Raw genomic sequence first — 56,215 nt, 5'->3', positions numbered from 1 at the left:
CGGCCGCACGGCGGAGCGGCTGCACGTCTCGACCGCGCAGGTCAGCCAGACGATCCGCAAGCTCGAACGGCGGATCGGCGTACCCCTGTTCACCCGGACCAGCCGCCGCGTGGCGCTGACGCCGGTGGGCCGGCAGCTCGTCACCGACCTCGGACCGCCGTTCGCGGCGGTCGGCGCGGCGCTGGACCGGGCGATCGAGGCCGGCCGCGGCGTCACCGGCACCCTGCGCGTCGCGTTCGGCGACGCCGCCGGCGGGCAGCTCCTGGCCGGCGTGGCCGAACGGTTCCGGCAGCGGGAGCCCGGCTGCCACGTCGAGTTCCGCGAGGTGCGGCCGGCCGAGGTGCTGCCCTGGCTGCGCGAGGGCGAGGTCGACGTGGTCCTCGCCGCGCTCCCGACGGCGGCGCCGGACCTGGTCGCCGGCCCGGTGCTGGTGCGGGAGGTGCGGTTCCTGGCGGTCGCGGCGGACCACCCGTTCGCCCGGCGGGACTCGGTGCGGGCGGCGGACCTGGCGCGCGTGCCGGTGCTGCGGTGCGCGCTGCCGGACCCGTGGCTCGACGAGCACGCCCCGGACGCCACGATCCACCCGCGCGCCGGCCTGCAGGAGCTGCTCACCCTGGCCGGCGCGGGCTCCGGGGTGCTGCCGGTCGGGGCCCACATCCGGCGGTACTACCCGCGGCCGGACGTGGTTTACGTGCCGCTCGCCGACGCGCCCCGCCTCGAGTGGAGCCTCATCTGGCCGGCCGCGACGGCGACGGCCCGGGTCCGCGGGTTCGCGGAGGCGGCGGCCGAGCTGGTGCGCGAGCCGGAATGACGCGGCGCGCGGCAGGTGGGCCCCGCGGCACTGGGCGAGCCGACGACGCGCCTGCGCAGCGACGCGGGCAGTCTCGCACGTCGCGCCGACCCGCCGCCAGAAAGCACCCGCCCCGGCGCAACCGGCAGCACGGCTTTCACGCGCCGACCCGCCCCGGCACCAGACCGCCACCACCCGAGCCGGGCAGGCCAGCGCCGACCCGGGCGCCAGACCCGCACCGCCCAAGCCCGCACCGCCCAAGCCCGCACCGCTCACAGCCGCCAGCCCGGCAGCCACACCGCACCGCCCAAGCCCGCACCGCTCACAGCCGCCAGCCCGGCAGCCACACCCGCAGGCCCAGCCGCCTCAGCCGGGCAGCCAGCGCATCTCCGTCGGCTGGTACGCGGCGATCGCCGCCACGCGGTGCGGGAAGAGCGGGACCCGCCCAGCCAGCCCCGTGAGGCGGATCACCCGCTCGACCGCGCCGCCCGGGGTGGCGATCAGGCAGCCCGAAATCCCGCGCTCCCAGCACAGTTCGAACGCCCGCAGCAGGCCGCGGATCCCGCGGACCGACAGGAATTCCAGCTGCCCGAGGTCGAGCGCCAGCAGGTGCGGCCCCGGCAGTTCGCAGATGGTGGCCTCGATCACCGTCGTCCACTGCGCCACCGTGTCGATGTCGAGCTGGCCACGGACCTCGACGACCAGCACCCCGCTGGTCCGTTCGGGGACGGTCCCGTTGCGCATCGCGCGCCTCCTCGGGGCCGTGTCGGAGGACGGCCCCGGCCCATCGTCCCACCGCCGTGGGGTCTCGGCGCGCTGAAGCGGGAGATCCGATTCTCCTTGGCGGACGGGCGAATCCGGCGCCGCCGTCCGGTCTAACGTCTACTGTGGACAGTCGATGAGTATCGGCGATACCCGACAGGAGGTATCATCGATCCAGGGACGTCAGGCTTCCGTAATACCGCCGTGGAATCATCGGCGACCGACGGAAGTTGTACCCGCTGGATGCACCGCACGAGAGAAGGAGTGACGCCGTGACCACGTCAACCGAAAGGGCCGTCCTGGCCGGCGGCTGCTTCTGGGGCATGCAGGAGCTGTTCCGCCGTCAGCCCGGGGTCGTTTCGACCCGGGTGGGTTACAGCGGCGGCGACGTCCCCAACGCCACCTACCGCAACCACGGCACGCACGCCGAGGCCATCGAGGTGATCTACGACCCCGCGCGGACGACGTTCCGCGACCTGCTCGAGTTCTTCTTCCAGGTGCACGACCCGACGACGAAGAACCGCCAGGGCAACGACATCGGCCTGAGCTACCGCTCGGCGATCTTCTTCGAGAACGACGAGCAGCGGCGGGTCGCCGAGGACACCATCGCCGACGTCGACGCGTCGGGGCTGTGGCCCGGCAAGGTCGTCACCGAGGTCAGCCCGGCCGGCGACTTCTGGGAGGCCGAGCCGGAGCACCAGGACTACCTGCAGCGCATTCCGAACGGGTACACCTGCCACTTCGTGCGCCCGGGCTGGAAGCTCCCGAAGCGCGAGAAGACCGCCTGACGGTCCGAGACACCGAAGGCCCCTTCGCCGATCCGGCGGAGGGGCCTTTTCGTCGTCCGGGGGACGCGGAAAGATCACCCGAACGGCGGTGATCCCCCTTCGGTCCTGAGTGGACAGACAGCACCACATATCCCAATGGCGCCAAATGTCCATTTTGGGAAGTATTGCCTCTCGTAGATAAGACCGTACGTTAGTCGCTTGTTCACGAGGCTTCGGCACCGGATCCTGATTTCCGCCAAGCAGCACCGTTTTCCCGTCCCCCGTTCTCGGCCCGGCCTGCACCGGGCCGGTTCGCCCTGCCCGGAGGAGATCCTTCGATGCACCTGAGACGTCCCATCGTCTTGGCCGCGAGCGGCGCGCTGATAGCCGCGATGTGCACCACCACGGCCGCCCAGGCCCAGCCCGCCACCCCGAACGCCACCGCCGACGCCCAGACCCTGGCCGTCAACGCGGCGGCGAGCCTGGTCGCGAGCAAGCCGGCCGCGCTGCACGCCAGCGCGGACGACGTTTTCCTCGCCCAGAAAGCGATTTCCTCGACCAACGGGCTCAAGTACGTCCCGTACGAGCGCAGCTACAAGGGCCTGCCGGTCGTCGGCGGCGACTTCGTGGTGGCGACCGACTCGACGGGCCAGGTGCTGGGCACCTCCGTCGCGCAGGACCAGACCATCAACCTCGCCTCCACCACCGCCAAGGTGTCGAAGGCCGCGGCCGAGGCGACCGCGCGGCAGCAGCTGTCCGCGGTGGACAGCGTGAGCCCGGCGCAGCAGGTCGTCTTCGCGCTCGGCACGCCCACGCTCGCGTGGAAGAGCACCGTCGTCGGCCGCGACGCCGAGGGCCCGAGCCGCCTCGACGTCATCGTCGACGCCGCCACCGGCAAGGTGCTCAAGACCCAAGAGCACGTCATGAACGGGGACGGCACCAGCGCGTACAACCGGCCGAACCCGGTGCACCTCGACACCACGCAGTCCGGCAGCACGTACTCGCTGAAGGACCCGAACCACCCCACCGAGTCCTGCCAGGACGCGGCCACCAACACGACGTTCAGCGGTCCCGACGACGCGTGGGGCAACGGCAACGCGACCAGCCGCGAGACCGGCTGCGTCGACGCCCTCTTCGCGCTGCAGACCGAGAACAAGATGCTCTCGCAGTGGCTGGGCCGCAACAGCTTCGACGGCAACGGCGGCGGCTGGCCGGTCCGCGTCGGCCTGAACGACCAGAACGCCTACTACGACGGCACCCAGGTCCAGATCGGCAAGAACACCAACGGCCAGTGGATCAGCTCGATCGACGTCGTGGCGCACGAGCACGGCCACGGCATCGACGACCACACCCCGGGCGGTATCTCGGGCGCGGGCACCCAGGAGTTCGTCGCGGACGTCTTCGGTGCCTCGACCGAGTGGTTCGCGAACGAGCCCTCGGGCGGCGACGTGCCGGACTTCCTCGTCGGCGAGACGGTCAACCTCGTCGGCTCCGGCCCGATCCGCAACATGTACAACCCGTCGGCGCTGGGCGACAAGAACTGCTACGACAGCTCCGTCCCCAACGGTGAGGTGCACGCGGCCGCCGGCCCCGGCAACCACTGGTTCTACCTGCTGGCCGAAGGCACCAACCCGACCAACGGGCAGCCGACCAGCACCACGTGCAACAACACCTCGATCACCGGCATCGGGGTCCAGAACGCGGTGAAGATCTTCTACAACGCGATGCTGCTCAAGACCTCCAGCAGCTCGTACCTGAAGTACCGCACCTGGACGCTGACCGCGGCGAAGAACCTGTTCCCGGGCAGCTGCACCGAGTTCAACACCGTCAAGGCGGCGTGGGACGCGATCAGCGTGCCGGCCCAGTCGGCCGACCCGACCTGCTCGGCGACCGGCACCGTCACCGTGTCCAACCCGGGCAACCAGTCCACCGTGACCGGCGCTTCGGTCAACCTCCCGCTCTCGGCGAGCGGCGGCACCGCGCCGTACACCTGGTCGGCCACCGGCCTCCCGGCCGGCCTGTCGATCAACGCCTCCACCGGCACGATCTCGGGCACCGCGACCACCGCTGGCACCTCGAACGTCACGGTGACGGCGAAGGACGCGGCGGCCAAGACCGGCACGGCGTCGTTCACGTGGACCGTCGGCACGACCAGCGGCTGCTCCGGCCAGAAGCTGGCCAACGGCGGCTTCGAGTCGGGCAGCACCGGCTGGACCGCCAGCTCCGGCGTGATCGGGCAGAACGGTGCCGACGAGCCGACGCACGGCGGCACCTACAACGCGTGGCTCGACGGGTACGGCACGACGCACACCGACACGCTCGCGCAGTCGGTGAGCATCCCGGCGGGCTGCCACGCCAGCCTGACGTTCTACCTGCACATCGACTCCGCGGAGACGACCACCACCACCGCCTACGACAAGCTGACCGTCGCCAACGGCAGCACGACGCTGGGCAGCTACTCCAACCTGAACAAGGCGTCCGGGTACGCGCTCAAGACGATCGACGTCTCGTCGGCCGCCGGCGGCACCCTCTCGCTGAAGTTCACCGGCACCGAAGACAGCTCGCTGCAGACCTCGTTCGTCATCGACGACGTGGCCGTGACCCTGAGCTGAAGCTGAACCGCTGAAGCGGGGAGACCGGGCTTCCGGTCTCCCCGCTTCTCCGTTTTCCGGGGCAGAATCCCCCCATGGACACCGAAGAGCTGCGCGCGACCCAGGCCCCGCTGAAGGACAAGTACCGCGAGCAGCCGGAGAGCGCGCTCGTCACGCTGCACGCCGACGCCGAGCTGGACGGTCTCGGCATCTCCTGCAAGGTGGAGACCGGCCGCGCGATCGTCGAGGCGGGCCTGCACCCGGCAACCGGCGGTGACGGCACTCTCGCCTGTTCGGGTGACATGCTGCTCGAGGCGCTCGTCGCGTGCGCCGGGGTGACGCTGCGGGCGGTGGCGACGTCGCTGGGCCTCGAGGTGCGCGGCGGCCGCGTGCGCGCCGAAGGGGACCTCGACTTCCGCGGCACGCTGGCCGTCGCGAAGGACGCTCCGGTGGGCTTCCGCGCGATCCGGCTGTCGTTCGACCTCGACACCGATGCGTCCGACGAGCAGCTCGCCACGCTGAAGAAACTGACCGAGCGCTACTGCGTCGTCTTCCAGACGCTGCGGACGCCGCCGGAGTTCGCCGTCACGCTTTCGGCGAACTGACCCCGGCTCAGGGAGAAACCCGGAGGACAAACCGGACGCGCTGGCCTAGCTTGGCGGGGTCACCGAGAGGGGAACCGCCATGCCGGAACCGGACAGCGCCGTCCAGGTGCGCGGGCTCGTCAAAACCTACGGGTCGACCCGCGCGCTCGACGGCGTCGACCTCGACATCCCGGCCGGGCGCGTGCTCGGCCTGCTCGGCCCGAACGGCGCCGGGAAGACCACCACGGTCCGCATCCTGACCACGCTGCTGCGGCCGGACTCCGGCTCGGCGCGCGTCGCCGGCTACGACGTCCTGGCCGAGCCGGACCAGGTGCGGCGGCGGATCGGGCTGTCCGGGCAGTACGCGGCCGTCGACGAGAACCTGACCGGCTACGAAAACCTGTACATGGTCGGGCGGCTCTACGGCAGGCGCAAGGCGGCGGCCCGCGCCCGGGCCCGGGAGCTGCTCGCGCGGTTCGCGCTGGAAGACGCCGCCGACCGGCCGGCCAAGGGCTATTCCGGCGGCATGCGGCGGCGGCTCGACCTGGCCGGCGCGCTGGTCGCGGAGCCGACCGTCGTCGTCCTCGACGAGCCGACCACCGGCCTCGACCCCGGCGGGCGCCTCGACACCTGGGGCGTCATCAAGGAGCTGGTCGCGGACGGCACGACCGTGCTGCTGACCACCCAGTACCTCGAAGAAGCCGACCAGCTCGCCGACTCGATCGTGGTGATCGACCACGGCCGGGTGATCGCCCGCGGCACGGCCGACGAGCTCAAGGCGCAGATCGGCGGCGAACGCCTCGAGCTCGTCGTCACCTCCCCCGCCGACCTGCCCGCCACGCTGGAGGTGCTGCGCGAGGTCGGCAACGGCGAGCCGGCGGGCGACGACCACACGCGACGCGCGGAGATCCTCGTCGACACCGGGCCCAAGGCCCTCATCGAGGCCCTGCGGCGGCTCGACGCCCAGGGCATCGCCGTCCAGGACGTCGCCCTGCACCGGCCGACGCTCGACGACGTCTTCCTGTCCCTGACCGGTCACGGCGCCGAGGAGGCCGCGAAGTGAACGCGCTCGCGAAGGGCATCTCCGACGGTGGCATCATCACCTGGCGCAACCTGGTGAACGTCCGCCGCAACCCGGACTGGCTGATGGCCGCGACGCTGCAGCCGATCATGTTCGTGCTGCTGTTCGCCTACGTCTTCGGCAACGCGATCGGCGGCGACTCGGGCGGCGCGGCGTACCGCGAGTTCCTCATCGCGGGGATCTTCGCCCAGACGGTGGCGTTCAACTCGGCGTTCACCGTCATCGGCTTCGCCAACGACCTGCAGAAGGGCATCATCGACCGGTTCCGCTCGCTGCCGATGTCCCGGATCGCGGTGATCCTCGGCCGCACGACGTCGGACCTCGTGGTCAGCGTCGTGGCGCTCGTGGTGATGTCGCTGTGCGGCCTGATCGTCGGCTGGCGCATCCGCGGCAGCTTCTGGGACGCGCTGCTCGGCTACCTGGTGATGCTGATGTTCGCCTGGGCGCTGTCGTGGGTCGGCGCGCTGATCGGCCTCGCGGCGCGCAGCGTCGAGGTCGCGCAGAGCGCCGGGCTGATCTGGATGTTCCCGCTGAGCTTCATCTCCTCGGCGTTCGTCCCGACCCAGACCCTCCCGGCGTTCCTCAAGGCGATCGCGGACTGGAACCCGTTCACGGCGGTGATCAACGCGACCAGGGACCTGTTCGGCAACCGGTTCGGCCCCGCGCCGACGGGCTGGCCGGCCGAGCACGCGGCGCTGTACTCGATCCTGTGCTGCGTGGCGATCATCGCGGTCTTCGCCCCGCTGGCCACGGCTCGCTACCGGCGGGTGGCGAGCAAGTAGGACCGTCCGAAGAGGACGGTTTCAGTCCTCTTCGGACAGCTCCACGATCGGGATGACCCGGCGCGCCTGCCGGGCCTTCTCCCGGTGCTCGGCCAGGAACGGGTAGTGCCGCTCCAGCTCCGCCCACGCCCGCACGTAGTCCGCGCCCAGCAGCGGCAGCGCCTCGCCCTCGAACTCGCGGCCGTCGGCCTCGACCTTCACCCGCGGGTCGTCGACGAGGTTCAGGTACCAGTCCGGGTGCTTCGGCGCGCCGACGTTCGAGGCCACCACCAGCAGCCGGTCGCCGTCGTGGTGGACCATCATCGGGACCGTGCGGGGCTCGCCCGTGCGGCGGCCGGTCGTGGTCAGCAGGACCAGCCGCTCGCGGTGCATGCCGTCCACTTCACCGCCCGCGCGGAACTGCCGGATCACGCGGCGGTTCGTCTCCTGGACGTCCATCAGCGGTCGTAGTACCGGGTCGGCGGCTCCTGCTGGGTCCACTGCTGCTGCGTCGGCGGCGGGGCCGCGCTCTGCTGCCTGCGGCGCCGGTGCAGGGTCCGGGCGCTGGCCGCCATGCTGTTCACCACCGCGGCGATGGCCAGGCCGAGCACCAGGTTGATCACGGCCGTCGCGATCTTCGCGCTCGGGGCGACCGTGAGGGTCAGCGGCAGCACCACGGCGATCAGCGTGACGAGGACCATGATCCAGCCGAAGAACTGGGACGGCGCCGGCGTGGCGACGCTCAGCAGGTGCATCAGCCCGGTGGCGAGCAGGGCCACCGCGGCGGCGACCAGCGCGTACGTCGTGGTGCTCGCGTTGCCCCAGACGCCCTCGCCTTTTGGGGCGAGCACTTCGACCTCGAAGATGCCGCGCGCGATCAGCAGCCCGACCACCGCGAGCAGGGCCGCGACCACCGCCGACGCGACGCCGCCCGCCCACAGCCGGCGCGCGTCGATCCCCGGGCGGACGTCTTGGGGCTGGTTCCCGTAGTAGTCGGCCATCAGAGCCTTCCTAGGTCGGCTGCGCCTCTCGCCCCGATTGTCCCCCGTTTCGGCCCGGGCCGCGATCCACGCGGGATTTCGTGATCTTCCGACGTTTGCCGTTCACGTGAACGGGGTACCTGCCGCCCGTGGCCGACGAAGCCGGGAGAACGGGGCGCCCGACGGCGGGCGACGACGTCACGTGCGCTCGCTACGTGCTGGGTGATTTCCCCACCAGCCCGCGCCGGGAGCCGGACGACGAACGGCCGCCGGGCCTGCTGGCCGGCCGCTACGAGGTCGGCAGGCTGATCGGCAGCGGCGGCACGGCCCGCGTCTACCGGGCCTACGACGTCCGGCTGGACCGCGAGGTCGCCGTCAAGATCTACGACCGCGACGCGCTGCCGCTGGACCAGCGGCGACGGCTGCGCGAGACGACCATCCAGGCGGGCATCAGCCACCCCGGCGTGGTGGCGCTGCTCGACAGCGGGAGCGAGAACGGCCGCACGTACCTGGTGATGCAGCTGGTCGAGGGCGAAAACCTGGCGGAGCGCCTCCTCGGCGGCCCGATGCCGGCGGCGGAGGTGACGGCGCTGGCGGACGGCCTCGCCGAGGCTTTGGCGCACGTCCACGCCCACCGCGTCGTCCACCGCGACCTGAAGCCGGCCAACGTGTTCCTGTCCGCGGCCGGCCCGCTGATCGGCGACTTCGGCATCGCGCACATCCTGGACACGACGCACATCACGAGCACGGGCGTCGTCCCGGGCACGGCGGCGTACCTGGCCCCGGAACAGGTCAGCGGCGAGCCCGCGGGGCCCCCGGCGGACGTGTACGCACTGGGGCTGATCCTTCTCGAGTGCCTGACGGGCGAGCGCGAGTACGCGGGCACGCTGGTCGAGGCGGCGATGGCCCGGCTCAACCGTCCCCCACGCATCCCGGACGACGTACCCAGCTCGCTGGCCCACACCCTGCGCCGCATGACCCGCCGCGACCCGGCCGACCGCCCGACGGCGGAGGAGGTGCGGCGGCTGCTGTACGCCCCGGCGCCGGTGACCACGCTGGTACGCCGTCCGTTGTGGCGGCGCCGGCTGGAGGCGGTGGAGCACCTTCCGGCGGCTGGTGACCGCTCGGCGTACCCGACCGCGGGCGCCCACGACAGCGACCACCCTCGCGGCGCCACCCCCACCGGCCACGCCACGATCGCCGCCGAGGCAGCCCACCGCGGCCATCCGGGCGACGCCACCCGAGCCGGCCACCGCCCGGCCACGGCCGACGCGGCACTCCACGGCAGCGGCGCCACCCCCACCGGCCACCGCTCGGCTCCGGCCGCCGAGTACCTCTCGGCGCACGCGCCCGCGAGCAGCACCCGGCGAGGCTCCGCCTCAGCCGCCGAGGCGGCCCACGGCACCGACGGCTCCGCACCCCGCAAGACCGCCCCCCTCGCCGCTCCCCCCGCCGACCCCCGGCCCGCCCGCCGCCGCCGGATGGCCGTGGCCGGGGCGCTCGCCGTGGTCGTCGCCGCCGTTCTGGCCGTCACCCTGCTCACCGGCGAGGACACCGGGACCACCACGACCCCCGCCCAGCCGCCCGCGCCGACGACCACGTCGTCGTCCGCCACCTCCGCGCCGCTCGCCGATCGGGGGACGCCCGATCCGCAGCCGCCGCCGGTCACCTCGCCCTCGCTCGAACCCGCCGTCGTCACCCAGGGGACCGCCACCCCCGCCGCGCCGCCCACGACCAAGCCGGGCAAGACCGGCAAGGGCGAAACCCGGGGCAAGGGCAAGGGGCCCGGCGGGCGCGACAACGCCTGAGCGGGACCTCCGGCGCGCGGATCCGGGCCGAACGGCCCTGGCGCGGAAAAGCGTCCGAAACAACGGCGGGCCACCTTTCCCGAATTCGGACTCGAAGCAATAACGACCGGTAACCGGAAGGCCGCCGACCTCGACACACCCCGTGTGCCGAACGAGCGCGCACCACCGCCGGGAATCCCCGTCCCGGGCGGTTCCACGAAATTCCGGAGGTCTGGATGAGTGTCCACGCTGCCCTCGCGCGGCCCGTTTCCCCCACCGCGCGCGGACGGCACGCCAAGCCCCGTCCCGCGTGGCACCGGGTCGCCGCCGGGGCGGTCTTCGCAGCCTTGGCCCTGATCATCGCCGGGATGGTCTGGCCGCCGGCAGCGCTCGCCGTGCTCGTGCCGCTCGGCGCGGGCGTCGCGAAACTGCGGACCGCGAGCCGGACGGTCGACGCCATCTTCGCCGAAGAACTGATCGCCCGGGAACGGGTTTCGGAAAACGGCGACCGGGTCGAGATTTCTTGACCACTCCCCTTTTTCCGGTCGCCACAAAACTGCTCCTCGGCAAAAGGATGACCGCTCTGGTGGCCGCCACCGCGGCCGGAGTACAACCGATCGGGCACGGCCACCGCCGCGTGAGGCGTCGAAGATTGGGGAGTCATCATGGCCGATCCCGGAAGCCCCGCGTCACCGGTCGACCTCGACCGGGTCCGCACCGAACTCGCCGCCCAGGGCCATCCCTGGGTCACGGGCGAGAACTCCATGACCATCCTGGAAGAAGACCAGCGCCGCCACCGGCTGGGAGTTCCCCTCCCGCCGGAAGCCGAACGGCGGGAACTCGAATCGACGGCGAAGTCCCTCGCCCAGGGTGAAGCCGCCCGCGCCACCGCCGTTTCCGGGGCCGGCGCCGCCGCGCAGTTCGACAGCCGCAACGCCGGCGGCGGCAACTACGTCACGCCGGTGAAGGACCAGGGCGATTGCGGTTCCTGCGTCGCCTTCGGCACCGCCGCCACGATCGAGACGGTCGCCGCGTTCACCCGCGGGCAGCCCGGCCTGCAGCTCGACCTCTCCGAAGCGCACCTGTTCTACACCCACGGCGCGAACGACGGCGCGACGTGCGACACCGGCTGGATGCCCGAGCGCGCGCTGAAGTTCTGCCACGACGTCGGCATCACCTACGAGGACTACTTCCCGTACAGCCCGCGCAACCGCACCGGGGCCAAGCTGAACGCCGACTGGCCGAACCGGCTCGCGACCACGCCGTCGTACGCGGCGCTGACCGGCAACCCCGCGGCGATGAAGGAACAGCTGGCCGCGCGCGGCGCGCTCGTCGCGTGCTTCCTGGTGTACCAGGACTTCTTCTCCTACAAGACCGGTGTCTACCGGCACGTCACCGGCTCGCTCGCCGGCGGCCACTGCGTGACGCTCGTCGGCTACGACGACACCCAGGGCTGCTGGATCGCGAAGAACAGCTGGAGCGCCAACTGGGGCGACGGCGGCTTCTTCCGGATCGCCTACGGCGAGTGCGGCATCGAGACCTGGCAGGTCGAGCAGGTCGGCGCGGTGAACCTGCGCTCGTGGACCGGCTCGACGTCGGTGCTCGGCCTGTGGAGCAACGACCAGGACCGCAACACCTGGGCGTACCTGCAGAACATGGGCTGGCTGCACCTGGCCGCCGACGACGAGGTGATCAACAAGGCGATGCTGATCGAGCTGATCGCCGCGAAGCAGGGTGGCCGTCCGGTCAACGCGTTCAACAACAACGGCACGATCATCGAAACCTACGTCTTCTAGGAGCCCGCGATGGCCGCATCGACCAGCCCGTCCAGCGCTCCGGCGGCAGTGGCCCCCGCCGCCAGCCCGGACAACGCGCCCCAGCCCCTCACCCCCGACCAGCTGCACGCGGCGACGGCCACCGTCACCGCCGAGCCGGCCGTCGAACCCGTGCTGAGCCCGCCGGGTGCCCCGCAGGCCGCCGCCCCGGTGACCACCGCCGCGGCCTGGCAGTCGAACAAGAAGGTGCTCGCCCTCTGGACGAACAACGCCGACCGCAACGGGTACGCCTTCGTCGACGGCGTCGGCTGGAAGCGCCTCGCGACGAACAGCGACAGCGTGCACGAAGCGCTGTTGATGCTCGCCACGTCGGCGAAACTCGCCGGCTCGGTCACCTACCCGGAGGCCACCGACGGCCGGATCCACGAGATCTACCTCTGGTGAACCCGTGCGGGTGATCACGCTCGAAGCCGACGGCGCGGCGGCGGACGTCGCGCCCGGCGAACGGCTGGAGCTGCGGCTGCCCGAGAACGCGGGCACCGGCTACCAGTGGGTGCTCGACGGCCCGGAACCGCCGCTGCGAGTGGTCGAAGAGACCCTCCACCCGGTGGCGGACCGGGCCGGCGGCACCGGCGAGCACCGGTTCGTCCTGCACGCGGACGCACCGGGTGAGACGACGCTCGTGGCCCGGCACGCGCGGCCGTGGGCGCCGGAGAGCGAGCTGCGCCGCTTCCGGCTCACCGTCCGGGTCCGCTAACCCGCGTCCTGCCAGGGCTCGAAGCTGCGCAGGAGCAGCCTGACCTGGGCGGGATCGGTGATGACGGCTTCGACGCCGCGCGGCATCGCGATGATCAGCTGGGTCTCGCGGGCGGCGCAGCCCGCCGCCGTCGCGGCCAGGACCGCGATGCCGCCGCCGTCGACCGCCGTCGCCTGCACGAGGTCGACGACCACCCGGCGGACCTGCGCGGCGAAGGCGTCTTCGACCGCCTGGTGGTAGGTGGGGGCCAAACCGCCGTCGAAGACCCCGTCGACGGACAAGATGACCTCGTCTCCGAGGAGAACGCTGCGAAGTGTCATCCTGACCTCCTGCCGACCGGGTTTTTCCTCACCGGGTCCGGGTTCGGTCATCAAAGGTTACGTCAGGACCCCGGGTCAGGCAGGCTGAGCGGACCGGGAGAGCACACCGGAAGCAGCACGATCGGGAGTCGAAGAGGACACGCGGTCCCTCTCCCCATTTCACTGTATAGCGCACCCCGGGGCTTGCGGCAAGGCCCGGGCAGGGGTTCACAATTCGGGCTCACCATTTTCCGATGAGGGGAATTCTCCATGCGTGTGCTGCTGTCCACGATCGGCTCGCGGGGCGAGGTGCAGCCGGTGGTGGCGCTGGCCTCGGAGCTGAGAGCGCTCGGGCAGGACGTCCGGCTGTGCGTGCCGCCCGACTTCCGCGACCGGCTCGACGAACTCGGTTTCGACGTCGTGCCGATCGGCCCGAGCCTGCGCGGAACCGCTGCGGCGCACCGGGTTCCGCCGACGCCGGACCAGATCCGCAAGGCGGCCGAGGACACCGTGACTACCCAGTTCGAGACGATCGGCGCGGCGGCGGAGGGCTGCGACGTCCTGGTCGCCGCCGGTGCCCTGCAGTTCGCCGCCCGCTCGATCGCCGAGCGGCGCGGCGCCGCCTACGTGTACGCGGGTTTCTGCCCGATCACCCTGCCGTCGGATCTGCACGCGCCGCCGCCGATGCCGTGGCGGTCGCCCGGAAAGGCGGAAAACCGCGACCTTTGGGCCGAAGACGCGGACCGCTGGAACACATTCTTCGGCAGGCGCGTCAACGAGCTCCGCGCGGCGGCCGGCCAGCCACCCGTCGCGGACCTGCCGTCGCACGTGTTCTCCGGCCGGCCCTGGCTGGCGGCCGACGCGGCACTGGCCCCGTGGCCCCAGCCGGGCGACGCCCACCTCGTCCAGACGGGCGCGTGGCTCTGGCCGGACGAGCGGCCGCTGCCGCCCGGGCTGGCGGAGTTCCTGGACGCGGGCGAGCCACCGGTGTACTTCGGGTTCGGCAGCATGCGCGCGCCGGACGGGCTCGCCGACGCGATGCTGGCGTCGGCCCGCGCGCACGGCCGCCGCGCGGTCATCGCCCGCGGCTGGGCCGACCTCGCGACGACCGCCGAGCACCCGGACTGCTTCGGCGTCGGCGAGGTCAACCAGCAGGCCCTGTTCCGCCGCGTGGCAGCGGTCGTCCACCACGGCGGCGCGGGCACGACGACCGCGGCGGCGCGCGCGGGCGCGCCCCAGGTGGTGGTGCCGCAGATGTACGACCAGCACTACTTCGCCGGGCGGGTTGCGTCCCTGGGCATCGGGTCGGCGACGGAACCGGGTGTACCGACGGCTGCGGCGCTGACTTCGGCGCTGGAGGTCGCGCTGCGGCCGGAGGTGGCCGAGCGGGCCCGGCGGTTCGCGGGCGAAGTCCGCGCCGACGGAGCGAGCGTCGCGGCGAGCCACCTACTCGCCACCGCGCCGCTGACGTCCGCCTGAGAAACGCCGACGGCCCCGGGCGCGTCGCACCCCGAGGTGACCACCCGGGCGCCGCGGTTCGCGGGCGAAGTCCGCGCCGACGGGACCAGCGTCGCGGCGAGCCACCTACTCGCCACCGCGCCGCTGACGTCCGCCTGACCAGCACTCAGGCCGCGAGGGCGGCGCAGAGTTCCGGCACCACGACGTCGATGTCGCCGCGCAGCACGAGCGTGGCGGTCTCGTCGTACGGGGTCGGGTCGCGGTTGACGATCACCACCGTCGCCCCGGCCTGCGCGGCCACCGCGCACAGCGACGCGGCGGGCTCCACCTGGAGCGAGCTGCCCACGGCGAGGAAGACCTCGCTCGCCGCCGCGACGTTGCGCGCGTGGCCGAGCACGTCGGCGTCCAGCGTCTGTCCGAAGAGGACGATGTCGGGCTGCAGGATCCCGTCGCAGCGGGAACACCGCGGGTCTTCCTCGCCGCGCGCCAGCACTTCGGGGGTCGGGAGCCGTTCCGGGCAGCGGGTGCACCGCGTGGTGTGCATGCTGCCGTGGAGCTCGAGGACCTTGCGCGCGGCGAGCCCGGCCCGCTGGTGCAGGCCGTCGACGTTCTGGGTGAGCACGCGCACGGCGGTGCCCGCGCGGTCGAGGTCGGCCAGCGCGCGGTGCGCCGCGTTCGGCTCGGCCCGCCAGGCGGCGTGGCCGGTGTAGCTGCGCCAGAACTCCTTGCGCACCACCGCATCGGCCATGAAGTTCGTCAGCGTGAAGGCGTTGACGGCACTCGGCGACCGGGTCCAGACGCCGTCGGGCCCGCGGTAGTCGGGGATGCCCGACGCCGTCGAGATCCCGGCGCCGGTGAGCACACCGACGAGCCGGGCGCCGCGCAGCAGGTCGTAGTGGTCCATGGAGCGGAGGTTAGCCACCGGGCGGTGATCCGACGAGCGGATTACGCCTTCCGCAGCCGCAACGCCAATGCCGGGCAGGCGTTCGCCGCGCGCCGGGCCTCTGCCGCCAGTTCCGGGGGCAGCGGTCCCTTCGCCAGCACCGGGTACCCCCATTCGTCCAGCCGGACGACCTCCGGCAGCAGGTCCGCGCACAGCCCGTGCGCGCGGCAGCCGATCGGGTCCACCGAGAGCTTCACGCCACTCCCTCCAGCACCCGGCACCGGCCCGCGGCCTGGTGCGTGGTCACGTCCGCGCCGAACACGCGCAACGCGCTCGCCGCCAGCCGGGCCGCGCCGTCCGGGTGGGCGCACGCGCCGCGGCCGCTCAGCAACGGCAGGCGGTGGGCCAGTCTCGCCGCCGGGCCGCCCCGCACCAGCTCCGCGAAGTCCGCCGCGATCGACGGCAGGCCGAACATGCACGGGCCGCACTGCCGGGCCGACTCCGCCGCGAGGAACGCCAGCACCTTCGCCGTGTACTCGAGCCCGCACGCCCTCGCGGGCAATGCGTATACCGCCGGGATGCCGGACAGCCCGAGCCGCAGGTCGGCCGTCCAGTTCCCGCCGTAGCCGCCGACGAGCACCGCCTGCACCGGCTCGGTTTCGCCGCCGGCCGCTGCCAGCACCGCGGCCAGGGACGGTCCCGCCGGGAGCTCGACGACGCCCGGGTTGCGCACCGCGCCGGTCACCGTGACCAGGTCCGTGCGCGCTGCGCGGTAGTGGTGCGGGCCGAGTAGCACCACCGAAGCGAGCTGCGCCAGGGTCTCGACGTTGTCCACCAGCGTCGGCCGACCGCGCACCCCGCGCTCGGCGGGCCGCGGCTCCTTGCCGAGCGGCCGCGCGTCGCCGGACGTCAGGTAGTGCACGAGCGCGCTCTCCTCGCTGGCGACGTACCGGCGCGGGACCTCCGCGATCCGCACCGGCACGCGGTCGTCGCGCTCGGCCAGCGCCGCGGTGACGCTCGGCAGCACCGGGCTTCCCGCGTGCACGCACAGCACGGTTTCGGTGGCGCCGACGGCGTGCGCGGCGAGCTGCAGGCCGTCCAGCACGAGGTGCGGCGCCAAGGTCAGCAGCGCGGCGTCCTTCCGGCTGAGCGGGTCGCCTTCGCAGCCGTTCGCGACGACGATCGAGCGGCGCGCCCGGACCGCGCGCAGCTTCACCGCCGTCGGGAAGCCACCGCCGCCCCGGCCACGCAGTCCGGCCGCCTCGACGGCGTCCACCAGCCGGTCGCGGCCGTCGTCACCGTGGTAGGCGACCCACGGCAGAACGCCGTTGTGGCGCCGGTGACCGGCCAGGTCGAGCCGGTGCGGGGGCAGGATGCTCATCGGGTGCCTCCCAGCGGCGAGAGCTTGCGGGTTTCGGTGTCGGCGTGCCGCACGCCGGCGCGGTACGCGACGGCGCCGAGCACGGCCACGGCGCACACCACGTCGAGCGCGATGATCCAGCCGCGCGCGGCGTCGTCCTCGGCCATGCCGATGCCGTGCACCAGCGCGACCGGCCAGCACAGGTAGGCCAGCCAGTGCACGGCGCGCCACACCCGCGCGGGCAAGCGCGTCCGCACCAGGCTGGTCACGACGATCGCGAGCAGCAGGTCGATCGCGACGGCGCCGAGCCCCACCCAGAACGGCTGGTAGCCCGCGCCGAACGGGAGCACGACGTCGAGCCAGCTCAGCGGGACGTAGCCGTCGAGGAGCGCCGTCGCGATGTGCGCGGCGAGGAAGGCGAGGCTGGTCAGCGCGAGGTTCCGGTGCACCGCGGCGACGGCGAACCGCGGCCACGACGGCGTCGCGAACCGGCCGGCGCCGAGCGCGCCGAGCACGACGACGCCGGTGAACAGCACGAGGGACACGAGCCCGGTCGCGCGGCTGAAGTACCAGACGGCGGCGCTCACGACGGCCACCCCGCGGTGGTGACGACGTCGCCGCCGACCCCGACGAGCCGCGCGGGGAGCCGCCGCCGCGCGAGCCAGTCCGGCGCGCTGGACCCGAGGACGATCGCCGCGGTGGCCGCGGTGTTGGCGTCCACAGTGGACTTGGCCGCGACGGTCACGGTGCGCCAGCGGGCTTCCGGCACGTCCCCGGTGCGCGGGTCGACGATGTGGTGCACCGTGCGGCCGCCGCGCCGCCAGCGCCGCCGGGTGGTTCCGGAGGTGGCCAAGGCGAAGTCGCGGTGCAGCGCGACGGTGGCGTCGGGGCGGTCGACGGCCCCGGCGTGGTCGTCGCCGAGCGCGACCTGCCAACCCCCGTCCGGCCCGCGACCGGCGGCACGCAGGTCCCCGCCGAGGTTGACGAGCGCACCGCAGCCGACGACGGAGTGGATCCGCCGTGCGGCCCGGTCGGCGGCGAGGGCTTTCGCAGTGGCGCCGAGGTCGAGGCGAATGCCGCGGGGCAGGACGACGAGGCGCTGCACGGGATCGAAGAGGACGCGGTGCCAGCCGGGCGCGGGAACCGGCGGGACCGTGGTGGGTTCACCAGGCGGCGCCACAACGTAAGGTCCGCCCCGGCTGACTTGAAATGCCGTTAAGGCCACCTTACGGGCGTCTGACGCCCGTAAGGTGGCCTTAACGGCAGCCGTGAGGTCGGGGCGAGCCGCCGCGTGGGAACCGGGGCCGGGCGCTTGTCCGGTCGCGGCGGAATCGCCGTCGTCCGGTGCTGAGGCAGCCACCTCGGCGAAGTCGCGGTCGTAACCCAGCTCCCGCACCGCCGAACCCACCGTCGGGTCGACCAGCCCGTCACTCACCCGGGCCGCCCGCAGCGCCACGCCCAGCGCCTCCGCCAGCAACGCGCCCACCCGGACCTGCTTGCCCGCCTGCTCGTGCAGCCGCGAGATCTCCGAATCCGCCCGGAACCGGCTGCACGCCAGATCGATCGCCGCCAGCTCCTCGTGCAGCAGCTCCGCCGCCGCACTGAGCCGGGCCGGGTCCGTGACCAGTACCTCCGCCGTCGTGCCCAGGGCGGGGAACGCCGTCGACACGGGGGTCACGAGGCACCCGAACCCGTGTGCGCGGAGCCGGAGCCCGAGCCCAGGCCGCTGTCCGGGGCCTGGAGCTGGTCCTGGTCACCGGTGGTCGTCGTGTTCTGCACGGTGTCCGCGTTCGCCGACGACAGGCCGAAGCCGATCGCGCCGGCGGCGGCCGCGCCCAGCAGGGCGGCCGCCGCGGTGGCCAGGGCGGCCTTGCGGCGGCCCCGTTCCCGGTGAGCGGTCCTGTTCGCCGTCGTGTGGTCCATGCGACCGAGTTTCGGCGCGGTTCCTTTGAACGAGCTGGGAGCGACCTGTCAACTCCCTGACCGGCCATTGTGGACACCTACCAAAGGAGGTTGACACCGGAAAGCCATTAACCCACTCTTTCCGTTGTCCGCCGAAGGTTTCCAGGTGTTCACCAACCGGACCACGACACGGCACGCAGCAGCCCTCCGGCGTGAGCATCATGAGGCGCCCGCACCCACCACACGCTGGAGGACCCATGATCCGCAAGCGGATCGTCGCCGTGTTCGCCGCCGCCGCGCTCGTCACGGCAGGCGCCGCCACGGCCGCGGTCGTCACCCGGACGGAGGAGCCCGCCGTGCAGCCCGCCGCGGCGGCCGTCCCGGCGTTCGACCACATCGTCCTGGTGATGTTCGAGAACAAGAAGTACTCCTCGATCAACGGCAGTTCCAGCGCGCCCTACTTCAACACCCTCGCCTCGCAGAGCGCGAAGTTCACGAACTCCTTCGCGATCACCCACCCGAGCCAGCCCAACTACGTCGCCCTTTTCTCGGGCGCGACGCAGGGCATCACCGACGACAGCTGCCCCGCGAACCTCGGCGCGAAGGCCAACCTCGGCCAGCAGCTGATCGGCGCGGGCAAGACGTTCAAGGGCTACTCCGAAGCGATGCCGTCCGACGGCTACACCGGCTGCTCCAGCGGCACCTACCGCCGCAAGCACAACAGCTGGGTCGACTTCTCGAACGTCCCGGCCGCCAGCAATGTCCGGTTCTCGACCTTCCCGACCGATTTCACCCAGCTGCCGACGGTTTCGTTCGTCACCCCCGATATGTGTTCCGACATGCACGATTGCAGCATCAGCACCGGAGACACCTGGCTGAAGAACCACCTCGACGCCTACGCGCAGTGGGCCAAGACGCACAACAGCCTGCTGATCACCACCTTCGACGAGGACAGCGGCACGTCGGTCAACCAGATCTTCACCAGCTTCACCGGCGCGCACGTCAAGGTCGGCAGCTACAGCGAATCGATCAACCACTACACCGTGCTGCGCACGATCGAGGCGTCCTACGGCCTGCCCGGCATCGGCGGCGCCGCGAGCAAGTCGCCGATCCTCGACGTCTGGCAGTAGCCCGCGTGTACCTCTCCACCATCGGCCGCCGAGAGCACGCCGCGAAGGGCAAGCTCTCGGCGGTCGGCGCGAACGTCTTCGCGCTCGGCGCGGTCAGCCTGGTCACCGACGTCTCCTCGGAGATGGTCACCGCGATCCTGCCGGTCTACCTGGTGCTCGGCCTTCACCTGAGCCCCGCCGCGTACGGGCTGGTCGACGGCCTCTACACCGGTGCGACGGCGCTGCTGCGGATCGTCGGCGGATACGTCGCCGACCGGGTCCGGCGGCGCAAGGTCGTGGCCGGCGCGGGGTACGCGCTGTCCGCGGTGGCGAAGCTCGGCCTGCTCGCGGCCGGGGCGTCGGCGGCCGCGATCGGCGCGGTCATCACGCTCGACCGCACCGGCAAGGGCCTGCGGACCGCTCCGCGCGACGCGCTGATCACGTTGTCCGCGCCCGAACCGCTGCTCGGCCGGGCGTTCGGCGTGCACCGCGCGATGGACAGCGTCGGCGCGTTCGCCGGCCCGCTGGTCGCCCTCGCGGTGCTCGCCGCCGTCGGCGCCGCCGAGCCCGACGCCTTCGACGCCGTGTTCGTCGTCAGCTTCTGCATCGCCGCGATCGGCGTGCTGCTGCTGGTGCTGTTCGTCCGCGACCACCGCACGCCGAAAGCGGCCGCGAACCCCGTCACCCCGCGCGCGGCGGCGGCCCTGCTGCGCGGCAGCGGCGTGCGGCGGCTGCTGGTGGCGGCGTGCGTGCTCGGGCTGGCCACGGTCGGCGACGGGTTCGTCTACCTGCTGCTGCAGCACAAGGAAGACATCGCCACCGGCTGGTTCCCGCTGCTGGCGGTCGGCACCAACCTCAGCTACCTGCTGCTCGCCGCGCCGCTGGGCGCGCTGGCCGACCGGATCGGGCGGCTGCCCGTGGTGCTCGGCGGGTACGCCGCGCTCGCGGTCGTCTACCTGCTGCTGGCCGGACCGGTGTCCGGGTGGCCGCTGTTCGCGCTGGCGCTGGCGTTGTACGGCGCGTTCTACGCCGCGACCGACGGCGTGCTGATGGCGCTGGCCGGCCCGCTGCTGCCGGAGTCGTTGCGCACCACAGGAATCTCGCTGGTGCAGACCGTGCAGGCCCTCGCGTACTTCACCTCGTCCGTCCTCTTCGGACTGGCGTGGCAGTTCTGGGGCCCCGAGCTCGCGATCGGTGTCGCCGCGGGCGCGGCGGTCGTCGCGATCGGCGTGACGTTCGCCGTCCTCTCGCCCCGGAAGGTCACCGCATGAAGACCCGGATCCTGATCGCGATCGCCGGCGTGCTCGTGCTGGCCGGGGCCGCGGTCGCGTACGTCGGGTTCGCGAGCGCGCGCGGCCACGACGGCGCGACGACCGGCGCGGTCAGCCTCTCCCCCGGCCCGCGGCTGCTGTTCCGCAGCACGGCCGACGCCGACCGCGGGCACGTCGCCACCGTGTCCGTCACCGACCCGGGCGGCCCGCGGACGGTCTCGGCGCTGTCCTGCAGCCGGGTGTACGCCGCCGGCGGCACCGGGCTCTGCCTGCGTCCGGACGGCGACCTGACCACCTACCAGCTGGTGGAGCTCGACGCGCGGCTGACGTCCAAGCGGGAGATCCCGCTGGTCGGGCTGCCGAACCGGGCGCGGGTGTCGGCGGACGGGCGGATGCTCGCGTGGACCGTCTTCGTCACCGGGGATTCCTACAACGGCGGCATGTTCTCCACCCGCGCCGGCATCCTGGACACCACGACCGGCGACCTGGCCGGCACGCTCGAGGACTACGCGGTGACCCTCGACGGCAAGCCGTACCAGGCGGCCGACCTCAACTTCTGGGGCGTCACGTTCACCGCCGACGACCGCCACTTCTACGCGACGATGTCGTCGGCGGGCCACCGGTACCTCGTCGCGGGCGACTTCGCCGCGCACACGGTCCGCACGATCCGGGAAAACGTCGAATGCCCGTCGCTGTCCCCGGACGGCACGCGGGTGGCGTTCAAGGCCGCCGTGGACGGCGACCCGGCCCGCGGCTGGCGGCTGTCGGTGCTGGACCTCGCGGCGTCGAAGGTGACGCCGCTGGCGGAGACCCGCAGCGTCGACGACCAGCCGGCCTGGCTCGACGACCACACGATCGGCTACGGCGTGGCGCGGGCGCCGGGCCACTCCGACGTCTGGTCGGTCCCGGCGGACGGCACCGGCGCGCCCCGGCTGCTGATCCCGGAGGCGGAGTCGCCGGCCGCGCTCGGCTCGTAGCGGTCAGTCCAGCTTGCGGAGGCCGTCCAGGATGCGGCGCATGAGCTCGCCGTCCGGGGCCGCGAACGCCAGCTGCGGCGCAAGCACGCGGCCCGCCGGGGGCGGGGGCGGCAGGGTCCGGGGCACCCGCCACGGCAGCCCGTCCAGCGACGAGTCGCGGCCGGTCTGCCGCGGGATCGGCAGGGTCGGCAGCGCGATCGTGCCCGCCTCCGCCCGCCGGCGCGCCGACTGCTCGAAGCGCAGGCGGGCCTGGATGCCGGCCACGGTCCAGTCCGGCTCGTCGTCCGGCCGGCCGGGGACCCGGCGCGGGCGTCGTTCGAGGGTGATCGCCCAGGCCGCGGCGGCCAGCGCCGGGAGCAGCAGGCCGGCCACGATCGCGAGGCTGGGCATGTCCGCGGCCATCAGGCGGCCCCGGCGACGGGTAGAGGCATGGCGTTCACTTCCGGACGGACGGTTCTTCCGAAGCATGGCCGGCACCTGGCTATTCGACGTGAACGGATTTCGCGGACCCCGGAACCCCATCATGAACGAGGGGCGACACTGCCGCAAGCGGCCGAACGCCGGTCACCCATTCGGCAGTGTATTCGCAGGTCAGAACCAGTTTCGGGGTAGCCGGAAACAGCCCCTCACCCAGTAGTACGGACGCGCGGGGCAGCCGGTTCACTTTTGTTTTGTACAGCTCGTGTACACCCGCGCGGCAAGCTCGCGGAATGCGCATTTCGACCTGGCTCGTGGCCGCCGCGCTCGCGCTCACCGGCCTCGCCCCCGCGTCCCCGGCCCTCGCCGCGGACGGCAACCCCCTCGAAAAGACCAACGGCTTCTACGTCGACCCGGACTCCAACCCCGCGGTGTGGGTCCGCGACCACCCGGCCGACAGCCTCGCGGGCCCGATCAAGACGTCGATCGCGACCAAGCCGGGCGCCCGCTGGTTCGGCAACTGGAGCGGCGACATCCGCACCGCGGTCGACAAGTACACCTACGCCGCCGACGTCGCCGACAAGCTGCCGGTCCTGGTCGCCTACAACATCCCCGGCCGCGACTGCGGCGGCGAGTCGACCGGCGGCGCGGGCAGCCCGCAGGCCTACCGCGACTGGATCTCGGCGTTCGCCGACGGCATCGGCGGCAAGCCGGCGATCGTCGTGCTCGAGCCGGACGCGCTCGCCCAGCTCGACTGCCTGTCCGGCACCGCCCGCACGGACCGCGTCGACCTGCTGAAGTTCGCCGCGACGCAGTTCGCCCAGAAGGCGCCCAACACCTGGGCCTACATGGACGGCGGCAACGCGACCTGGATCCCGGCGGCCACGATGGCCTCGCGGCTGAAGCAGGTGGGCGTCCAGTCCATCCACGGCTTCGTGCTCAACGTGTCGAACTTCTACACGACGGCCGAGTCGACCACGTACGGCAAGGCGGTCGGCGCGGCCCTCGGCTACGCGGCCCCGTTCGTGGTCGACTCCAGCCGCAACGGCAACGGCCACGGCACCGACTCCGAGTGGTGCAACCCGCCGAAGCGCAAGCTGGGCGCGACGTCCCAGCTCGGCGGCGGCCCGGAGATGCAGCTGTGGATCAAGGTCCCGGGCGACTCCGACGGCAGCTGCGGCTACGGCACGGGCATCCCGGCGGGAACGTTCAGCCCGGTGCTCGCCAACCACCTGATCAACGGCGACTGACCAGAGCGCCCCAAGGTGGCCTTGGTTGCGTCTGACGCACCCAAGGTGGCCTTCGGTGCGTCAGACGCACCGAAGGCCACCTTGGGGCGCTTGGGGTCAGCTCAGGTCGCAGGAGGTCGCCAGCTCCGCCGGGGTCGCTCCGGCGGGGCGGGCGATCGTCGCCGACGCCGGGGGCCGCACCCCGCGCAGCCAGCCCGCCAGCGCGTCGAACGCCGTCCGGAAGCACGGGCCCAGCGGGCGCAGGCGGTCCGGGTACTGGTCGACCAGCCCGTCGACGTGGTTGCCGCCCTCGACGCGGTAGTAGCGGTGCAGCGCGCCGCGGCCCGCGTCGCGGATCATCGCGTCGTAGACGTCGGAGTCGCGGGTGATCGGCAGCAGCGTGTCCAGCGTGCCGTGCAGCGTCAGCAGCGGCTTGCCGATCCGGCCCGTCAGCGAGATCCGCTCCACCGCCCGCGCCACGGACGCGGGCCGGGACGCGTACGCGTAGTCCGCGTCACACGACGGCGTTCCCGAGGCGCAGAACGGGGTTCCGGCGGCGAGCGCGCCGTCGAACGACGGGTCGACCTCCTCGCGGTAGATCCGCTGGGTCAGGTCCCAGTAGACGCGGTAGTGGTAGTCCCACAGGAACTCCGACCCCGGCGCGAACCCGGCGTCCAAAATGGACTGGTGGGCCGCCGCGGAACCCGCCGCGTACGCCGGGTACGCCCGCAGAGCCGGCGGCAGGAACGTGAACAAGTTCGGTCCATCGGCACGCCACAGCGTTCCCTCCCAGTCGACGCCCCCGTCGTAGAGCCACGGCCGGTTCTCCAGCTGCCACCGCACCAGGTACCCGCCGTTGGACAGGCCGGCCGCGAGGGTCCGCGCGGGCGGGCGCCCGTAGTGGCGGGTCAGCGCGCCCTTCGCGGCGACCGTCAGCTGCGTGACGCGCGTGTTCCACTCCGCGAGCGCGTCGCCCGGCCGGACGCCGTCGGTGTAGAAGGCCGCGCCGGTGTTGCCCTTGTCGGTCGCGGCGAAGGCGTAACCCTCGGCCAGTGCCTGGTCGCCGATCGCGCGGTCGTTCGCATACTGGCGGCGCACGCCGGGTGCGCCGGCCACGACCAGGCCGCCGTTCCAGTGGTCGGGCATCCGCAGCACGAACTGGGCGTCGTGGTTCCAGCCGTGGTTCGCGTTCGACGTCGAGGAGTCCGGGAAGTACCCGTCGACCTGGACGCCGGGGACGCGGCCCGGCACCGGCAGCCCGGCCGACGTCAGCCCGGCCCAGTCGGCCTCGACGGTGTGCCCGGACGCGAGCGTGCCGGTCGTCGTCAGGTCGTCGAGGCACGCGGAGACGGACATCTGCGCGCCCGGCACGGCCACTTCGCAGCGCCCGGCCGAAGCCGACGCCGACGCGGGCAGCGCCGCCACGAGCGCACCCGCCACCACCAAGGTCAGCCAACCCCGCACGGTCCACCTCCGGTCTCGTCGATGGGACAGAACTCAAGCGCGTGCCCCGCCGGAGAGCCACCCCGCCGGTCACCATGAATCCGCTTGCCGATGTGGTGGACGGCCACATGGTCCGGACCCCCGGACCGGCTTAGCGTCGCTGGAAACCCTCTCAACGACGAGAAGGACTTCACCATGCGCAAGCTCGCCTTCGCCGGGCTGGCCGCGATCGCCGCCGCCGCCCTCACCACCACCGGCCTGGCCTCGGCCGCCGATCCCCCGGCCGCGTCCCTGGTCCAGGTGACGAATTTCGGCGCCAACCCCGGCGCACTCGCGATGTACACCTACACCCCCGCCGGGCTCGAAACCGGCCGTCCGGTCGTCGTCGCGCTGCACGGCTGCACGCAGAGCGCCGCGGACTACTACGCCCACTCGGGCTGGCCCGCGCTGGCCGACCGGTGGCGGTTCGAGGTGGTGTTCCCGCAGCAGTCGACCGCGAACAACTCGCTGAAGTGCTTCAACTGGTTCTCCACCGCCGACGACACCCGCGGCAACGGCGAGGCGGCGTCGGTGAAGTCCATGGTGGACAAGGCGGTCGCCGACCACGGCTCGGACACCTCCCGCGTCTTCGTGACCGGGCTGTCGGCGGGCGGCGGGATGACCGCGGACCTGCTCGCCGCGTACCCGGACGTCTTCGCCGGCGGCGGTATCAACGCCGGTTTGCCCGCCCAGTGCGCCACGAGCGTCACCGAAGCGACGAACTGCCAGCAGAACGACCAGCACCTGACCCCGGCGCAGTGGGCGGCGAAGGCCAAGGCGCAGTACCCCGGCTACGGCGGGCCGTGGCCGCGCGTCGCGATCTGGCAGGGCACCGGCGACTACACGGTCTACCCGGTCAACGGCACCGAGCTGCGGGACCAGTGGACGGCCGTGCACGGCGTTTCCCAGACGCCGTCGAGCACCCAGTCCCTGCCCGGCGGCACGACGCTGACGAACTACGCCGACAAGGTCCAGCTGTACTCCATCGCGGGCATGGGCCACGGCACCGCCGTCGACCCGGGCACCGGCACGACGCAGTGCGGCAGCACCGGCGCGTACTTCCTCGCCGGGATCTGCTCCAGCTACTACACCGGCGTGTTCTGGGGCCTGGACAAGGGATCCGGCTCGACGACGACGGCCGCGCCGCCGACCACCACCACCACCACCACGAGCACCACGCCGTCGGGGACGTGCGTGAACGCCAGCAACTACGCCCACACCCAAGCCGGGCGCGCGCACCAGAGCGGCGGCCAGACCTACGCGAACGGCTCGAACCAGGCCATGGGGCTGTGGAACACCTTCACGACGCACGCGCTGAAGGAGACGTCACCGGGTTACTGGGTGCTCGCCGACGGGCAGTGCTAGCAAGCCGGTCAGCAGCACCGCGGTCAGCCGGCGCGCCGCCGGGCCCGCCGACGGGATCGCCTGCAGCGCGACCCGGACGTCCTCGAGCGACACCCGGGGCCGGAGGACGCCGTCGGCGCGGGCCCGGTCGACCAGCCGCGCGAACGCTTCGGCGTGCGCGCGGCGCCGGCCGTCGAACTCCGGCCCGCCCATGGCCTCGGTGAGCCCGGGCTCCCGGACCCGCCACTCGCCGAAGCGGTGGAACGTCCGGGTCAGCGCGCGGCGGCTGTCCGGGTCGGCGAGCGCGGCCGCCAGCTCCCGCTCGCACCGGCCGGCCTGACCGGCGAGCACGGCCGCGAGGAGGTCGTCGCGCGACGGGAAGTGCCGGTGGAGCGTCGCCGGCGCCAGCCCCGCGCGCCGCGCGATCTCCCGCACCGGTACGTCCGGACCGCGCTCGGCGAACGCCGTGTGCGCCACGGCGACGAGGTGGCGGCGGTTGTGCTCGGCGTCGATCCGGCGTTTCCGAGTCTGGTGCTCCCGCACGGCTCTCACTTCCCGTTCCTCGCCCGTGATCACTCCTACCGTAGGCCCGTGTTCGCGATTCGGTTCGAGCGGTTCGGTCCGCCGGAAGTCCTGTCCAGGGGAGAACTCCCGGAGCCGCACCCCGGTCCGGGGCAGGTGCGGATCCGGGTGCGGGCGGCCGGGGTGTCCCCGGTCGACCTGGCGATCCGCGCCGGGAAGTCGCGGTCGCCGATCGTCCTGCCGCACGTCCCCGGCGTCGACGCGGCGGGCGTGGTCGACGAGTCGGCCGCCGACGGTGTCTCGGCCGGCGACGAGGTCTTCGGCGCGGTCGACGTCGCCCGGCTCGGCGGGGCCACCGCGGAGTTCGCCGTGCTGGACTTCTGGGCGGCGAAACCGCCGTCGATGCCGTGGGCGCAGGCCGCCGGGGCCGCGTCGGGGATCGAGACGGCCACCCGCGCCCTCGACCTGCTCGACGTCCGCCCCGGCTCGACCCTGCTGGTGGACGGCGCGTCCGGTGGGGTCGGCAGCCTCGCCGTCGGGCTGGCCCTCGCGCGCGGCGCGCGGGTGCTCGGTACCGCCGCGCCCGGCAACCAGGAATTCGTCGAAAGCCTCGGCGCCACCCCGGTGCCGTACGGGCCGGGCCTGCGCGACCGCGTGCCGGGCCGGGTCGACGCCGCGCTCGACGTCGCCGGGAAGGGTTCGGTGCCGGAGCTGGTCGCACTCACCGGCTCGCCGTCGTCGGTCGTCACGCTCGCCGACTTCGGCGGGCCAGCGCACGGCGTCCGCGTGTCGGTCGGTGCGCTGGGCGGCGAGCCGCACGGGCGGCACGGTCTCGCCGCGGCGGCGCGGTGGTTCGAAGCGGGCCGGTTCCGCGTCCCCGTCGAGGAAGTCTTCGAAGATGCCGCCGCCGCGCACGCCGCCGCCGAACGCGGGCCCCGGCGCGGCAAGCTGATCGTCGCGGTGTCCTAGGCGTCGCGGAGGCGGTGCAGGCGCAACGCCAGCTGGATCTCCAGGGCGCGGTCCGGCGCCTGCCAGTCCTCCCCGAGCAGCGACGCGACCCGCTCCAGCCGCTGCACCACGGTGTTCACGTGGACGTGCAGGACGTCCTTCGTGCGCGCGAGCTGGGACCCGTTCGCGAAGTACGCCCGCAGCGTCGCGACCAGCTCGGTGCCGCGGCGCCCGTCGTAGTCGAGGACCGGGCCGAGCGTCCGGCGGACGAACGCGTCGAGGTCCGCGCGGTCGCCGAGGAGCTGGCCGAGGAAGCCGAGCCCGGCCATCGCCGCGCCTTCGCCGGTCCGGCCGAGCGCGAGCAGGGCGCGGACGCAGCGCGCGGCTTCGGCGTGGGCGTCCGCGATGGCCGACGGGCCGCTCGCCGGGCCGGCCGCGCCCACCGTGACCGGGCGGCCGGTCGCCGCGCCGAGGTCGGCGGCCACGCGCCGGGCCAGCTCGTCCGGGTCACCCTCGCCGAGCAGCACGACCTCCTCCGCGTGCACGCCGACCAGGGTCGCGTGCCGGGCGGCCGCGCTCGCCACCCGCCGCCGCGAGCCGCCGTCGGCGTGCGCGACGAGCACCGCGTGCGGCGCCGACAGGTCGATGCCCAGCCGGCGGCCGCGGGCCAGCAGCGCGCGGGGGTTGCGGTCCGGCGCGGTCAGGAGGTCGGTGAGCAGCTCGCCGCGGACCTCGTCTTCGGCGCGCACCACCGATCGCCGGAGCATCAGCAGCAACGCCGTCACGACGCCGGCGCGTTCGAACAGCCGCCGGTCGGGCCCGGTGAGCCCGGCGCGGCCGGTCAGCACGAGGCTGCCGAGCAGCTCGGGGCCGGCCTGCACCGCGCACACCCAGCAGTCCTCAGTGGACACCGCGCGCCCGGCGGTGCGGGCCGCGGCGAGCGCGGCCGGGTCGAGCGCGACGGGATCGGCCGAACTGGCCAGGAGCGTGCCGTCGGCGTCGTACACCGTGAGGTCGCCGTGCAGCACGCCGGCGACGGCGTCGGCGACGTCCGGCAGGTCCCCGCCGCGCAGCACCAGGTCGGTGAGCCGGTCGTGGGCGTCCTCGGCGCGTTCCATCGCCTCGTTCTGCGCGCGGATCGTCGCGTTGGCCTCGTTGAGCTCGGCGACCGCGCGGCGCGTCTGGTCGAGGAGGTTCGCGCTGTCCAGCGCGATGGCCGCGTGGTCGGCCAGCGACGACAGCAGGGCCACTTCGTCCGCGGTGAACTCCCGCGTGGCGCGGTCGGAGGCGAAGAGCACGCCCAGCACCTTGGGGCCGATCGCGAGCGGGACGCCGAGGATCGCGGTCAGGCCTTCGTCCTTGACGCCGGAGTCGATGTGGCGGGTGTGCTTGAACCGCTCGTCGGTGAAGTAGTCCGAAGTCGCGTACGGCCGCGCGGTCTGCGCGACCAGCCCGCCGAGGCCCTCCCCCATGCCGAGCACGATCTGCTGGAACTCCGCCGACACCGACCCGTCGCTGACCCGGACGTAGGTCTTGTTCTCCGACTCGCGGTTCAGCGACAGGTAGGAGACGTCGACGCCGAGCAGGGCCCGCGCGCGGCGGACGATCGAGCGCAGCACGGTGTCCGGATCGGACAGGGCGGCGAGCTCGCTGGCGGTCTCGAACAACGCCGTGAGCTGGGCTTCGCGCCGCCGGTGTTCGGCGAGGGTTTCGCGGATCCGCAGCGCCAGCTCGCCCGCGCTGGCCAGCGCGGCCAGGTCGCCCGCGCCGAGGGTGCCTTCGGCGCGGGCGGCCACGACGACGTGCGCCAGCTGCTCGCTGCTCGCCCCGGAGGCGAGCAGGTCGAGCAGCCGGCGCAACGCGTCGGAAGGTGCGGTCACGGCGGTCATGCTAGGGCGAAACGGTCGCCTGTTCCGCCTCGACACTGCCGTCGTGCAGCGACTGGCCGCGGGTCTCGCGGGCCGCCAGCAGCGCGATCACGGTGAGCAGGCACATCCCGGCGACGTACAGCGACACCGGCACGGTGCTGCCCCAGGCCGAGAACAGCGCCACGGCGATCAGCGGCGCGACGGCCCCGGCGGCGATCGAGGACAGCTGGCCGCCGACCGACAGCCCGGTGTAGCGGACGCGGGTCGGGAACTGCTCGGCGAAGAACGCCGCCTGCGGGCCGTACATGGCGCCGTGCAGCACCAGCCCGACGGTGGCGGCCAGCACGATCACCGCCGACGACTTCGTGTCCAGCAGCGCGAAGAACGCGAAAGCCCACACGGCCATCCCGATCGCACCGAACAGGTAGACCGGGCGGCGGCCGACGCGGTCGGACAGCGCGCCCCAGACCGGGATGGTCACGAAGTGCACGGCCGAGCCGATCAGGACCGCGGTCAGGCCCATGCCCTTCGGCAGGTGCAGCCCGGTCGTGACGTACACGAGGATGAACGCGGTGAGCACGTAGTACGACACGTTCTCGGCCATCCGGGCGCCGATGGTGATCAACACTTCGCGCCAGTTGCGGCGGAAGACGTCGACGACGGGAACGTGCTTCTCCCCGCGGCTTTCGGCCTGCTCCTGCGCGGCGAGGAACACCGGCGACTCGGAGACGGCCAACCGGATCCACAGCCCGATCAGCAGCAGCACCGCCGAGAGCAGGAACGGGATCCGCCAGCCCCACGACAGGAACGTCGCGTCGGACTGCGTCGCGGACAGGATCGCCAGCACGGCGGTGGCCAGCAGGTTGCCGCCCGGCGCGCCGCACTGCGGCCAGCTCGCCCAGAACCCGCGGCGGCGGTCGTCGCCGTGCTCGGAGACGATCAGGACCGCGCCACCCCATTCGCCGCCGAGCGCGAAGCCCTGGACGAGGCGGAGCAGCGTCAGCAGCAAGGGAGCCGCGACCCCGGCGGAGGCGTACGTCGGCAGCACGCCCATGAGCGCGGTCGACCCGCCCATCAGCGACAGGCTCACGATGAGCAGCTTCTTCCGCCCGAGCCGGTCACCGAAGTGCCCGAACACCAGGCCGCCGACCGGCCGGGCGAGGAACCCGACCGCGTAGGTCAGGAACGCCAGCAGCGTGCCGGTGAGCGGGTCCGCCGTCGGGAAGAACAGCTTGTTGAACACCAGCGCGGCGGCCGAGGTGTAGAGGAAGAAGTCGTACCACTCGATGGTGGTGCCGATCAGGCTCGCGCCGACGATCTTGGCGATCGCCGACCGGTGGGGTTGGCTCACTGCGGGCTCCACTTCCTTGTGGTCGGGCGGGATTTCAGGCGGCGGTCCAGCCGCCGTCGAGCGGGATGGACGCCCCGGTGATGTGGCCGGCGCGCGGGGAGCACAGCCACACCACCAGGGAAGCGACGTCGTCGGGTTCGATGAGCTTCTTGATCGCGGCGCGCTTGAGCAGGACCTCGGCGACGACGTCCTCGCGCGGGATGTCGTGCTCGGCGGCCTGGGCGTCGATCTGGCCGTCGACCAGCGGCGTGCGGACGTACCCGGGGTTCACGCAGTTGCTGGTGACCCCGTGCGCGGCCCCTTCGAGGGCGGCGACCTTGGAGAGCCCTTCGAGCCCGTGCTTGGCGGCGACGTACGCGGCCTTGTACGGGGAAGCGCGCAGGCCGTGGACGCTGGACATGTTGACGATCCGGCCCCAGCCCTTGGCGTACATCGACGGGAGCGCGTGCCGGGTGAGCAGGAAGGGCGCGGTGAGCATCAGCGCCTGGATGCGGGCGAAGACGTCCGGCGGGAAGTCCTCGATCGGCGCGACGTGCTGGATGCCGGCGTTGTTGACGAGGATGTCGACCTCGGCGGGCAGCGCGCCGACGGCCGCGGGGTCGGTCAGGTCGGCGGCGTGCGCCCAGCCGCCGACCTCGGTGGCGGCGGCTTCGGCGCGTTCGGCGTCGACGTCGACGACGTGCACCTTGGCCCCGGCCGCGGCGAGCGCGCGGACGCAGGCGAGGCCGATGCCCCCGGCCCCGCCGGTCACGAGGGCGGTGCGCCCGTCCAGATCGCTGGTCATGGACGGGAACGGTAAGCGTGACCCGCGTCGCGGACCATGTGTGCGGCGGCTACAAGCCGGCAAGATCCGGTGGTGCCGCCGCACACCCCTCAGCGCGCCAGCATCGCCAGGTAGTGCGCGTTGGTCATCACGCCGAGGACGTTGCCGAACGGGTCGACGACCGACGCCGTGACGAAGCCCGGACCGCGCTCGGTGATCGGCTCGTGCTCCTTCGCGCCCAGCTCGTGGAGGCGGGCGACGGTCGCCTCGAGGTCGTCGACGTGCCAGTAGACGATCTCGCCGCTCGCCCCGCCGCGGCTCGCCGGGACGTACTTCCGGTCGATCAGCCCGAGCTCGTGCTGGTGGTCGCCGATGCGGAACTCGGCGTACCCGGGCCGCTGGAAGTACGGCTCGAGGCCGAGGAACTCGGCGTACCACTCCTTCGCGGCCTCGTGGTCGTCGGCGAAGTACGAAACGGTGGCCATTCCTCGCAGCATGGCTGCTCCTCTCAAGCGGTGTGGCGCCATCATGCGGAGTAAAAGTGCGCACCGAGTGAGCACTTTGTTTGCGACACTTCCCCCATGCGCGCCGACCGCCTCGTGGCCACGCTCCTGCTGATGCAGGCCCGCGGCCGCGTCACCGCGGGCGAGCTGGCCGAGGAGCTGGAGGTCTCGGTCGCCACCGCCCGCCGCGACCTCGAAGCCCTCTCTTCCGCCGGCGTGCCCGTCTACCCGCAGCCCGGCCGCGGTGGCGGCTGGCAGCTCGTCGGCGGCGCGCGCACCGACCTGTCCGGCTTGAGCGCCCGCGAAGCGCAGGCCCTGTTCCTCCTGGCCGGCCCGGCCGCGGCCGCCGCGCCGGAGGTCAAGTCGGCGCTGCGGAAGCTCATGGGCGCGCTGCCGGGCACGTTCCGGGCGGACGCCGAGGCGGCGGCGGACGCGGTCGTCGTCGACCAGGTGGGCTGGGGCGGGCGTCCGAAGGACCGGCCACCGACGGTCGAGCTGCTGCGGGACGCGGTCATCGCCCGCCGCCGGGTCCGGCTGACCTACACCGGGCGCGACCGCCTGGTCGACCCGTGGGGCCTGGTCGACAAGGACGACGTCTGGTACCTGGTCGCGGGCACGGAGCAGGGACGCCGGACGTTCCGCGTCGACCGGATCGCCGCCGCCGTCGTCACGGAGGAGCCGGCCGAGCGCCCGACGGACCTGGAGCTGGCGAAGGTGTGGGAGGAGGTCGTCGAGGAGGTCGAGAAGCGCCGGTCCCCGCTCACCGCGGACGTCGTGCTGGCCAAGCGCCACCTCGACGTCATGCGCGATCGGTTCGGGCGGCACTGCGAACTGGTGGCCGAGCTGCCGGACGACCGCGTGCGGGTGCGGGTCGCGGCGCCCGCGCCGATCATGATCGCGCAGGAGCTGGCGGGCTGGGGCGCGCTCGTCGACGTCGAGGGCCCGGCGTCGGTGCGGGCCGAGCTGGCCCGGCTGGGCGCCGAGCTGGTTGCCCGTTATGCCCGATAAGCCCGGACGGTTCCGAACACGGCCCGTATCGGGCCTGCTCACACCATTGCCGAGCCCATCGACCGGCCCTTGAACACCGTTTGCCCGCTATGCTCGGTGAACGCCGTTAATCGGTCCACTATGGACATTAGGATGACCTACTACGAGTGTCCGTTACTCACCGGTATCTGGCCGTTCGGAGTATCCGTGATCACCCGTTTGCTGTTACTGTGACGCCTCCGTGACCTGAACGTGTGTTCGGTGACACTGCGGTGAGGGCAGACGATGCGTGACGATGTGGTCGAGGCGAGTGCGGTGGTCGGGCACACGCCGGACGTGGTGTGGCAGATCGTCGGATCGCCGGAGTGGTACGCGCGGTTCGTGCCGGAGATCAGCTGGTGCGAGGTCCAGGAACCGGCCTCGCGCGGCCGCGGGCCGAAGGGCGTGATCCGGATCGTCCCCGAGCGCGGGCCGATGCTGGAGGCACAGGTGCAGGCCGTCGTGTACCGGCCGGGCGAGCACGTGGTGTGGTGCGGCGTCCCGGACGAGGGCACGTGGGTCTCCCTGGAGCTGAGACCGCTGGCGGGCGGCAAGACCGAGCTGTTCGTGCGGATGATGCTGCCGCCGGCCTACCTCGACCTGGTCTCGTCGATCAAGAAGGACGTCCGTGCGCTGGCGCGGCGGCTCGACCTGCACCTGGCCGGGCAGCCCGACCCCGACCCCGACCGCGACGGCAACAAGGCGACCAAGCTGCGCACCACGAGCGTGCTGCTGCGCGCCGGCGTGCTCAGCCCGGCCCGACCGGACAAGCTGGCCCGCCAGCTGCAGTCCCTCGCGCAGTGGGGCGCCACCGTCGCGGGCGGCTACCAGGCCGCCGCGGGCCGCGTCCCCGACCAGCCCGCCCTGCACGACGAGCGCAACCTCCGCACCTTCCGCCAGGTCCAGGAGCGCAGCAACCGGCTCGCCAACGCGCTGAGCGAGCTCGGCGTCGCCGAACGCGACCGGATCGCGCTGATGTGCCGCAACCACTCCGCGATGGTCGAGTCGTTCGTCGCGGCCTCCAAGCTCGGCGCCGACGTCGTCCTGCTGAACACCGGCCTCTCCACGGCGTCGGTCAAGGACGTGCTCGCCGAGCACAAGCCGTCCGCCGTGCTGGCCGACGACGAGTTCGCGCTGACCATCGCGAACGTCCCCGGCGACTTCGCCCGGATCAGCACCTGGCCGGACGCCGACGCCGGCTACCCGACCGTCGACGAGCTGATCCACGCCGCGCCCGCCGACCCGCCGAAGCCGGTCGAGCGGCCGGGCCGGCTGGTCGTGCTCACCTCCGGCACCACCGGGACGCCGAAGGGCGCCCGCCGTCCGACGCCGAAAGGCCTGGGGTCGGCCGCGGCGATCCTCGACCGCATCCCGCTGCGCGCCGCCGACCGGATCCTCGTCGCGGCGCCGCTGTTCCACAGCTGGGGCCTCGCCGCGATGCAGATCGGCATGGCGCTGCGGGCGTCGCTGGCGCTGACCCGGAAGTTCGACGCCGAAGAGACGTTGCGGACGATCGCCGAGCAGAAGTGCGACGCGCTGTTCGTCGTGCCGATCATGCTGCAGCGGATCATGGACCTGCCCGAACGGGTCCGCGCGCGCTACGACCTGTCGTCCCTGCGGATCGTGGCGAGCAGCGGCTCGGCGATGTCGGGCGCATTCGTGACCGCGTTCATGGACACCTTCGGCGACGTCCTCTACAACTTCTACGGTTCCACCGAGGTGTCCTGGGCGAGCATCGCCGACCCTGCCGACCTGCGCGCGGCCCCGACGACGGCGGGCCGCTGCCTGCTCGGCACCCGGCTGGCCATCCTCGACGAGGACCGCAAGCCGGTCCCGCCCGGCGGCGAAGGCCAGATCTTCGTCGGCAACGACATGCTCTTCGACGGCTACACCAACGGCACCGACCCGGCCCGCGCGGCGGACCTGATGGCCACCGGCGACGTCGGCTACCTCGACGCGGCCGGCCGCCTGTTCGTCACCGGCCGCGCCGACGAGATGATCGTGTCCGGCGGCGAGAACGTCTTCCCCCGCCCGGTCGAGGAGGCCCTGGTCGCCCTGCCCGGCGTCCACGACGCGGCGGTGGTCGGGGTGGCGGACGCGGAGTGGGGCCAGCGCCTGGCCGCGTACGTCGTGCCGAGGCGCGGCGCTTCGCTGCACGCGGAGGACATCCGGGCGTACATCCACCAGCGGCTGGCGCGGTTCGCGGTGCCGCGGGACGTCTACTTCGTGCCGGACCTCCCCCGCAACGCGACGGGCAAGATCCTCAAGCGCCTCCTGCACGACGACACCTGGCCGGTGACCTCCGAGTACTGAGCCCCCGGTTCCCCGCGCCCCAATGTGGCCTTCGGTGCGTCAGACGCACCCAAGGCGGCCTTCGGTGCGTCTGACGCAACCAAGGCCGCCTTGGGGCGCTTGGGATCGGCTGGCGGCGCTCGGTCAGCTCACCGGCTGACGCAGCACCGTCTTGAGCTTCTCGGGCGCCACCCGCCGCGGGTCGCCGAGGTAGACCTCGTGGTGCAAGCCTGCCGGCTCGAGTCCTTGCCGCGTCAGGAACTCGTCGTGCAGCCGGGCGAGCAGCGGGCCTTCGTCGTCGTACGAGCCGATGTGGAGCGCCTGCGCGCACCGCCCCTCGTGCAGCTTCTCGAGCCGGACCGGCGCGTCGATCTTCTTCTTGCGCCGCACGGTTTCCCGCGCCTCCTCGACGGCGTCCTCCCCGATCCACGGCGGCTGCGCGATGAGCATCGTCCACTGCCAGGAGTCCTTGGCCCGCACGGTGAAAGCCGCGTAGTCGTCCGCCCACCACAGACCTTCCAGCGGCCCGACCACGAAGTCTTCGCCGCGGCTCTTCGCCGTCATCTTGATCGTGTACGCGAAGGCGTAGAGCGCTTCGACGGCCGTCCGGTAGGCCTCGGCCGTGTTCGGGTTGCCGCGGCCGTCGATCGCGAGGAACCGCTGCTCGGGTACGTCGAGCAGCGCCCAGTCGGTGTTCTTGGGCGCGTACAGCTGCTTCAGCTCTTTCTTCAGGTCGTACGGCATCAGGACATCCCCTCCAGCCACATGGCTTCCGCTTCGAGCTGCGCGATCGAGTAGTCGAAGATCGCCCGGACGAACGGCGGCGCGTCCGGCTGGGCCGCGGCCGCGCGCCGGACTTCGGCCAGCCGCTCCGCGACCGCTTCGGCCCGCCGGGCCAGCGCCGCGGCGACCCGCGCGGGCGGCACGGCCGGGCTGTTCGCCAGCCCGACGAGCACCGGCGGGTGCACCGGCCGCAGTTCGGCGATGGCGGCCTCCGCGGCGGCCGCGCACGCCTGACGGCCCGCGTCCGTCGCCGTGTACGTCTTCTTCGCCTTGGCGTGCGCGCGGTCCTGCTCGACTTCGGTGACCAGGCCGCGGTCGCGGAGTTTGCCGAGCACGTAGTAGATCGAGCTGAACCCGAGCGCCGTCCACTCGCGCATGCCGCGTTCGGAGACGACTTCGTCCAGCTCGTAGCCGTGCCTCGGCCGCTCGACCACCAGGCCGAGCACCGTCAGTTCCGCGTCGGTGAGCACGCTCGTACTCTAGCACTAGAATACTCGGCTTCCGGAAATTGTCGGTGGGTGCTGGCATGCTTCAGCGAGTACCGGAAAGCGAGGGAGCACAGTGGGGGGACAGGTGGTGACGGCAGTGCCGTGGACCGCGGAGCGCGTGGCCGGGCTGGCGCCGGATCCCGCGTCGGAGAAGGCGGGCCGGGCGCTCGCGGTGCCGGCGAAGTGGTCGGGCGCGGGTGCGTCCGAAGACGCCGTGTGGGGCTTCTGCCAGGGCAGTGGCAAGAAGCCGTACCAGACGTGCGTCGAGCTCGCCGAGCCCGCGTTCCGGTGTTCCTGTCCCAGCCGGAAGTTCCCGTGCAAGCACGCGCTGGGGCTGCTGATGCTGTGGGCGGCCGGGAAGATCGACACCGGACCCGAGCCGGAGTGGGTGCACACGTGGCTGGCCGAACGCGCCGATCGCGCCCGGCGGGCGGAGAAACGCGCGGAAGCGGCCGGGCCGAAGGACGAAGAAGCCGCTGCGCGCCGGGCAGGCGAACGTGCCGCGCGCGTCGAAGGCGGTGTCGCCGAACTGAAAGTCTGGCTGACCGACCGGATCGGCGCCGGGTTCGCGGGCTTCGACCGCAACGGCGGCGAGGAGCTGCGCACGGTCGCGGCCCGCATGGTCGACGCGCAGGCGTCCGGCCTCGCGGGCGGCCTGCGCCGGGCGGCCGGCACCGTCGGGCGCCGCGACTGGCCGGAGGCGCTGCTGTCCGAGCTGTCGCTGCTGTACTTGCTGGCCGACGCGGCCGGCCGGCTGGATTCGCTGCCACTGCCACTGGCGGAGACCGTCCGCACCCGGCTGGGCTTCTCGGTGGAGACGGCCCGCGTCCTGGAGACCGGCGAGCGCGTCTCGGACGACTGGCTGATCACCGGCGCGGCCGACGAGGAGAACGACCGCCTGCTCACCCGCCGCACGTGGCTGCGCGGCCGCGGCACGGGCCGGGACGCGCTGGTGCTGTCCTTCGCCCCACCGGGCCGGCCACTCGACGCGTCCCTGCCACCGGGCCACCTGCTCACGGCGGAGCTGGCGTTCTACCCGGGCGCGGCACCGTTGCGCGCGATGGTGGTGGAGCGCGGCATCCCCCTCGCGGCCCCGGCCGCCGAGGGCGGCTCGATCCCGGCCGCGCTGGCGGCGTACGCGGAGGCGATGGCCGCGGACCCGTGGCTGGAACGCTGGCCGGTCCTCCTGTCGGCGGTGACCCCGGCCGAACACGCGGGCGGCTGGTGTCTGTCCGAAAAGGACGGAACCGCGCTTCCGCTGGTCCCGTACGCGTTCCCGTGGCCCCTGCTGGCGATGTCGGCGGGGCAGCCCCTGACGGTGGCGGGCGAGTGGAGCCAGGCAGGCTTGCGCCCGCTGACGTGCTGGCACGAAAACCGGGCGGTGCGGCTGTGAACCTTTCCCCGACCCGAACCCACCCGCACCGGAAGGCGGTGAAACCGTGAAAGCCTGGGAAGACCTCGTCGGCACCGCCCTCCTCGGCACCCGCCGCCGCACCCTCGATCTCTCGAGCCTCCCCCCGGCCGTGCGCCCGCTCGCCGAAGACCGCGAAGACCCCGCCGAGCAGCTCCTCGCGGCCGCAGCCGTGCTCACCACCTTCCGGCGCGCCGGAAGGCAGCCGCTCCACGACGTGCGCCCGCTTCCCGTCGCCGCCGAGGACGAACGGCCCTTCGTGCCGCCGCTCGCGCGGGAACGGCTGGCCCGGCTGCTCGCCGCCAGCCATCCCGACCTGCTCCTGGAATGGCTCGGCATCGTCGCAGGCACGAACTACCGCGTCCCGCCCGAAACCCTCCCGCTGCTCGCCGAAGCCGCGCGCACGAAAGCCGCACTGCGGGGGCCGCTCGTCGCGGTCGCCGGGCCCGTCGGGGCCTGGCTCGGGCAGCGGAACCCGGACTGGTCCTTCCTCGCCGCCCCGGCGGAAACCACCGGCACGCAAGACGTCTGGCAGTACGGCAGCCTCGCCCAGCGCCGCCGCTGGCTGGCCGCCAAGCTGGCCGAAGCGCCCGAAGAAGCCCGCGAAGCCCTCGCCGGCTCGTGGAAGAGCGAACCCGCCGACGTCCGCTCGGACTTCCTCGGCGTCCTCGCCGCGCACCTGCGACCCGAGGACGAAGCCTTCCTCGAAGCCGCGCTGACCGACCGGGCGGCCGCCGTCCGGGAGCGCGCCGCCGAGCTGCTCGGGCGGCTGCCCGGCACCCGGTACGGCGAAAGCATGGCCGAACGGCTGCGCCCGCTGGTCCGCCGCCGCGGCCGGGTGCTCGAAATCGCGCTGCCGCAAGGCGAACGCGGCGAGGGCACGGTCCGGCTGCGCACCCTCGTCGCGGCCGCTCCCCTGGCCTTCTGGACCGAGTTCGGGCCACCCGCCGAGGTGGTGCGGATGACCGTCGAAGGCTGCCCGGCCGCCGTGCTGCGCGACTCCTGGGCCACCGCGGCCGTCCGGCAAGGCGACGAAACCTGGGCGAAAGCGCTCATCGGCGCCGACCCCGGCGGGCGCACCACCCCGCCGCTGCTGGACGTCCTGAGCCCGGCCGCCCAGGCCGCCACCATCGGGCACCTGGTGAGCCGGCTGCCCGTCGAGTCGTTCGCGCGGCTGGTGCACGAGCTGCCCCGGCCGTGGACCAAGGAGCTCGGCACCGCTCTGCTCGACTGGATCGCCCGCCAGGACGACCACCGCCTGGTCTCGCACGCCGCCGTCGTGATCGCCCGCGCGGTCCCCGCGGCGTGCCTGCGCCACCCGCTGGCCACCACCCGGCTGACCATGGACGCCGGTCCGTGGCGCCGGGCGCTCACCGAAACGCTGAACTTCCGCCGCGAAATGTACGAGGAGCTCGCATGACCGCCCCCGCCACCGTCCTCCGGCCGCACGCCGAACAGGACCACGCCGCCGAGCTGGCCGCGCTGGCCGCCGCCGACGACCGGGCGAAGCCGCCGAACTGGCGCCTGTCGCCGTGGGCCGTCGTCGAGTACCTGCTCGGCGGCACCCTGCCGGACGGGACCGTGATCACGCCGAAGTACGTCGGCCCGCGCCGGCTGATCGAGGTCGCCGTCGCGACGCTGGCCACCGACCGCGCGCTGCTGCTGCTCGGCGTGCCGGGCACGGCGAAGACGTGGGTGTCCGAACACCTGTCGGCCGCGATCAGCGGCGACTCGACGCTGCTGGTGCAGGGCACGGCGGGCACGTCCGAGGAGTCGATCCGCTACGGCTGGAACTACGCCCGGCTGATCGCCGAGGGCCCGAGCCCGGCCGCGCTCGTCGAAAGCCCGCTGCTCCACGCGATGCGGGACGGGAAGCTCGCCCGGCTCGAGGAGCTGACGCGCATCCCGGCCGACGTCCAGGACTCGCTGATCACCATCCTGTCGGAGAAGACGCTGCCAATCCCGGAGCTGGGCACCGAGGTGCAGGCGCGGCCCGGCTTCAACCTGATCGCCACGGCCAACAACCGCGACAAGGGCGTCAACGAGCTGTCGAGCGCGCTGCGGCGGCGGTTCAACACGGTCGTGCTGCCGCTGCCGGACAGCGCCGACGCGGAGGTCGAGATCGTCAGCAGGCGGGTCGCGGAGCTGGGCAAGTCGCTGCAGCTGCCCGCCGAGGCCGCCGAACTCGCCGAGATCCGCCGGGTGGTCACGGTGTTCCGCGAGCTGCGCTCGGGCCGCACCGAAGACGGCCGCACGGCGGTGAAGTCGCCGTCCGGCACGCTCTCGACCGCGGAGGCGATCAGCGTGCTCACCGGCGGCCTCGCGCTGGCGGCGCACTTCGGCGACGGCGTGCTGCGCCCGCACGACGTCGCGGCCGGCATCCACGGCGCGGTGGTCAAGGACCCGGTGGCCGACCGCGCGATCTGGATCGAATACCTGGAGACGGTGGTCCGCGAGCGCGACGGCTGGGCCGACTTCTACCGGGCCGGCCAGGAGATTTCGTGACGGCGACCCACCTGCTCGGCATCCGCCACCACGGTCCGGGGTCCGCCCGGGCCGTGGCGGCGCGGCTCGCCGAACTCGAGCCCGACATCGTGCTGATCGAGGGCCCGCCCGAAGCCGACGCCCTGGTCGAGCTGACCGAAGACCCGGCGATGGCGCCGCCGGTCGCGCTGCTGGCGTACGCGACCGACGACGTCTCGCGCGCCGCCTTCTGGCCGTTCGCCGTCTTCAGCCCGGAATGGCAAGCGCTCACCTACGCCCGCGAAGCCGGGATCCCGGTGCGGTTCTGCGATCTCCCGGCCGCCAACACCTTCGCCGCGGGCCCGGACGAGCACGCCGGGCCGCCGGTCGACCCGCTGGCGCTGCTGGCTTCGGCCGGCGGGTACGACGACCCGGAACGCTGGTGGGACGACGTCGTCGAATCCCGGCGGGACAGCGAAAACCCGTTCGAGGTGATCGCCGACGCGATGACCGCGGTGCGGGAAGACGAAGAACCGCCGAAGGGGAACGAGGCCCGCCGCGAGGCGTACATGCGCTCGGTCCTGCGCCGCACCCGCAAGGACGGCTACGACAACATCGCCGTCGTCTGCGGGGCGTGGCACGTGCCCGCGCTCGCCGACCCGCTGCCGCCGGCGTCGCACGACCAGGCCGTCCTCAAAGGACTGCCGAAGCGGAAGGTCGCGTGCACCTGGGTGCCGTGGACGCACGGGCGCCTGGCCACCGCCAGCGGGTACGGCGCGGGGGTGCGGTCGCCGGGCTGGTACCACCACCTGTTCACCACGGCCGAGGACGTCACCACGCGCTGGCTGACCGGCGTGGCCGGGGTGCTGCGCGAAGAGGACCTGCCGGTTTCCACCGCGCACGTCATCGAAGCCGTCCGGCTGGCCGAGGCGCTCGCGGCGCTGCGCGGGCGGTCGTCGGCCGGGCTCGCCGAGGTCACCGAAGCCACCCGGTCGGTGCTGTGCGGCGGGGACGAGGTGCAGGTCGAGCTGGTCACCCGGCGGCTGGTGGTCGGCGAACGGCTCGGCGAAGTCCCCGAGCGGGTGCCGCAGCCGCCGCTGGCCGCGGACCTGACCGCGACGGCGAAACGCCTGCGGCTCAAGAAGGATCCGATCGTCAAGGAGCTCGACCTCGACCTGCGCACGCCCGGCGGGCTCGACCGCTCGAAGCTGCTGCACCGGCTGCGGATCCTCGGCATCGAGTGGGGCAGCCGGGAGGCGTCGGCGCGGCGGAACAAGGGCACGTTCCGGGAAACCTGGGCGCTGGCCTGGGAACCGTCGTTCGAAGTCGACCTGGTCGCGGCGGCGGTGTACGGCACCACCGTGCCTTCGGCGGCCACGGCCGCGGTCCGCGGCGCCGTCGAGGGCATGCCGCCGCTGGACGAGGTCACCACGGCGGTCGAGAACTGCCTGCTCGCCGACCTGCCGGAGGCGTTGCCCGAGGCGCTCGCGGCGCTCGATGCCCGGGCGGCGGCCGACGCCGACGTCGCGCGGCTGATGTCGGCGCTGCCCGCGCTGGCCAGGGCGACGCGCTACGGCAACGTGCGCGGCACCGACACCGGCGCGCTGCGCGCGGTCGCCGACCGCATGCTCGACCGGATCTGCGCCGGGCTCCCCCCGGCCACGCACGGCATCGACGACGACGCCGCGGCCCGGCTGGCCGCGCTGGTCGACGGCGTGCACGACGCGACGTCGCTGCTGGGCGACGACGCCAAGGACCGCTGGCTGACGGCGCTGGCCCGGCTCGCGGAGCGGCCGTCGCTGCCGCCGTTGCTGGCCGGGCGGCTCACCCGGATCCTGCACGACAGCGGCCTCCTCGACGCGCTCGACATCGAGCTGAGGCTGGGCCGGGCGCTGACACCGGGCATCACGCCGTCGGCGGGGGCGGCGTACGTCGAAGGCTTCTTCGACGGCGGCGCGCTGCTGCTGGTGCACGACGAAGGCCTGCTGCGGGTGATCGACGCGTGGCTCGCGGCGATCCCGCCGGAGGTGTTCACCGAGGTGCTTCCGTTGCTGCGCCGGACCTTCGGCGCGTTCAGCGGACCCGAGAAGCGGGCGATCGGGCACCGGGCGGCCGGCCTGACCGGCCCCGCCCGGCGCGCGCCGGTGGCCGACGAACTGGACGAGGACCGGGCGGAGCGCATGCTGCCCGTCCTGGCGCAACTGCTGGGGGTGGGCGCGTGAGCGCGGAGACCGACGACCGGCTGCGGCGCTGGCGGCTGGTGCTGGGCGGCGAGGGCGCCGGGCCCGGCTCGGGGCTGGCGGACACCGAGCTGTCCGATGAGGACAGTGGCGTCGACCAGGTGCTGGCGGCCCTCTACGACAAGCCGGACGAGGAGGCCGCGGGCGGGCAGCGCGGGGCGAACCTGGGCGCGTCGGCCCCGCGGGTCGCGCGCTGGCTGGGCGACATCCGCCGCTACTTCCCGAGCACGGTGGTCCAGGTGATGCAGCGCGACGCCGTGGACCGGCTCGGGCTGACCCGGATGCTGCTGGAGAAGGAGCTGCTGTCGGCGGTCGAACCGGACGTCCACCTGGTCGGCACGCTGCTGTCACTGAACGGCGTGCTGCCCGAGGAGACGAAGGAGACCGCGCGCGAGGTCGTCCGCAAGGTGGTCCAGGAGCTGGAGGAGCGCCTCGCCGAACGCACCCGCGCGGCGATCAAGGGTGCGCTGGACAAGGCCTCGCGCACCCACCGGCCCCGCCCGGGCGACGTCGACTGGGCACGCACGATCCACGCGAACCTCAAGCACTACTCCCCCGAACTGCGCACGATCGTCCCGGAGCGCCTGGTCGGCTTCGGACGGCGGCAGCAGGCGGTGCAGCGGGACGTGATCCTGGCCGTCGACCAGTCGGGCTCGATGGCGGAGTCGGTGGTGTACTCCGGCCTGTTCGGCGCGGTGCTGGCCTCGATGCGGGCGCTGCGGACGTCGTTCGTCGCGTTCGACACCGAGGTCGCGGACCTGACCGAGCACCTGGCCGACCCGGTCGACGTCCTGTTCGGCACCCAGCTGGGCGGCGGCACCGACATCAACCGGGCGATCGCGTACTGCGAGGGCCTGGTCGAGCGCCCGGAGCGCACGCTGCTGGTGCTGATCAGCGACCTCTACGAGGGCGGTGACGAGGACGAGCTGCTGCACCGCGTCGGCGAGCTGGTGGGCGCCGGGGTTCAGGTGGTGACGCTGCTGGCCCTGTCCGACTCGGGTGCCCCGTCGTACGACCACGAGAACGCGGCGGCCCTGGCGGAGCTGGGCGTCCCGGCCTTCGCGTGCACCCCGGACCAGTTCCCGGAGCTGATGGCCGCCGCCATCCGCGGCGACGACCTGCAGGGGTGGGTGGCGCGCGAGACCAGCTGAGTCGTGGAATCAAACCGGCCCGGGCGGTGTTGAGCACACCGTGGGACGGTTCCCACGGGAAGGACGGTCACCATGAAGGTCCGCAGCTCGCTCCGCTCGCTGGCCCGCCAGCAGGGCGCCCAGGTCATCCGCCGCGGCAACCGCGTGTTCGTGATCAACAAGGACAACCCGCGCTCGAAGGCGCGTCAGGGCTGAACCGCGCTCGACGGCGTGCGGGAGCCGAACCGCAGCACGCCGTCGTCGAGCCGGTTGAAGCGCATGTCCGCCAGGTCGAGCAGGTAGTTCTGGCGCATCATCCAGGGCCGCCTCCCACCCTGCTTCGGCAGGCCGGAGGCGGCCCGCTTGATGTACCCGGACTGCAGGTCCACGATCGGGCGCGGGCGGCCCGCCGTGGAAGCCGAAGCCGCGTCCGGCACGCAGTACGCGAACCCCCGGCGGTCCAGGTGCGCGAGCAGCCGGCAGACGTACTGGGACGTCAGGTCCGCCCGCAGCGTCCACGAGTTGTTCGTGTACCCCACGCACCAGGCCAGGTTCGGGACGCCGCCGAACATCATGCCCTTGTACGCGCGTTGCTCCCCCGGGTCGATCGCCCGGCCGTCGACGTCGAGCGCGATCCCGCCGAAGGCCACCAGCCGCAGCCCCGTCGCCGTCACGATGATGTCCGCGTCCAGCGTGCGGCCCGACTCCAGGGAAACCCCGGCGGCGGTGAACCGCGTGATCCGGTCGGTCACGATGTCCGCCTTGCCCGACCGCAGCGCCTTGAACAGGTCCGCGTCCGGGACCAGGCACAGGCGCTGGTCCCACGGGTCGTACGACGGCACGAAGTGCGGGTCCACCGGGATCGACGCCGGCAGCTGCGCCGCCACGCGCTTGCGCAGCGCCAGCGCCGCCCGGCCCGGGAGCCGGCGCATCAGCTGGAAGAACAGCGTCCCCATGACCACGTTCTTGCCGCGGACCACCCGGTGCGCGAGCTTCTCCGGCAGCAGCGCGCGGATCCGGTCGGCGAGCGCGTCCCGGCCCGGGCGCGCGACGATGTACGACGGCGACCGCTGCAGCATCGTCACCCGCGAAGCGCGTGAAGCGAGCGCCGGGACGAGCGTCACCGCCGTCGCGCCGCTGCCGATCACCACGACCCGCTTGCCCGTGTAGTCCAGCGACTCGGGCCAGTGCTGCGGGTGGACGATCTCGCCGCCGAACTCCGCGCGGCCCGGGAAGTCGACGACGTGCCCGGAGTCGTAGGAGTAGTAACCACTGCACAGGTACAGGAACCGGCAGGTGAACGTGGCGCCGTGCGCCGTCGAGACCGTCCACCGCGCCGTCGCGGACGACCACGACGCCCGCACCACCCGGTGCCCGAAGCGGATGTGGCCGGTGACGCCGGAAGCGGCCGCCGTTTCGCGGATGTACGCGAGGATCGACGGCCCGTCCGCGATCGCCTTCGGGTCCTTCCACGGGCGGAACGGGTAGCCGAGGGTGAACATGTCCGAGTCGGACCGGATACCCGGGTACCGGAAGAGGTCCCAGGTGCCGCCGATGGTGTCACGCGCTTCGAGCACCGCGAACGTCTTGCCCGGCAGCCGTTCCCGCAGCCGGCACGCCGCGCCGATGCCGGACAGCCCGGCCCCCACGATCAGGACGTCGAACTGTTCGGCACCGGTCATGGCTCGCAGCGTAACCGGGGCCCTACAACCGCACGACCCGCGTCGCGCCGAAGGTGCCCTTCAGCGGCACCGTCACGGGCTTGCCGTGCACGGTCACCGTGACGCTGTCCTGCGTCTGCGTCGGGTCCGACACCGCCAGCTGCCGCCGCCCGACCGCCACCGACGCGGGCCCGGACACGCCGACGCCGTCGACCGAGCCGGCCGTGAAGAAGTTCGCCAGCAGCGTGTCCCCGGTCCGGACGGCCTGGACCGTCGCGGTGTTGGCCCGCACGCGCCACGCCCAGGACGCGGCCAGGGTGCCGACCGGCGACGCGCCCGGCAGCACCGCGTACGCGTACGTCGCGCCCGCCGGCTTCACGCCGTGCTCCAGGACCAGCTTCTGGTAGCGGCGCGTGTTCGGGGTCGTGGTGCCCTTGGTGTTGGCGCCGGTGTCGATGTCGCGCCACGCGCCGGTCCGGTCCTCGCGCAACGCCGTGACCGAAGCGCCGTCGAGGACCACGTACCCGCCGACGTCTTCCAGGTGCAGCCACCGCGGTTCGCGCAGCGCGGACGCCTTGCCGAGGTCGGTGGCCACGCGCCGGCCGTCCGCCAGCAGGACCCCGCGCCCGCCCTCGCCGAGGTTGCGGTTCTCGATCGTCGTGCGCACGGCGTGGTCGGCCGTGCCGGTGATCCCGGCGCCGAGGCACAGGATCCCGGCCGGGGTGAAGAACCACGACTTCTTCGCGACCAGTGAGCCGTCCCAGGACTTGAAGTCGAACGCGTAGGCGCCCGTGCGCTCGTCCCAGCGGACGCCGCCGGTGTGCGGGTTCGGCCCGACCGGCACCCCGCCGAACGCCGGGTCCACCGGGCCGTCGTGCTCGGTGGTGCCGGGCAGCAGCAGCGGGTCGACCGTCGGCCAGTAGGCGTCGGTGTAGTGGCCCTTGGCGTTCGGGAGGAAGGTGTAGAGCACGCCGTCGCCGACGTGGTAGCCCTTGAGGTTCTGCCCGTTGATGGCTTCGTAGCGCGAAATCCGCGTCGAGCTGACGCCGAGGGAGGCCGACCAGCCGTCGGTGACGTGCACCAGGCGGTCCTGCTGGCCGAAGATCCGGTGCGTGGCCGTGACCCGCGCCGGGCGCGCGCCCGAGGCCAGCATGTCCTGTGCGAACTCGATACCCGGCGTCGCCACCAGGTCGGGGCCGGGCGCGAACCGCTCGGGGTCGGGGATCTTCAGGAACGGGGCGTACGCGCCTTCCTTGATCCACTTCGCGGCCAGCGCGTTGAGGTCGGTCTTGGTCTTGCCCGACGCCGTCCGCGCCAGCACGAGGGTCGCGACGGTGAGCTGGTGGCCGATGTCGTGGCCGGTCTCCCCCTGCCGCGAGAGCATCCGCCCGCGCACCGGCTCCATCAGCGCGCCCGCGTAGACGAACGGCGCGAAGCTGTCGGCGACGAGCGCGTAGATCTTGTCCTTCAACGGCTGCGGGAGCGCGTACTCGGTGCCCGCGGTGACGTGGATGGCGCCGGCGAGCGCGGTGAGCAGCACGATGCCGTAGTGGCCGGGGTACGGGATGGTGTCGTGCTGGATGAACGAGCCGTCGACGTGGAAGCCGTCGCCCGCCGCGCGATCCAGCTTCGCCACGACGCTCGCCGCGCCCCCGCCGGCGACGTCGGTGAGCGCGTCGATGCCGGTCTTGATCCAGGCGGTGTCACCGAGCATCGCGCCGGAGACGATGGAGATCAGCGCCTTGTCCGCGCGGTTGGCGCCGGTTTCGACCACCGACGCGTTGTTGGCGCGCCGGTTCGGGTTCCCGACGAACCGCTTCACCGGCGCGAGGTAGCGGGCCAGCTGCTCGGCGGTCAGCTCGTCGGCGACGACCGAAAGCGTGTGCAGCAGGTAGTACGGGATGCCGATCTCGTAGGTGTACCAGTTGCCGATCTCGCCGACGTTCTCGTTGTACTGGCTGGCGTAGATCAGCTCCAGCGCGGCCTTGATCCGGTCGAGCACCGCCGGGTCGCCGGCCAGCGCCCCGCCCGGGGTACCCCAGTCGACGGCGATCGCGCGCAGCCGGGCGTACATCGACGTCGTGTAGTCGCTGCCCGGGCCGAGCGGCAGGTCCGTCCACAGTGGAGCGCCGCCGCCGGCCACGGACAGGCTCGCGTGGTAGGCCTTGGCGACGCGGCCCAGGTTGGCCAGCGCCTCGGTGCGTTCCGGCGACGGCCGGTTGATGCCGGTCTGCAGCTGCCGGTAGGCGGCGACGATCGGCGCGGTCGCGGCGGGCACCCCACTCGCCGCGGTCGCGGCGGAGGCTGCCGCGTCCGCGGCGAACGCGGGACGGCTGAGCAGAACGGTCGAAGCGGCCGCCAGCGCGCCGCCGCGCAGAGCGTTTCTCCGGTTCACGGGCATGGCAAGGCCTCCCACAAAGAGGAACGGGTATCCAGTGGTACTGCGGCGGCGGCGTGGTGGAGCAGCACCCCGCACTTTCACGTGAAAGTGCGGGGGCCAGGTCGGCACTTTCACGTGAAAGTGCAGCCCCCGGAGGGGTGGGGCGTCACTTTTGGGGTCAGCGGGCGCCGTCGGTGCGGCGGGGCAGCTGCCAGGGGTTGGCCTCCTGCAGGGGTTCGGGCAGCAGCGCGTCCGGGAAGCCCTGCCACGCGATCGGGCGCAGGAAGCGCTCGATCGCCGCGGTGCCGACGGACGTCGTGGTCGGGGCGGTCGTGGCCGGGTACGGGCCGCCGTGCTGCTGGGCCCAGCTCACCGTCACGCCGGTGGGCCAGTCGTTCCACAGCAGCCGGCCGGCGATGCGGGCCAGCGCCGGCAGCACCGGCCGCAGCCAGTCCACATCGGACTCCTCGCCGTGGATCGTGGCGGTGAGCCCCGGTTCGATGACGTCGAGCAGGCGCAGCAGCTCGGCCTGGTCGGCGTACGTCACGATCAGCGACGCCGGCCCGAAGCACTCCTCATGCACCGTGTCGCCGCCCTCGAGGAACTGCTTGCCGGTCGTGGCCAGCAGCGTCGGGGTGAACGCGGGCGCCGAAGAATCCGACGCAGACACCACCTCGACGCCCGGGACCTCCTTCAGCGCCGAGAGCCGCGAAGAAAACCCGGCAGCGATGCGGTCGTTGAGCATCGGCTGGGCCGCCGCACCGTCCAACGCCGAACGAAGCGCGGCGGTCAGGCCGTGGTCCTCGGGCAGGAACAGCAGCCCCGGCTTCGTGCAGAACTGCCCGGCGCCGAGGGTGAACGACCCGGCGTACCCCTTCGCGACGGCCTCCCCGCGCGCGGCGATCGCGGCCTCGGTGACCACGACCGGGTTGACGCTGCCCAGCTCGCCGTAGAACGGGATCGGCCGGGGCCGCGCGTTCGCGATGTCGAACAGCGCCCGCCCGCCGGGGATCGACCCGGTGAACGACGCCGCCGCGATCCGCGGGTCCTTCAGCGCCGTGACGCCTTCCTCCTGCCCGAAGATCACGTCGAAGATGCCCTCCGGCGCACCCGCGCCGACGAGGGCTTCGCGCACGATCCGGCCGGTCAGCGCGGACAGCTCCGGGTGCCCGGGGTGCGCCTTGAGGACCACCGGGCAGCCCGCGGCCAGCGCGGACGCCGTGTCGCCGCCCGCGACGCTGAACGCGAACGGGAAGTTGCTCGCGGCGAACACCAGCACCGGGCCGATCGCGGTCTTGACGCGGCGGATGTCCGGCCGCGGGCCCATCGGCCAGTCCGGGTCGGCGTGGTCGACGGTCGCGCCGAGGTACTCGCCGTCGGTGAGCACCTCGCCGAACAGGCGCAGCTGGAACGTCGTGCGCTTCAGCTCGCCCGCCAGCCGCGGAGTCGCGGGCAGGTGCGTCTCGCGGTGCGCCAGCGGGACGAGGTCGTCCGCGGCGGCGTCGAGCGCGTCGGCGGCCGCGACCAGCCAGCGGGCGCGCTCGGCCGGGGTCGCCTCGGCGGCGGGGCGGGCGGCCGCGGCGGCCCCCGCCAGGATCTTCTCGAGCGTGGCGGCGTCGGTGGCCTGGCTCATGGGTGGAACAGCTCCTCAGTTTTCATGGGCGGCGGCGGTGGCCGTGGCCAGGTCGCGCCAGCGACCCGGACCGGCCAGTCCGAGGTGGTACAGGTGCAGCTCCGCGGCACCCGCCTTGGCCAGCTCGGCCGCGTACGCGGCGATGTCCGGCACCGGCGCGGCGGCCACCGCGGTGATGTAGCTGCCGATCGCGACGCGCTCGGGCAGGGCCTCCCGGGCCGCCGCGACGGCTTCGGCACCCGTGGCGGGCGCCCAGCCGAACAATACGACCGCGTCGACGTCGTCGGCAGCGGACGGCGTGAGACCCGGCAGCGCGCCGGTGACCCACGGGTCGAGCGCGCCGTGGAGCACGACCCGGATGCCCGCGGGCAGCGTCGCCAAAACCGCGGCCCGCAGCTGGTCGGTAGCCATCTGTCTTGTAAACAGAAGGTGCTGGGTCAACGATGGCGGCAAACCGTCGGCCGTGACGCTCAGATCACCGGTCGCGACCAGCCGCCGGACCTCCTCGACGAGCTGCGCCCGCACGGTGTCCGCGTCGACGTCCCAGGAATCAGCACACGCCTCGCAGCAGCAGATCGACAGCAGCCGGGCCACCGCGGGCGCCCACACGCCGTCGGTCTTCTCGTGCTGGTGCTGGTGCACCACACCGAGCGGACCGCAGGCTTCGAGGATCACCGACGACAGCTCCAGCCCGGCGACGGCCTGCGCGGTCAGCGTCGCCGCGTACTCGCGCACCGCGGGCTGCGACGGGCACAACGCCCACGGGTACGGCTCGCCGAAGCAGTTGCGCACCACGACGTCCGGGTGCTCGTAGCCGAGCTGGGAGTTGTGGGTCAGCACGATCCACGCGGCGGCCGGGATGCCGGCTTCGTTCAGCAGCCGGACGGCGTCGCCACCGGAATCCTCCGACGTCACCCAGTCCGGAGTGGACGGACGCAGCGCACCCCACCCGTCGGAAACCGGGCGGTAGAACGCCGCGTGGCGGGCCACTACGGCGGTCCCCGAAGCCGACCAGGGCGTGGCCGCGCGGGCGCTGTGGTACGACAGCGCCACCGCCACCTCGTCGACGCCCAGATCCCGGACGCGCGCGGCGAACCCGGACTCCAGGACGTCCCAGGGGTAGGCGTATCCGGTCACCTTCACCGGGTCACCACCTCGCCGTGTTCGGCTCGAACCCGGCGACGTACTCGCGCATGTAGGTCACGTCGTCCCGTTTGATCAGTCCACATCGGACGTAGTTCTCGTGCAGCCGCGCCAGCGCGTCCTCGTCCAGCTTCACGCCGAGACCCGGCGTCGTGGGCACCTCGACGGCCCCGTCCCGGAAGGAAAGCACACCGGGTTCGATGACGTCCTCGACCTTCCATGGCCAGTGCGTGTCGCAGGCGTAGGTCAGGTGCGGGGTCGCCGCGGCGACCTGGACCATCGCGGCCAGGCTGATCCCGAGGTGGCTGTTGGAGTGCATCGACAGGCCGACGCCGAAGCTTTCGCACGTCACCGACAGCGCCTGCGTCGCCCGCAGCCCGCCCCAGAAGTGGTGGTCGGACAACAGGACGCCGATCGCGCGCGCCCGGAAGCCCGGCTCGATGTCGCCGTGGTTCACCACGCACATGTTGGTGGCCAACGGCATCGACGCTTCGGCGGCCACCCGGGCCATGCCCTCGATGCCCGGCGTCGGGTCTTCGAGGTACTCCAGGACGCCGTCCAGCTCATGAGCCACCCGGATGCCGGTTTCCACCGTCCACGCGCCGTTCGGGTCGATCCGCAGCGGGTGCCCGGGGAACGCCTCGGCCATCGCGCGGATCCCGGCGACCTCCTGCGCCGGCTCGTAGACCCCGCCCTTGAGCTTGATCGAGCGGAAGCCGTACTCGTCGATCATCCGTTTCGCCGAGCCCACCAGGGTTTCCGGCGTCGTGATCTCACCCCAGGAGTCCTCGCGGCCGTCGACGTGCTTGCCGTACTTGTAGAACAGGTACGCCGAGAACTCGACGGCGTCGCGCGCCTTGCCGCCGAGCAGGTCGGTGACCGGCCGGCCGAGGTACTGCCCCTGCGCGTCCAGGCAGGCGACCTCGAACAGCGAGAAGACGCTGGCCACGGTCTTGCGGATGGAGAACCCGCCGATCAGGCCGTGCGCGTCGGTCAGGACCGTGTCCGACAGCGCCTCGGCGACCAGCCGCTGCAGGCCCGGCAGGTCGAAGACGTCGTGGCCGCGCAGCCGCGGCAGCACCTTGCGCACCTCGCCGAGGAACGCCGAATCGCCGTAGGACTCGCCGAGCCCGACGATCCCGTCTTCGCACTTGACCTGCACGACGCTGCGCAGCGCGAACGGCTCGTGCACGCCCATGACGTTGAGCAGCGGCGGGTCGGCGAACGCGACCGGCGTCAGCACCACATCGAGGATCTTCATCAGCCGAGCCCCTTCAGCGTGACGAAGCCGTCCTCCACGATCTTCTCCAGCCGGTGGATCTGCTCCGGCGTCGGCTCGACCAGCGGCGGCCGGACCGGGCCGACCTTGTCCCCGCGCAACCGGGCCGCGGCCTTCACCAGCGAGACGGCGAAGCCCGGCGTCTCGTCCCGCAGCGCCACCAGCGGCAGGTAGAAACCGGTCAGCAGCGCGTCCATCACGCGGGTGTCACCCTCGCCGAGCGCGCGGTGGAAGCGGTGCGCGATCTCCGGCGCGAAGCAGTGCACCGCCGAGGAGTACCGGGCGACGCCGATCGAGGCGTACGCCTTGGCCGAGACCTCCGCGGTCGGCAACCCGTTGAAGAACAGGAAGTTCCGCGCCCGCTCGGTGTCCAGCGCGCGGATGGTGGTGACGATCCGGGTCATCACCTCGACGTCGCCGTAGCCGTCCTTGAGCCCGGCGACCGAGGGGATGTCGAGCAGCGCCGCCGCCGTCTGCGCCGTGTACACGCCGGTGCCGCGGTGGTAGACGATCACCGGCACCGACGAGTCGCCGACGGCGTACCGGACGAAGTCGACCAGGCCGGACGGCGGCCCGGTGACCAGGTACGGCGGCAGCAGCAGGACCCCGTCGGCACCGCCGGCCTCGGCCAGGGCGATGCCCGCCCGCGCCGCGGCGGCACCCCCGCCCGCACCGACCCAGACCGGGACCCGGCCCGCGGCGACCTCACGGGTCTTCGCGAGCACCGCGGCGTGCTCGGCCGGCGACAAGGAGCTGAACTCCCCCGTGCCGCACGCGACGAACAGGGCGCCGGCGCCCGCCGCGATGTGGCTCTCCACGTTCTCCGCGAGCGCGTCGAGGTTGACCTCGAGGTCCTCGGTGAACGGGGTGAGGGGGAAGGCCAGCAGGCCGTCCAGCGCGATCTCGGTCTGTGCCATCTGTTTTCTGCTCTCCGTTTGTCGGGTGCGGCCGGGGGTGGACCGGCTTCGGTCAAGCGGGCACGGTCGTGCCTTCCTTGGTGCGGTCGACGTCGTCGTCGGCGTTCACGGTGTCGACGATCTCATCGGCGACCGCGCTGCGCTCGGGCGCGAGCAGGCCGAGACCGACGTACAGGGCCAGCGAGACCAGGATCGGCGTGGCGATCAGCACCGTCTGGTTCGCGTTGAAGACGTAGTAGCAGAGCGCGTAGTCGATCAGGCCCCCCGCCCAGGAGACCAGCGCCGCGCGCGGGCCGCACTTGCGGAACCACGGCAGCATGCCCAGCAGCAGCGGGATCGAGATCGGGCCCATCAGCGCGGCGACCCAGTTGACGACGATCTGCAGCACGCCGCCGAGGTTCTGCGCCTGCGTGGCCACCAGCATGGTGAGCCCGACGAAGATCACCGTGGTGATCCGGGCGGCCTTGAGGCCCTGGACGTCGGTCCACTGCCGGGCGCGGCGGACCATCGCCGGGATCATGTCGCGGGTGATCACCGCGGAGATCGCGTTGGCGTCGGAGGAGACCATCGCCATGGTGTGCGAGAAGATGCCGGCGAGCACCAGGCCGACCAGGCCTGGCGGCAGGAACGTCGTCGTCATGATCGCGTAGGACTGCGTCGGGTCCTTGATGCCGGGGATGAGCAGCGGCGCCGCGAACATCGGGAACATCAGCACCAGCGGCCACAACAGGTACAGCGCGGACGAAAGCCGCGCGCCGCGCTTGGCCTCGTGGGTGTTCGGCGCGGCCATGTACCGCTGCGCCAGGTTCCACATGCCTCCGTTGTACTCCAGCGTCTTCACCAGCACGTAGACGAGCAGGAAGATGGTGGTGTACTTGGACGTCGTGGGGCTCACGTGGCCTTCGGGCAGCTTGTCCCACATCGTCCAGAGCGCCGAGATGCCGCCGAGCTTGCCGAGCACGACCACGATCATCACGATCGCCGCGATGGCCTGGATGACGAACTGGCCGAAGTCGGTGAGCGCGTCGGCCCAGAGGCCGCCGATGGTGCAGTAGACGAGGGTGACCGCGCCGGTGATGAGGATGCCGAGGTTGTAGTCGAGCCCGGCGAAGACGTGCAGCAGGGTCGCGACGGCGAACCACTTGGCGGCGATGTCGAAGATCTTCAGCAGGCTGCCGCTCCACGCGAGGGCCTGCTGCGTCGGCACGTTGTACCGCTTGGCCAGGTACTCCAGCGGGGAGGCGACGCCGAGCTTCGAGCGCAACCGGTTCCAGCGCGCGGCGAACAGCCAGCTGCCGATGCCCACGCCGATGCCGATGCTGGCGAAGCCCCAGAAGTACACGGTGACGCCGCTGGTGTACGCGACGCCCGCGTACGCGACGAACAGCACGGCGCTGTAGCCGGACATGTGGTGCGAGATGCCGGCCAGCCACCACGGCATCTTGCCGCCGGCCGTGAAGAAGTCCTTCACGTCGCTGACCCGTTTGTGCGACCACCAGCCGATTACGATCATCAGCGCGAAGTACGCGCAGACCATCGTCCAGTCGAGTGCGTGCACCGCAGGCTCCCTTCCGCGTCCACGTCGATGTGGTCGAACTGTTCACATCTATGAACGGAGTCTGTTATAGTGATTATGTTCATCCATAAGAACGTTGTTCGGGACGCTAATATGGCCGGAGTCACAAGTCAACGGCCGGACGGAGGCACACAAATGCCGCAGAAGGTGGACACGGCCGAGGGTGCTCCCGCCGAATCGTCGGGGGTCAAGTCCGCGCGCCGGGCCGTCGACCTCATCGAGACGTTCGCGGCGAACGACGTCTGGCTGTCCCTGTCCGACCTGCACGCGCGCACGGGCTTCCCGCGCTCGTCGCTGCACGGCCTCCTGCGGACGCTGCTGGAGGCGGGCTGGCTGGAGGCGGACACCAACACCGCGCGCTACCGCCTCGGCGTCCGCGCGCTGATCTGCGGCACGGCGTACCTCGACCGCGACGCCGTCGTCCCGTTCGCCACCGAAGCCCTGGAGCGCATCCGCGAGAAGACCGGCTTCACCGCGCACTTCGCGCGCCGCAACGGCACCGAGGTCGTCTACCTGGAGACGCGCGAGTCGCAGCGGTCCACGCACCTCGTCTCCCGCGTCGGGCGCACGCTGCCCACGCACGCGACCGCGCTGGGCAAGGCGCTGCTGGCCGAGCTGACGCACGACGAGATCGAGGCGCTGATGCCGGCGTCGCTGACCGCGCTCACCCCGAACACCATCACCACGCTCGAAGCCCTGCACGCCGAATGCGCCGCGACGCGCGAGCGCGGGTACGCGGCCGAGGTCGAGGAGGGCACGCTGGGCGTCCGCTGCGTCGCCGCGGTGATCCCCTACCGGATCCCGGGGACCGACGCGATCAGCTGCTCGATGCCGATCTCCCAGGTGACCGACGCCGACGCCCGCCGCGTCGGCGAGCTGCTCGCCGAAACCACCGCCGAGCTCGGGCAGCAGCTGCGCCGGGCCGGGATTCGCTGACCGCCGCCCTTACGGAAGGAAATCCATGACGGACCAGCGCGTGCTCATCACCGGGTCGGCGGGTGTCGTCGGCACCCTGATGCGCCCCCGCCTGAAGCGCGACGGCAGGGTGCTGCGCCTGCTCGACCTGGCGCCGCAGACGGCGTCGGACGCCTCCGAAGAGATCGTGACGGCGTCGGTGACCGACGCGGCGGCGATGGCCGCGGCGTGCGAAGGCGTCGACGCGCTGATCCACCTCGGCGGGCACAGCCGCGAGAACTCCTGGGAAGCGACCCTCGACGTCAACATCAACGGGACGCAGACGGTGCTGGAGGCCGCGCGGTCCGCCGGGGTCACGCGGGTGATCCTGGCGTCGAGCAACCACGCGGTCGGCTTCCGCCGCAACGACGAGGACCTCCCGGCGGACTCGTCTCCGCGCCCGGACACCTACTACGGCGTCTCCAAGGCGGCGATTGAGGCGCTGGGCAGCCTGTACCACTCGCGGTTCGGCATGGACGTCATCGTGATCCGGATCGGCTCGTGCTTCGAAACGCCGT

At 72.8% G+C, this 56,215-nt stretch carries 54 protein-coding genes (2 of these 54 cut by a window edge); 28 read left to right on the top strand and 26 right to left on the bottom strand.

Features of this window, described 5'->3' with window-relative positions; all coding sequences use genetic code 11:
- A protein-coding gene (locus tag EIY87_RS32550; protein WP_125313746.1) for a LysR family transcriptional regulator crosses the window boundary here: on the top strand, window positions 1–811 show its 3' portion. It extends 56 nt beyond the left edge of the window; 811 of the gene's 867 nt are visible here — the last part of the coding sequence; its start codon lies beyond the left edge, outside the window; it ends in the stop codon at window positions 809–811.
- 345 nt (window positions 812–1,156) lie between these two features.
- Here the strand turns inward: EIY87_RS32550 and EIY87_RS32545 are convergent, their stop codons facing one another.
- Window positions 1,157–1,534 (bottom strand): STAS domain-containing protein, encoded by a 378-nt coding sequence (locus tag EIY87_RS32545; protein ID WP_125313745.1) that lies wholly within the window; start codon window positions 1,532–1,534, stop codon window positions 1,157–1,159.
- 290 nt (window positions 1,535–1,824) lie between these two features.
- On the opposite strand from EIY87_RS32545, the gene msrA reads away from it, so the two are divergent.
- The 5 genes from msrA (at window position 1,825) to EIY87_RS32520 (ending at window position 7,357) form a co-directional block, all read left to right on the top strand.
- Window positions 1,825–2,340, top strand: coding sequence for a peptide-methionine (S)-S-oxide reductase MsrA (gene msrA / locus EIY87_RS32540; protein ID WP_125313744.1), 516 nt, complete (start codon window positions 1,825–1,827; stop codon window positions 2,338–2,340).
- A 317-nt stretch (window positions 2,341–2,657) separates the two neighbouring features.
- On the top strand, window positions 2,658–4,931 hold the full coding sequence (locus tag EIY87_RS32535) for a M4 family metallopeptidase (protein ID WP_191984357.1): 2,274 nt from the start codon (window positions 2,658–2,660) through the stop codon (window positions 4,929–4,931).
- A gap of 74 nt (window positions 4,932–5,005) precedes the next feature.
- The gene (locus EIY87_RS32530; RefSeq protein ID WP_125313743.1) at window positions 5,006–5,515 is read left to right on the top strand and encodes an OsmC family protein; all 510 of its coding nucleotides are present in this window, start codon (window positions 5,006–5,008) and stop codon (window positions 5,513–5,515) included.
- 79 nt (window positions 5,516–5,594) lie between these two features.
- Window positions 5,595–6,557: an ATP-binding cassette domain-containing protein gene (locus tag EIY87_RS32525; protein WP_125313742.1), complete on the top strand. Its 963-nt coding sequence runs from the start codon at window positions 5,595–5,597 to the stop codon at window positions 6,555–6,557.
- A complete protein-coding gene (locus EIY87_RS32520; protein WP_125313741.1) occupies window positions 6,554–7,357 on the top strand; it encodes an ABC transporter permease in 804 nt (267 codons plus the stop codon). Before EIY87_RS32525 ends, EIY87_RS32520 begins: the two co-directional genes overlap by 4 nt.
- Window positions 7,358–7,378: 21 nt before the next feature.
- On the opposite strand, the gene EIY87_RS32515 is transcribed toward EIY87_RS32520, so the two are convergent.
- A complete protein-coding gene (locus EIY87_RS32515; RefSeq protein WP_125313740.1) occupies window positions 7,379–7,795 on the bottom strand; it encodes a nitroreductase/quinone reductase family protein in 417 nt (138 codons plus the stop codon).
- Window positions 7,795–8,337, bottom strand: a complete 543-nt coding sequence (locus EIY87_RS32510; protein ID WP_125313739.1) for a DUF6069 family protein — start codon at window positions 8,335–8,337, stop codon at window positions 7,795–7,797. Before EIY87_RS32510 ends, EIY87_RS32515 begins: the two co-directional genes overlap by 1 nt.
- 128 nt (window positions 8,338–8,465) lie before the next feature.
- Here EIY87_RS32510 and EIY87_RS32505 point away from each other — a divergent pair, with 128 nt between their 5' ends.
- From EIY87_RS32505 to EIY87_RS32485, 5 genes are all read left to right on the top strand, one after another.
- Entirely contained in the window at window positions 8,466–10,124 is a 1,659-nt protein-coding gene (locus EIY87_RS32505) for a serine/threonine-protein kinase (RefSeq protein WP_225440167.1), read from the top strand.
- A 215-nt stretch (window positions 10,125–10,339) separates the two neighbouring features.
- Window positions 10,340–10,630 (top strand): hypothetical protein, encoded by a 291-nt coding sequence (locus tag EIY87_RS32500; RefSeq protein ID WP_125313738.1) that lies wholly within the window; start codon window positions 10,340–10,342, stop codon window positions 10,628–10,630.
- 138 nt (window positions 10,631–10,768) lie between these two features.
- Window positions 10,769–11,899, top strand: a complete 1,131-nt coding sequence (locus EIY87_RS32495; protein WP_125313737.1) for a C1 family peptidase — start codon at window positions 10,769–10,771, stop codon at window positions 11,897–11,899.
- A gap of 9 nt (window positions 11,900–11,908) precedes the next feature.
- A complete protein-coding gene (locus tag EIY87_RS32490) occupies window positions 11,909–12,322 on the top strand; it encodes a hypothetical protein (RefSeq protein ID WP_125313736.1) in 414 nt (137 codons plus the stop codon).
- 4 nt (window positions 12,323–12,326) lie between these two features.
- Window positions 12,327–12,635: a protease inhibitor I42 family protein gene (locus EIY87_RS32485; RefSeq protein WP_125313735.1), complete on the top strand. Its 309-nt coding sequence runs from the start codon at window positions 12,327–12,329 to the stop codon at window positions 12,633–12,635.
- Here EIY87_RS32485 and EIY87_RS32480 read toward each other — a convergent pair.
- Window positions 12,632–12,955 (bottom strand): STAS domain-containing protein, encoded by a 324-nt coding sequence (locus EIY87_RS32480; protein WP_158641396.1) that lies wholly within the window; start codon window positions 12,953–12,955, stop codon window positions 12,632–12,634. The genes EIY87_RS32485 and EIY87_RS32480 overlap by 4 nt on opposite strands.
- 249 nt (window positions 12,956–13,204) lie before the next feature.
- Here EIY87_RS32480 and EIY87_RS32475 point away from each other — a divergent pair, with 249 nt between their 5' ends.
- Entirely contained in the window at window positions 13,205–14,413 is a 1,209-nt protein-coding gene (locus EIY87_RS32475) for a glycosyltransferase (protein ID WP_125313733.1), read from the top strand.
- Between the two features lie 145 nt (window positions 14,414–14,558).
- Here the strand turns inward: EIY87_RS32475 and EIY87_RS32470 are convergent, their stop codons facing one another.
- From EIY87_RS32470 to EIY87_RS32445, 6 genes are read right to left on the bottom strand one after another with little or no spacing between them, the layout of a single operon-like run.
- Entirely contained in the window at window positions 14,559–15,296 is a 738-nt protein-coding gene (locus EIY87_RS32470) for an SIR2 family NAD-dependent protein deacylase (RefSeq protein ID WP_125313732.1), read from the bottom strand.
- Between the two features lie 41 nt (window positions 15,297–15,337).
- Window positions 15,338–15,532, bottom strand: a complete 195-nt coding sequence (locus tag EIY87_RS32465) for a ferredoxin (protein WP_225440166.1) — start codon at window positions 15,530–15,532, stop codon at window positions 15,338–15,340.
- Window positions 15,529–16,656 (bottom strand): NADH-ubiquinone oxidoreductase-F iron-sulfur binding region domain-containing protein, encoded by a 1,128-nt coding sequence (locus EIY87_RS32460; protein ID WP_125313730.1) that lies wholly within the window; start codon window positions 16,654–16,656, stop codon window positions 15,529–15,531. Before EIY87_RS32460 ends, EIY87_RS32465 begins: the two co-directional genes overlap by 4 nt.
- A complete protein-coding gene (locus tag EIY87_RS32455; RefSeq protein WP_125313729.1) occupies window positions 16,653–17,222 on the bottom strand; it encodes a ferric reductase-like transmembrane domain-containing protein in 570 nt (189 codons plus the stop codon). Before EIY87_RS32455 ends, EIY87_RS32460 begins: the two co-directional genes overlap by 4 nt.
- A complete protein-coding gene (locus tag EIY87_RS32450) occupies window positions 17,219–18,304 on the bottom strand; it encodes an FAD:protein FMN transferase (RefSeq protein ID WP_125314285.1) in 1,086 nt (361 codons plus the stop codon). Before EIY87_RS32450 ends, EIY87_RS32455 begins: the two co-directional genes overlap by 4 nt.
- A 5-nt stretch (window positions 18,305–18,309) precedes the next feature.
- Window positions 18,310–18,558, bottom strand: coding sequence for a hypothetical protein (locus tag EIY87_RS32445; protein WP_125313728.1), 249 nt, complete (start codon window positions 18,556–18,558; stop codon window positions 18,310–18,312).
- Window positions 18,559–18,794: 236 nt separating this feature from the next.
- On the opposite strand from EIY87_RS32445, the gene EIY87_RS32440 reads away from it, so the two are divergent.
- Genes EIY87_RS32440 through EIY87_RS32430 form a run of 3 tightly spaced genes read left to right on the top strand, consistent with a single transcriptional unit; the run spans window position 18,795 to window position 21,894 of the window.
- Entirely contained in the window at window positions 18,795–19,667 is an 873-nt protein-coding gene (locus EIY87_RS32440) for an alkaline phosphatase family protein (RefSeq protein WP_125313727.1), read from the top strand.
- A 5-nt stretch (window positions 19,668–19,672) separates the two neighbouring features.
- The gene (locus EIY87_RS32435; RefSeq protein ID WP_191984356.1) at window positions 19,673–20,917 is read left to right on the top strand and encodes an MFS transporter; all 1,245 of its coding nucleotides are present in this window, start codon (window positions 19,673–19,675) and stop codon (window positions 20,915–20,917) included.
- Window positions 20,914–21,894: a TolB-like translocation protein gene (locus EIY87_RS32430; protein ID WP_125313726.1), complete on the top strand. Its 981-nt coding sequence runs from the start codon at window positions 20,914–20,916 to the stop codon at window positions 21,892–21,894. The genes EIY87_RS32435 and EIY87_RS32430 overlap by 4 nt, the downstream gene beginning before the upstream one ends.
- Window positions 21,895–21,897: 3 nt before the next feature.
- Here the strand turns inward: EIY87_RS32430 and EIY87_RS32425 are convergent, their stop codons facing one another.
- Window positions 21,898–22,284 (bottom strand): hypothetical protein, encoded by a 387-nt coding sequence (locus tag EIY87_RS32425; RefSeq protein ID WP_225440165.1) that lies wholly within the window; start codon window positions 22,282–22,284, stop codon window positions 21,898–21,900.
- Between the two features lie 320 nt (window positions 22,285–22,604).
- On the opposite strand from EIY87_RS32425, the gene EIY87_RS32420 reads away from it, so the two are divergent.
- Window positions 22,605–23,561, top strand: a complete 957-nt coding sequence (locus tag EIY87_RS32420) for a glycoside hydrolase family 6 protein (RefSeq protein ID WP_125313724.1) — start codon at window positions 22,605–22,607, stop codon at window positions 23,559–23,561.
- A 96-nt stretch (window positions 23,562–23,657) separates the two neighbouring features.
- Here EIY87_RS32420 and EIY87_RS32415 read toward each other — a convergent pair whose 3' ends face one another.
- On the bottom strand, window positions 23,658–24,986 hold the full coding sequence (locus tag EIY87_RS32415; RefSeq protein WP_191984387.1) for a 3-hydroxybutyrate oligomer hydrolase family protein: 1,329 nt from the start codon (window positions 24,984–24,986) through the stop codon (window positions 23,658–23,660).
- 192 nt (window positions 24,987–25,178) lie between these two features.
- Here EIY87_RS32415 and EIY87_RS32410 point away from each other — a divergent pair, with 192 nt between their 5' ends.
- Window positions 25,179–26,387 carry an extracellular catalytic domain type 1 short-chain-length polyhydroxyalkanoate depolymerase gene (locus EIY87_RS32410; RefSeq protein WP_125313723.1) on the top strand — a complete coding sequence of 403 codons (1,209 nt, stop codon included), beginning with the start codon at window positions 25,179–25,181 and terminating at the stop codon, window positions 26,385–26,387.
- Here the strand turns inward: EIY87_RS32410 and EIY87_RS32405 are convergent.
- On the bottom strand, window positions 26,349–26,918 hold the full coding sequence (locus EIY87_RS32405) for a TetR/AcrR family transcriptional regulator (protein ID WP_158641395.1): 570 nt from the start codon (window positions 26,916–26,918) through the stop codon (window positions 26,349–26,351). The two genes, EIY87_RS32410 and EIY87_RS32405, sit on opposite strands and share 39 nt — an antisense overlap.
- Window positions 26,919–26,957: 39 nt before the next feature.
- Here EIY87_RS32405 and EIY87_RS32400 point away from each other — a divergent pair, with 39 nt between their 5' ends.
- A complete protein-coding gene (locus tag EIY87_RS32400; RefSeq protein ID WP_125313721.1) occupies window positions 26,958–27,857 on the top strand; it encodes an NADP-dependent oxidoreductase in 900 nt (299 codons plus the stop codon).
- On the opposite strand, the gene EIY87_RS32395 is transcribed toward EIY87_RS32400, so the two are convergent.
- The 4 genes from EIY87_RS32395 to EIY87_RS32380 form a co-directional block, all read right to left on the bottom strand.
- On the bottom strand, window positions 27,854–29,725 hold the full coding sequence (locus tag EIY87_RS32395) for a helix-turn-helix domain-containing protein (RefSeq protein WP_125313720.1): 1,872 nt from the start codon (window positions 29,723–29,725) through the stop codon (window positions 27,854–27,856). The genes EIY87_RS32400 and EIY87_RS32395 overlap by 4 nt on opposite strands.
- A 1-nt stretch (window position 29,726) precedes the next feature.
- Window positions 29,727–31,055, bottom strand: a complete 1,329-nt coding sequence (locus EIY87_RS32390; protein ID WP_125313719.1) for an MFS transporter — start codon at window positions 31,053–31,055, stop codon at window positions 29,727–29,729.
- A 34-nt stretch (window positions 31,056–31,089) separates the two neighbouring features.
- Window positions 31,090–31,839 (bottom strand): 3-hydroxybutyrate dehydrogenase, encoded by a 750-nt coding sequence (locus EIY87_RS32385; protein ID WP_125313718.1) that lies wholly within the window; start codon window positions 31,837–31,839, stop codon window positions 31,090–31,092.
- Window positions 31,840–31,928: 89 nt separating this feature from the next.
- On the bottom strand, window positions 31,929–32,315 hold the full coding sequence (locus tag EIY87_RS32380; protein ID WP_125313717.1) for a VOC family protein: 387 nt from the start codon (window positions 32,313–32,315) through the stop codon (window positions 31,929–31,931).
- Between the two features lie 84 nt (window positions 32,316–32,399).
- Between EIY87_RS32380 and EIY87_RS32375 the strand changes: the two genes are divergently transcribed.
- Together EIY87_RS32375 and EIY87_RS32370 are read left to right on the top strand one after the other, a co-directional pair.
- On the top strand, window positions 32,400–33,329 hold the full coding sequence (locus tag EIY87_RS32375) for a helix-turn-helix transcriptional regulator (RefSeq protein WP_125313716.1): 930 nt from the start codon (window positions 32,400–32,402) through the stop codon (window positions 33,327–33,329).
- A gap of 264 nt (window positions 33,330–33,593) precedes the next feature.
- Entirely contained in the window at window positions 33,594–35,660 is a 2,067-nt protein-coding gene (locus EIY87_RS32370) for an AMP-binding protein (RefSeq protein ID WP_125313715.1), read from the top strand.
- A 123-nt stretch (window positions 35,661–35,783) separates the two neighbouring features.
- Here the strand turns inward: EIY87_RS32370 and EIY87_RS32365 are convergent, their stop codons facing one another.
- Complete coding sequence (locus EIY87_RS32365; RefSeq protein ID WP_125313714.1) at window positions 35,784–36,383, bottom strand: GyrI-like domain-containing protein; 600 nt, start codon at window positions 36,381–36,383, stop codon at window positions 35,784–35,786.
- Complete coding sequence (locus EIY87_RS32360; protein ID WP_125313713.1) at window positions 36,383–36,892, bottom strand: PadR family transcriptional regulator; 510 nt, start codon at window positions 36,890–36,892, stop codon at window positions 36,383–36,385. Before EIY87_RS32360 ends, EIY87_RS32365 begins: the two co-directional genes overlap by 1 nt.
- A gap of 106 nt (window positions 36,893–36,998) precedes the next feature.
- Here EIY87_RS32360 and EIY87_RS32355 point away from each other — a divergent pair, with 106 nt between their 5' ends.
- From EIY87_RS32355 to EIY87_RS32330, 6 genes are all read left to right on the top strand, one after another.
- Window positions 36,999–38,303, top strand: a complete 1,305-nt coding sequence (locus EIY87_RS32355; RefSeq protein WP_225440164.1) for an SWIM zinc finger family protein — start codon at window positions 36,999–37,001, stop codon at window positions 38,301–38,303.
- Between the two features lie 46 nt (window positions 38,304–38,349).
- Complete coding sequence (locus tag EIY87_RS32350) at window positions 38,350–39,741, top strand: DUF5691 domain-containing protein (protein WP_125313711.1); 1,392 nt, start codon at window positions 38,350–38,352, stop codon at window positions 39,739–39,741.
- Window positions 39,738–40,826 (top strand): ATP-binding protein, encoded by a 1,089-nt coding sequence (locus EIY87_RS32345; protein ID WP_125313710.1) that lies wholly within the window; start codon window positions 39,738–39,740, stop codon window positions 40,824–40,826. Before EIY87_RS32350 ends, EIY87_RS32345 begins: the two co-directional genes overlap by 4 nt.
- Window positions 40,823–43,006: a DUF5682 family protein gene (locus EIY87_RS32340; RefSeq protein ID WP_125313709.1), complete on the top strand. Its 2,184-nt coding sequence runs from the start codon at window positions 40,823–40,825 to the stop codon at window positions 43,004–43,006. Before EIY87_RS32345 ends, EIY87_RS32340 begins: the two co-directional genes overlap by 4 nt.
- Window positions 43,003–44,175, top strand: a complete 1,173-nt coding sequence (locus EIY87_RS32335; RefSeq protein WP_125313708.1) for a VWA domain-containing protein — start codon at window positions 43,003–43,005, stop codon at window positions 44,173–44,175. The genes EIY87_RS32340 and EIY87_RS32335 overlap by 4 nt, the downstream gene beginning before the upstream one ends.
- A gap of 72 nt (window positions 44,176–44,247) precedes the next feature.
- Window positions 44,248–44,370 (top strand): 50S ribosomal protein L36, encoded by a 123-nt coding sequence (locus EIY87_RS32330; RefSeq protein ID WP_125313707.1) that lies wholly within the window; start codon window positions 44,248–44,250, stop codon window positions 44,368–44,370.
- On the opposite strand, the gene EIY87_RS32325 is transcribed toward EIY87_RS32330, so the two are convergent.
- From EIY87_RS32325 to EIY87_RS32295, 7 genes are all read right to left on the bottom strand, one after another.
- Window positions 44,361–45,836, bottom strand: coding sequence for a flavin-containing monooxygenase (locus EIY87_RS32325; RefSeq protein ID WP_125313706.1), 1,476 nt, complete (start codon window positions 45,834–45,836; stop codon window positions 44,361–44,363). The two genes, EIY87_RS32330 and EIY87_RS32325, sit on opposite strands and share 10 nt — an antisense overlap.
- A 22-nt stretch (window positions 45,837–45,858) precedes the next feature.
- Window positions 45,859–48,216: a polysaccharide lyase 8 family protein gene (locus EIY87_RS32320; protein WP_125313705.1), complete on the bottom strand. Its 2,358-nt coding sequence runs from the start codon at window positions 48,214–48,216 to the stop codon at window positions 45,859–45,861.
- A gap of 157 nt (window positions 48,217–48,373) precedes the next feature.
- Entirely contained in the window at window positions 48,374–49,828 is a 1,455-nt protein-coding gene (locus tag EIY87_RS32315) for an aldehyde dehydrogenase (NADP(+)) (protein WP_125313704.1), read from the bottom strand.
- Window positions 49,829–49,843: 15 nt separating this feature from the next.
- Window positions 49,844–50,971, bottom strand: a complete 1,128-nt coding sequence (locus tag EIY87_RS32310) for an alpha-amylase family protein (protein WP_125313703.1) — start codon at window positions 50,969–50,971, stop codon at window positions 49,844–49,846.
- Window positions 50,972–50,975: 4 nt separating this feature from the next.
- Window positions 50,976–52,232, bottom strand: a complete 1,257-nt coding sequence (locus EIY87_RS32305; protein ID WP_125313702.1) for a glucarate dehydratase family protein — start codon at window positions 52,230–52,232, stop codon at window positions 50,976–50,978.
- A complete protein-coding gene (locus EIY87_RS32300) occupies window positions 52,232–53,167 on the bottom strand; it encodes a 5-dehydro-4-deoxyglucarate dehydratase (RefSeq protein WP_125313701.1) in 936 nt (311 codons plus the stop codon). The genes EIY87_RS32305 and EIY87_RS32300 overlap by 1 nt, the downstream gene beginning before the upstream one ends.
- Before the next feature lie 52 nt (window positions 53,168–53,219).
- Window positions 53,220–54,725 carry a sodium:solute symporter family protein gene (locus EIY87_RS32295; RefSeq protein WP_125313700.1) on the bottom strand — a complete coding sequence of 502 codons (1,506 nt, stop codon included), beginning with the start codon at window positions 54,723–54,725 and terminating at the stop codon, window positions 53,220–53,222.
- Window positions 54,726–54,878: 153 nt separating this feature from the next.
- Here EIY87_RS32295 and EIY87_RS32290 point away from each other — a divergent pair, with 153 nt between their 5' ends.
- Window positions 54,879–55,679: an IclR family transcriptional regulator gene (locus EIY87_RS32290; protein ID WP_125313699.1), complete on the top strand. Its 801-nt coding sequence runs from the start codon at window positions 54,879–54,881 to the stop codon at window positions 55,677–55,679.
- 25 nt (window positions 55,680–55,704) lie between these two features.
- A protein-coding gene (locus EIY87_RS32285; RefSeq protein WP_125313698.1) for an NAD-dependent epimerase/dehydratase family protein crosses the window boundary here: on the top strand, window positions 55,705–56,215 show its 5' portion. Its footprint extends 296 nt past the window's final position; 511 of the gene's 807 nt are visible here — the first part of the coding sequence; it begins with the start codon at window positions 55,705–55,707; its stop codon lies off the right edge, out of view.

This window comes from Amycolatopsis eburnea (assembly GCF_003937945.1).
GTDB lineage: Bacteria > Actinomycetota > Actinomycetes > Mycobacteriales > Pseudonocardiaceae > Amycolatopsis > Amycolatopsis eburnea.
Note: the sequence above shows the minus strand (reverse complement) of the source record. Positions and strands in the feature narration are given on the sequence as shown.

Coding starts and splice junctions, on each gene's coding strand:
- EIY87_RS32545 (WP_125313745.1), bottom strand. CDS start 1,534: ATGCGCAACGGGACCGTCCCCGAACGGACCAGCGGGGTGCTGGTCGTC.
- EIY87_RS32535 (WP_191984357.1), top strand. CDS start 2,658: ATGCACCTGAGACGTCCCATCGTCTTGGCCGCGAGCGGCGCGCTGATA.
- EIY87_RS32530 (WP_125313743.1), top strand. CDS start 5,006: ATGGACACCGAAGAGCTGCGCGCGACCCAGGCCCCGCTGAAGGACAAG.
- EIY87_RS32525 (WP_125313742.1), top strand. CDS start 5,595: ATGCCGGAACCGGACAGCGCCGTCCAGGTGCGCGGGCTCGTCAAAACC.
- EIY87_RS32515 (WP_125313740.1), bottom strand. CDS start 7,795: ATGGACGTCCAGGAGACGAACCGCCGCGTGATCCGGCAGTTCCGCGCG.
- EIY87_RS32510 (WP_125313739.1), bottom strand. CDS start 8,337: ATGGCCGACTACTACGGGAACCAGCCCCAAGACGTCCGCCCGGGGATC.
- EIY87_RS32500 (WP_125313738.1), top strand. CDS start 10,340: ATGAGTGTCCACGCTGCCCTCGCGCGGCCCGTTTCCCCCACCGCGCGC.
- EIY87_RS32495 (WP_125313737.1), top strand. CDS start 10,769: ATGGCCGATCCCGGAAGCCCCGCGTCACCGGTCGACCTCGACCGGGTC.
- EIY87_RS32490 (WP_125313736.1), top strand. CDS start 11,909: ATGGCCGCATCGACCAGCCCGTCCAGCGCTCCGGCGGCAGTGGCCCCC.
- EIY87_RS32480 (WP_158641396.1), bottom strand. CDS start 12,955: ATGACACTTCGCAGCGTTCTCCTCGGAGACGAGGTCATCTTGTCCGTC.
- EIY87_RS32475 (WP_125313733.1), top strand. CDS start 13,205: ATGCGTGTGCTGCTGTCCACGATCGGCTCGCGGGGCGAGGTGCAGCCG.
- EIY87_RS32470 (WP_125313732.1), bottom strand. CDS start 15,296: ATGGACCACTACGACCTGCTGCGCGGCGCCCGGCTCGTCGGTGTGCTC.
- EIY87_RS32460 (WP_125313730.1), bottom strand. CDS start 16,656: ATGAGCATCCTGCCCCCGCACCGGCTCGACCTGGCCGGTCACCGGCGC.
- EIY87_RS32445 (WP_125313728.1), bottom strand. CDS start 18,558: ATGGACCACACGACGGCGAACAGGACCGCTCACCGGGAACGGGGCCGC.
- EIY87_RS32440 (WP_125313727.1), top strand. CDS start 18,795: ATGATCCGCAAGCGGATCGTCGCCGTGTTCGCCGCCGCCGCGCTCGTC.
- EIY87_RS32430 (WP_125313726.1), top strand. CDS start 20,914: ATGAAGACCCGGATCCTGATCGCGATCGCCGGCGTGCTCGTGCTGGCC.
- EIY87_RS32425 (WP_225440165.1), bottom strand. CDS start 22,284: ATGCCCAGCCTCGCGATCGTGGCCGGCCTGCTGCTCCCGGCGCTGGCC.
- EIY87_RS32420 (WP_125313724.1), top strand. CDS start 22,605: ATGCGCATTTCGACCTGGCTCGTGGCCGCCGCGCTCGCGCTCACCGGC.
- EIY87_RS32410 (WP_125313723.1), top strand. CDS start 25,179: ATGCGCAAGCTCGCCTTCGCCGGGCTGGCCGCGATCGCCGCCGCCGCC.
- EIY87_RS32395 (WP_125313720.1), bottom strand. CDS start 29,725: ATGACCGCCGTGACCGCACCTTCCGACGCGTTGCGCCGGCTGCTCGAC.
- EIY87_RS32385 (WP_125313718.1), bottom strand. CDS start 31,839: ATGACCAGCGATCTGGACGGGCGCACCGCCCTCGTGACCGGCGGGGCC.
- EIY87_RS32380 (WP_125313717.1), bottom strand. CDS start 32,315: ATGCTGCGAGGAATGGCCACCGTTTCGTACTTCGCCGACGACCACGAG.
- EIY87_RS32375 (WP_125313716.1), top strand. CDS start 32,400: ATGCGCGCCGACCGCCTCGTGGCCACGCTCCTGCTGATGCAGGCCCGC.
- EIY87_RS32370 (WP_125313715.1), top strand. CDS start 33,594: ATGCGTGACGATGTGGTCGAGGCGAGTGCGGTGGTCGGGCACACGCCG.
- EIY87_RS32365 (WP_125313714.1), bottom strand. CDS start 36,383: ATGCCGTACGACCTGAAGAAAGAGCTGAAGCAGCTGTACGCGCCCAAG.
- EIY87_RS32345 (WP_125313710.1), top strand. CDS start 39,738: ATGACCGCCCCCGCCACCGTCCTCCGGCCGCACGCCGAACAGGACCAC.
- EIY87_RS32330 (WP_125313707.1), top strand. CDS start 44,248: ATGAAGGTCCGCAGCTCGCTCCGCTCGCTGGCCCGCCAGCAGGGCGCC.
- EIY87_RS32325 (WP_125313706.1), bottom strand. CDS start 45,836: ATGACCGGTGCCGAACAGTTCGACGTCCTGATCGTGGGGGCCGGGCTG.
- EIY87_RS32320 (WP_125313705.1), bottom strand. CDS start 48,216: ATGCCCGTGAACCGGAGAAACGCTCTGCGCGGCGGCGCGCTGGCGGCC.
- EIY87_RS32315 (WP_125313704.1), bottom strand. CDS start 49,828: ATGAGCCAGGCCACCGACGCCGCCACGCTCGAGAAGATCCTGGCGGGG.
- EIY87_RS32305 (WP_125313702.1), bottom strand. CDS start 52,232: ATGAAGATCCTCGATGTGGTGCTGACGCCGGTCGCGTTCGCCGACCCG.
- EIY87_RS32300 (WP_125313701.1), bottom strand. CDS start 53,167: ATGGCACAGACCGAGATCGCGCTGGACGGCCTGCTGGCCTTCCCCCTC.
- EIY87_RS32290 (WP_125313699.1), top strand. CDS start 54,879: ATGCCGCAGAAGGTGGACACGGCCGAGGGTGCTCCCGCCGAATCGTCG.